Origin of the sequence: Asaia siamensis, from assembly GCF_014635085.1 — a bacterium.
GTDB classification, from domain to species: domain Bacteria; phylum Pseudomonadota; class Alphaproteobacteria; order Acetobacterales; family Acetobacteraceae; genus Asaia; species Asaia siamensis.
Genome location: NZ_BMCH01000002.1, coordinates 343,608 through 401,278, shown reverse-complemented (window position 1 = coordinate 401,278; position 57,671 = coordinate 343,608). Strand labels below are relative to the sequence as shown.

Annotated in this window: 50 protein-coding genes, 1 tRNA gene and 1 pseudogene (2 of these 52 cut by a window edge); 19 read left to right on the top strand and 33 right to left on the bottom strand. The window is 59.8% G+C overall.

The features are described 5' to 3' along the window. The 3 genes from IEV53_RS05330 to IEV53_RS05320 form a co-directional block, all read left to right on the top strand. Positions 1 to 617, top strand: partial view of a CoA-acylating methylmalonate-semialdehyde dehydrogenase gene (locus IEV53_RS05330; protein WP_188425741.1) — the final stretch only. Its footprint begins 880 nt before the window's first position; 617 of the gene's 1,497 nt are visible here — the last part of the coding sequence; its start codon lies off the left edge, out of view; the stop codon is at positions 615 to 617. A gap of 156 nt (positions 618 to 773) precedes the next feature. Further along, on the top strand, positions 774 to 1,028 hold the full coding sequence (locus IEV53_RS05325) for a DUF3297 family protein (protein WP_188425740.1): 255 nt from the start codon (positions 774 to 776) through the stop codon (positions 1,026 to 1,028). 23 nt (positions 1,029 to 1,051) lie between these two features. Next, the gene (locus tag IEV53_RS05320) at positions 1,052 to 1,996 is read left to right on the top strand and encodes a nucleoside hydrolase (RefSeq protein WP_188425739.1); all 945 of its coding nucleotides are present in this window, start codon (positions 1,052 to 1,054) and stop codon (positions 1,994 to 1,996) included. Between the two features lie 144 nt (positions 1,997 to 2,140). Here the strand turns inward: IEV53_RS05320 and IEV53_RS05315 are convergent, their stop codons facing one another. Together IEV53_RS05315 and IEV53_RS05310 are read right to left on the bottom strand one after the other, a co-directional pair. Beyond that, positions 2,141 to 4,354 (bottom strand): TonB-dependent siderophore receptor, encoded by a 2,214-nt coding sequence (locus tag IEV53_RS05315; RefSeq protein ID WP_229719625.1) that lies wholly within the window; start codon positions 4,352 to 4,354, stop codon positions 2,141 to 2,143. A gap of 140 nt (positions 4,355 to 4,494) precedes the next feature. Continuing rightward, positions 4,495 to 5,163, bottom strand: a complete 669-nt coding sequence (locus IEV53_RS05310; protein ID WP_188425738.1) for an SGNH/GDSL hydrolase family protein — start codon at positions 5,161 to 5,163, stop codon at positions 4,495 to 4,497. Positions 5,164 to 5,615: 452 nt separating this feature from the next. On the opposite strand from IEV53_RS05310, the gene IEV53_RS05305 reads away from it, so the two are divergent. Then, positions 5,616 to 6,884: an outer membrane beta-barrel protein gene (locus tag IEV53_RS05305; protein WP_188425737.1), complete on the top strand. Its 1,269-nt coding sequence runs from the start codon at positions 5,616 to 5,618 to the stop codon at positions 6,882 to 6,884. A gap of 72 nt (positions 6,885 to 6,956) precedes the next feature. Here IEV53_RS05305 and IEV53_RS05300 read toward each other — a convergent pair whose 3' ends face one another. Further along, positions 6,957 to 8,003 (bottom strand): threonine aldolase family protein, encoded by a 1,047-nt coding sequence (locus IEV53_RS05300; RefSeq protein ID WP_188425736.1) that lies wholly within the window; start codon positions 8,001 to 8,003, stop codon positions 6,957 to 6,959. Positions 8,004 to 8,080: 77 nt separating this feature from the next. Between IEV53_RS05300 and folD the strand changes: the two genes are divergently transcribed. Both folD and IEV53_RS05290 read left to right on the top strand, forming a co-directional pair. Then, complete coding sequence (gene folD, locus IEV53_RS05295) at positions 8,081 to 8,977, top strand: bifunctional methylenetetrahydrofolate dehydrogenase/methenyltetrahydrofolate cyclohydrolase FolD (RefSeq protein WP_188425735.1); 897 nt, start codon at positions 8,081 to 8,083, stop codon at positions 8,975 to 8,977. Next, positions 8,974 to 9,720, top strand: a complete 747-nt coding sequence (locus tag IEV53_RS05290; RefSeq protein ID WP_188425734.1) for a methylenetetrahydrofolate reductase — start codon at positions 8,974 to 8,976, stop codon at positions 9,718 to 9,720. The genes folD and IEV53_RS05290 overlap by 4 nt, the downstream gene beginning before the upstream one ends. A gap of 7 nt (positions 9,721 to 9,727) precedes the next feature. Here the strand turns inward: IEV53_RS05290 and IEV53_RS05285 are convergent, their stop codons facing one another. Further along, positions 9,728 to 10,822 (bottom strand): zinc-binding metallopeptidase family protein, encoded by a 1,095-nt coding sequence (locus IEV53_RS05285; RefSeq protein ID WP_188425733.1) that lies wholly within the window; start codon positions 10,820 to 10,822, stop codon positions 9,728 to 9,730. Between the two features lie 41 nt (positions 10,823 to 10,863). Then, positions 10,864 to 11,715 carry a transglutaminase family protein gene (locus IEV53_RS05280; protein ID WP_188425732.1) on the bottom strand — a complete coding sequence of 284 codons (852 nt, stop codon included), beginning with the start codon at positions 11,713 to 11,715 and terminating at the stop codon, positions 10,864 to 10,866. A 287-nt stretch (positions 11,716 to 12,002) separates the two neighbouring features. On the opposite strand from IEV53_RS05280, the gene IEV53_RS05275 reads away from it, so the two are divergent. Both IEV53_RS05275 and IEV53_RS05270 read left to right on the top strand, forming a co-directional pair. Further along, a complete protein-coding gene (locus tag IEV53_RS05275) occupies positions 12,003 to 13,469 on the top strand; it encodes a circularly permuted type 2 ATP-grasp protein (RefSeq protein ID WP_188425731.1) in 1,467 nt (488 codons plus the stop codon). A 26-nt stretch (positions 13,470 to 13,495) separates the two neighbouring features. After that, on the top strand, positions 13,496 to 14,497 hold the full coding sequence (locus tag IEV53_RS05270) for an alpha-E domain-containing protein (protein ID WP_188425859.1): 1,002 nt from the start codon (positions 13,496 to 13,498) through the stop codon (positions 14,495 to 14,497). Between the two features lie 118 nt (positions 14,498 to 14,615). Here the strand turns inward: IEV53_RS05270 and recA are convergent. Then, positions 14,616 to 15,612 (bottom strand): annotated as a pseudogene (gene recA, locus IEV53_RS05265) (recombinase RecA). Positions 15,613 to 15,793: 181 nt separating this feature from the next. Further along, positions 15,794 to 17,224 carry a gamma-glutamyltransferase gene (locus IEV53_RS05260; protein ID WP_188425730.1) on the bottom strand — a complete coding sequence of 477 codons (1,431 nt, stop codon included), beginning with the start codon at positions 17,222 to 17,224 and terminating at the stop codon, positions 15,794 to 15,796. Between the two features lie 201 nt (positions 17,225 to 17,425). On the opposite strand from IEV53_RS05260, the gene IEV53_RS05255 reads away from it, so the two are divergent. Further along, complete coding sequence (locus tag IEV53_RS05255) at positions 17,426 to 18,193, top strand: DsbA family protein (RefSeq protein ID WP_188425729.1); 768 nt, start codon at positions 17,426 to 17,428, stop codon at positions 18,191 to 18,193. A gap of 122 nt (positions 18,194 to 18,315) precedes the next feature. Here IEV53_RS05255 and IEV53_RS05250 read toward each other — a convergent pair whose 3' ends face one another. Both IEV53_RS05250 and IEV53_RS05245 read right to left on the bottom strand, forming a co-directional pair. Next, positions 18,316 to 19,212: a PPK2 family polyphosphate kinase gene (locus IEV53_RS05250; RefSeq protein WP_229719620.1), complete on the bottom strand. Its 897-nt coding sequence runs from the start codon at positions 19,210 to 19,212 to the stop codon at positions 18,316 to 18,318. Further along, positions 19,205 to 19,957 carry an SDR family NAD(P)-dependent oxidoreductase gene (locus IEV53_RS05245; RefSeq protein ID WP_188425728.1) on the bottom strand — a complete coding sequence of 251 codons (753 nt, stop codon included), beginning with the start codon at positions 19,955 to 19,957 and terminating at the stop codon, positions 19,205 to 19,207. Before IEV53_RS05245 ends, IEV53_RS05250 begins: the two co-directional genes overlap by 8 nt. 126 nt (positions 19,958 to 20,083) lie before the next feature. Here IEV53_RS05245 and IEV53_RS05240 point away from each other — a divergent pair, with 126 nt between their 5' ends. Continuing rightward, a complete protein-coding gene (locus IEV53_RS05240; RefSeq protein WP_188425727.1) occupies positions 20,084 to 20,668 on the top strand; it encodes a YqgE/AlgH family protein in 585 nt (194 codons plus the stop codon). On the opposite strand, the gene IEV53_RS05235 is transcribed toward IEV53_RS05240, so the two are convergent. The 13 genes from IEV53_RS05235 to IEV53_RS05180 all read right to left on the bottom strand — a co-directional run bounded on the left by IEV53_RS05235 (position 20,639) and on the right by IEV53_RS05180 (position 32,121). Beyond that, positions 20,639 to 21,625 (bottom strand): ABC transporter substrate-binding protein, encoded by a 987-nt coding sequence (locus IEV53_RS05235; RefSeq protein WP_229719618.1) that lies wholly within the window; start codon positions 21,623 to 21,625, stop codon positions 20,639 to 20,641. The genes IEV53_RS05240 and IEV53_RS05235 overlap by 30 nt on opposite strands. Next, positions 21,622 to 22,398 (bottom strand): ABC transporter ATP-binding protein, encoded by a 777-nt coding sequence (locus IEV53_RS05230; protein WP_188425726.1) that lies wholly within the window; start codon positions 22,396 to 22,398, stop codon positions 21,622 to 21,624. Before IEV53_RS05230 ends, IEV53_RS05235 begins: the two co-directional genes overlap by 4 nt. Then, positions 22,398 to 23,384, bottom strand: a complete 987-nt coding sequence (locus tag IEV53_RS05225; RefSeq protein ID WP_188425725.1) for a FecCD family ABC transporter permease — start codon at positions 23,382 to 23,384, stop codon at positions 22,398 to 22,400. Before IEV53_RS05225 ends, IEV53_RS05230 begins: the two co-directional genes overlap by 1 nt. A gap of 242 nt (positions 23,385 to 23,626) precedes the next feature. After that, positions 23,627 to 23,703 (bottom strand) — tRNA-Pro (locus IEV53_RS05220). Between the two features lie 56 nt (positions 23,704 to 23,759). Then, entirely contained in the window at positions 23,760 to 24,341 is a 582-nt protein-coding gene (locus tag IEV53_RS05215; protein WP_188425724.1) for an LOG family protein, read from the bottom strand. A 27-nt stretch (positions 24,342 to 24,368) separates the two neighbouring features. Further along, on the bottom strand, positions 24,369 to 25,568 hold the full coding sequence (locus IEV53_RS05210) for an MFS transporter (RefSeq protein ID WP_188425723.1): 1,200 nt from the start codon (positions 25,566 to 25,568) through the stop codon (positions 24,369 to 24,371). Positions 25,569 to 25,815: 247 nt separating this feature from the next. Continuing rightward, the gene (dinB, locus tag IEV53_RS05205) at positions 25,816 to 26,913 is read right to left on the bottom strand and encodes a DNA polymerase IV (RefSeq protein ID WP_188425722.1); all 1,098 of its coding nucleotides are present in this window, start codon (positions 26,911 to 26,913) and stop codon (positions 25,816 to 25,818) included. Between the two features lie 59 nt (positions 26,914 to 26,972). Next, complete coding sequence (locus tag IEV53_RS05200) at positions 26,973 to 28,487, bottom strand: glycosyltransferase family 2 protein (protein ID WP_188425721.1); 1,515 nt, start codon at positions 28,485 to 28,487, stop codon at positions 26,973 to 26,975. A gap of 269 nt (positions 28,488 to 28,756) precedes the next feature. Next, positions 28,757 to 29,776, bottom strand: a complete 1,020-nt coding sequence (gene hemH / locus IEV53_RS05195) for a ferrochelatase (RefSeq protein ID WP_188425720.1) — start codon at positions 29,774 to 29,776, stop codon at positions 28,757 to 28,759. A 43-nt stretch (positions 29,777 to 29,819) separates the two neighbouring features. Beyond that, positions 29,820 to 29,942 (bottom strand): hypothetical protein, encoded by a 123-nt coding sequence (locus IEV53_RS14895; protein ID WP_264784161.1) that lies wholly within the window; start codon positions 29,940 to 29,942, stop codon positions 29,820 to 29,822. Positions 29,943 to 30,069: 127 nt separating this feature from the next. After that, positions 30,070 to 31,095: an aspartate-semialdehyde dehydrogenase gene (locus tag IEV53_RS05190; protein ID WP_188425719.1), complete on the bottom strand. Its 1,026-nt coding sequence runs from the start codon at positions 31,093 to 31,095 to the stop codon at positions 30,070 to 30,072. A 30-nt stretch (positions 31,096 to 31,125) separates the two neighbouring features. Then, entirely contained in the window at positions 31,126 to 31,764 is a 639-nt protein-coding gene (locus IEV53_RS05185) for a 2OG-Fe(II) oxygenase family protein (protein WP_188425718.1), read from the bottom strand. A 45-nt stretch (positions 31,765 to 31,809) separates the two neighbouring features. Next, on the bottom strand, positions 31,810 to 32,121 hold the full coding sequence (locus tag IEV53_RS05180; RefSeq protein ID WP_188425717.1) for a hypothetical protein: 312 nt from the start codon (positions 32,119 to 32,121) through the stop codon (positions 31,810 to 31,812). A gap of 273 nt (positions 32,122 to 32,394) precedes the next feature. Here IEV53_RS05180 and IEV53_RS05175 point away from each other — a divergent pair, with 273 nt between their 5' ends. Both IEV53_RS05175 and ampC read left to right on the top strand, forming a co-directional pair. Further along, complete coding sequence (locus tag IEV53_RS05175) at positions 32,395 to 35,298, top strand: 2-oxoglutarate dehydrogenase E1 component (protein ID WP_188425716.1); 2,904 nt, start codon at positions 32,395 to 32,397, stop codon at positions 35,296 to 35,298. Positions 35,299 to 35,318: 20 nt separating this feature from the next. Beyond that, positions 35,319 to 36,572: a class C beta-lactamase gene (gene ampC / locus IEV53_RS05170; RefSeq protein WP_229719612.1), complete on the top strand. Its 1,254-nt coding sequence runs from the start codon at positions 35,319 to 35,321 to the stop codon at positions 36,570 to 36,572. A gap of 83 nt (positions 36,573 to 36,655) precedes the next feature. On the opposite strand, the gene lpdA is transcribed toward ampC, so the two are convergent. After that, on the bottom strand, positions 36,656 to 38,053 hold the full coding sequence (gene lpdA, locus IEV53_RS05165; protein WP_188425715.1) for a dihydrolipoyl dehydrogenase: 1,398 nt from the start codon (positions 38,051 to 38,053) through the stop codon (positions 36,656 to 36,658). Positions 38,054 to 38,069: 16 nt separating this feature from the next. After that, positions 38,070 to 39,362 carry a 2-oxoglutarate dehydrogenase complex dihydrolipoyllysine-residue succinyltransferase gene (gene odhB / locus IEV53_RS05160; protein ID WP_188425714.1) on the bottom strand — a complete coding sequence of 431 codons (1,293 nt, stop codon included), beginning with the start codon at positions 39,360 to 39,362 and terminating at the stop codon, positions 38,070 to 38,072. Positions 39,363 to 39,690: 328 nt separating this feature from the next. On the opposite strand from odhB, the gene xylB reads away from it, so the two are divergent. Next, entirely contained in the window at positions 39,691 to 41,145 is a 1,455-nt protein-coding gene (gene xylB, locus IEV53_RS05155) for a xylulokinase (protein WP_188425855.1), read from the top strand. Between the two features lie 73 nt (positions 41,146 to 41,218). Here the strand turns inward: xylB and IEV53_RS05150 are convergent, their stop codons facing one another. Beyond that, positions 41,219 to 42,040, bottom strand: a complete 822-nt coding sequence (locus IEV53_RS05150; RefSeq protein WP_188425713.1) for an alpha/beta hydrolase — start codon at positions 42,038 to 42,040, stop codon at positions 41,219 to 41,221. An 86-nt stretch (positions 42,041 to 42,126) separates the two neighbouring features. On the opposite strand from IEV53_RS05150, the gene IEV53_RS05145 reads away from it, so the two are divergent. The 3 genes from IEV53_RS05145 to aroE all read left to right on the top strand — a co-directional run bounded on the left by IEV53_RS05145 (position 42,127) and on the right by aroE (position 44,789). Further along, positions 42,127 to 42,660, top strand: a complete 534-nt coding sequence (locus tag IEV53_RS05145) for a cupin domain-containing protein (RefSeq protein WP_188425712.1) — start codon at positions 42,127 to 42,129, stop codon at positions 42,658 to 42,660. A gap of 58 nt (positions 42,661 to 42,718) precedes the next feature. Next, complete coding sequence (locus IEV53_RS05140) at positions 42,719 to 43,726, top strand: LacI family DNA-binding transcriptional regulator (RefSeq protein ID WP_188425711.1); 1,008 nt, start codon at positions 42,719 to 42,721, stop codon at positions 43,724 to 43,726. 205 nt (positions 43,727 to 43,931) lie between these two features. Beyond that, positions 43,932 to 44,789 carry a shikimate dehydrogenase gene (aroE, locus tag IEV53_RS05135; RefSeq protein WP_188425710.1) on the top strand — a complete coding sequence of 286 codons (858 nt, stop codon included), beginning with the start codon at positions 43,932 to 43,934 and terminating at the stop codon, positions 44,787 to 44,789. A 275-nt stretch (positions 44,790 to 45,064) separates the two neighbouring features. Here aroE and IEV53_RS05130 read toward each other — a convergent pair whose 3' ends face one another. After that, the gene (locus IEV53_RS05130) at positions 45,065 to 46,303 is read right to left on the bottom strand and encodes a multidrug effflux MFS transporter (protein WP_188425709.1); all 1,239 of its coding nucleotides are present in this window, start codon (positions 46,301 to 46,303) and stop codon (positions 45,065 to 45,067) included. A 420-nt stretch (positions 46,304 to 46,723) separates the two neighbouring features. Between IEV53_RS05130 and IEV53_RS05125 the strand changes: the two genes are divergently transcribed. Beyond that, entirely contained in the window at positions 46,724 to 47,368 is a 645-nt protein-coding gene (locus IEV53_RS05125) for a hypothetical protein (RefSeq protein WP_188425708.1), read from the top strand. 102 nt (positions 47,369 to 47,470) lie between these two features. Further along, positions 47,471 to 48,796 (top strand): UDP-glucose dehydrogenase family protein, encoded by a 1,326-nt coding sequence (locus IEV53_RS05120; RefSeq protein ID WP_188425707.1) that lies wholly within the window; start codon positions 47,471 to 47,473, stop codon positions 48,794 to 48,796. Positions 48,797 to 48,924: 128 nt separating this feature from the next. On the opposite strand, the gene IEV53_RS05115 is transcribed toward IEV53_RS05120, so the two are convergent. Together IEV53_RS05115 and IEV53_RS05110 are read right to left on the bottom strand one after the other, a co-directional pair. After that, positions 48,925 to 50,013 (bottom strand): L-dopachrome tautomerase-related protein, encoded by a 1,089-nt coding sequence (locus IEV53_RS05115; protein WP_188425706.1) that lies wholly within the window; start codon positions 50,011 to 50,013, stop codon positions 48,925 to 48,927. Positions 50,014 to 50,270: 257 nt separating this feature from the next. Continuing rightward, positions 50,271 to 51,305 (bottom strand): zinc-binding alcohol dehydrogenase family protein, encoded by a 1,035-nt coding sequence (locus IEV53_RS05110; RefSeq protein WP_188425705.1) that lies wholly within the window; start codon positions 51,303 to 51,305, stop codon positions 50,271 to 50,273. Positions 51,306 to 51,405: 100 nt separating this feature from the next. Here IEV53_RS05110 and IEV53_RS05105 point away from each other — a divergent pair, with 100 nt between their 5' ends. Next, positions 51,406 to 51,792 carry a winged helix-turn-helix transcriptional regulator gene (locus IEV53_RS05105; protein ID WP_188425704.1) on the top strand — a complete coding sequence of 129 codons (387 nt, stop codon included), beginning with the start codon at positions 51,406 to 51,408 and terminating at the stop codon, positions 51,790 to 51,792. Between the two features lie 167 nt (positions 51,793 to 51,959). Here IEV53_RS05105 and IEV53_RS05100 read toward each other — a convergent pair whose 3' ends face one another. The 5 genes in view from IEV53_RS05100 to IEV53_RS05080 are tightly spaced (at most 59 nt apart) and all read right to left on the bottom strand, a layout consistent with a single transcriptional unit that may run on beyond the window. Continuing rightward, positions 51,960 to 53,216 carry an NAD(P)/FAD-dependent oxidoreductase gene (locus tag IEV53_RS05100; RefSeq protein ID WP_188425703.1) on the bottom strand — a complete coding sequence of 419 codons (1,257 nt, stop codon included), beginning with the start codon at positions 53,214 to 53,216 and terminating at the stop codon, positions 51,960 to 51,962. A 24-nt stretch (positions 53,217 to 53,240) separates the two neighbouring features. Then, the gene (locus IEV53_RS05095) at positions 53,241 to 54,668 is read right to left on the bottom strand and encodes an aldehyde dehydrogenase family protein (RefSeq protein WP_188425702.1); all 1,428 of its coding nucleotides are present in this window, start codon (positions 54,666 to 54,668) and stop codon (positions 53,241 to 53,243) included. Positions 54,669 to 54,715: 47 nt separating this feature from the next. Continuing rightward, on the bottom strand, positions 54,716 to 56,041 hold the full coding sequence (locus tag IEV53_RS05090; protein ID WP_188425701.1) for an amino acid permease: 1,326 nt from the start codon (positions 56,039 to 56,041) through the stop codon (positions 54,716 to 54,718). Positions 56,042 to 56,100: 59 nt separating this feature from the next. Continuing rightward, positions 56,101 to 56,508: a tautomerase family protein gene (locus IEV53_RS05085; RefSeq protein ID WP_188425700.1), complete on the bottom strand. Its 408-nt coding sequence runs from the start codon at positions 56,506 to 56,508 to the stop codon at positions 56,101 to 56,103. Between the two features lie 30 nt (positions 56,509 to 56,538). Beyond that, positions 56,539 to 57,671, bottom strand: partial view of an aminotransferase class III-fold pyridoxal phosphate-dependent enzyme gene (locus IEV53_RS05080; RefSeq protein WP_188425699.1) — the 3' portion only. The gene runs 220 nt beyond the window's last position; 1,133 of the gene's 1,353 nt are visible here — the last part of the coding sequence; the start codon falls outside the window, past its right edge; it ends in the stop codon at positions 56,539 to 56,541.

Below are 57,671 nucleotides of genomic sequence, written 5' to 3'. Positions count from 1 at the left end.
TCGCCGATGCCCTGATCGAGAAGCTGATCCCCAAGGTCGAAGCGCTCAAGATCGGCAATGGCACCGAAGACGCAACCGAAATGGGCCCTCTGGTCACGAAACTGCATCGCGAGAAGGTGGCTTCCTATGTGACGATCGGCGCAGAGGAAGGGGCAACACTTCTGGTCGACGGGCGCGATTTCAAATCACCGCAGAACCCCGATGGCTTCTTCATCGGCGGGTCGCTGTTCGATCATGTGACACCGGAGATGCGTATCTATCGCGAGGAAATCTTCGGCCCGGTTCTGGCCGTGGTGCGCGTGCCCGATTTCGAGACCGCCCTTACGCTGGTCAATGAGCATGAATTCGGCAATGGCACAGCCATCTTCACCCGTGACGGTGACAGCGCCCGCGCCTTCACGCACCGGGTGCAGGCAGGCATGGTCGGTGTGAACGTGCCGATCCCGGTGCCCATGGCGTTCCATTCCTTCGGCGGATGGAAGGCATCGCTGTTTGGCGACCATCACATGCATGGCGCCGAGGGCGTGCGCTTCTTCACGAAATACAAGGCCGTTACCTCACGCTGGCCAACCGGCATCCGCCAGGGTGCTGATTTCGTCATGCCCACGCTAGGCTGACGGGATTTCCGTCGCACGGCGCCGCAAAACGGCCCCAAACGGGCGCGAGGGTCTCCCCCTCGCGCCCGTTTTGCGTTCCGGCGCTTTGCGCAGGCCGGAACTCGGGTTATGTCCCATCACAAGAACTGGAACACACGCCAAACCGGAGGATATCCCATGAGCGACACCATGCCAGACCGTCTGAGCGCCACTCCGGGCAGCCCGTTTTACGACGAGGCCCTGCTGGAAAAAGGAATCGGCATTCGCTTCAATGGCGAAGAGCGCACCAATGTGCAGGAATATTGCATCAGCGAAGGCTGGGTGCGCCTGGCCGTTGGCAAGACGCTCGATCGCAAGGGCAACCCAATGACGATCAAGGTTTCGGGCAAGGTTGAAGCCTGGGTCAAGGGCCCTGAGGGCGACAACGCCTGAGACAACAGGCAAGGAGTACACCCATGACGCCCACACGGATCATCATCGACACGGATCCCGGTCAGGACGACGCCGTCGCCATTCTGCTGGCGCTGGCCTCACCCGAAGACATCACGGTCGAGGCGATCCTGACGGTGGGCGGCAATAGCGGCATTGCCAATACCACGCGCAATGCCGCCGCCATTCTCGAACTGGCCGGGCGCGCCGATATTCCGCTGCACAGCGGCTGTGACCTGCCCCTGTCGCGCCCTCCGGTACGGGCCGATCATGTTCATGGCGAGAGCGGGCTTGATGGCGCCGATCTGCCACGCCCGACAAAACAGGCCGATTCCCCCCATGCGGTGGAATTCCTGATCGAGACCTTACGCCACGAGCCTGAGGGCAGCCTGACCATCGTCACGCTCGGGCCCATGACCAATCTGGCGACGGCGTTGCAGAAAGCGCCTGATATCGCACCACGCATCAACCGCGTGGTTTCCATGATCGGTGCCTGTTTCGAAGGGGGAAATATTACCCCCAATGCCGAATTCAACGCCTATGTCGACCCTGAGGCCGCCGCCATCGTGCTCGGCTCGGGTGTGCCCGTGGTCATGCTGCCGCTCGATGTAACGCATCAGGTTCTGACCACCCCTTCCCGCCTCGGCCGTATCAGGGCCATTGGCAATGAAGCCGGTCGCTGCGTCGGCGGGATGCTCGGTTTTTCCGAGCGCTTCGACCTTGAAAAATACGGCTGGCCCGGCGCGCCCCTGCACGACCCCTGCACCATCATGTGGCTGCTGCGCCCCGATCTGTTTCAGGGCCGTCTGGTCAATGTCGAAATCGAGACCCAGAGCGCGCTCTCTGCCGGCCAGACCGTCGTCGATTACTGGAGCGTCACAGGACGCCCCGCCAATGCGCTCTATCTGCGCGATGTCGATTCAGACGGGTTCTACCAGGTACTGACAGAGCGCCTGTCGCGCCTGCCCTGAAGCGCCTGCTTGGCGAGTCTGGCCTGATACAGAAAGAGCCCGGAACGCGTCTGCGCTCCGAGGTCTTTTCGTTATTGCACCGGTCGGAAATTCTGCCCGGTCCAGACCTCGCCGAAGGGAGAACCTCCCTCCGGCTGCGGGCATTTACCAGGCGAAACCGAGCGTCGCCTGAGCATTGCGGCGTTCGCCGTAATAGCAGAAGGCCTGGCCATAGGCTGCATAGGCAAGGCAGTTGGTCACGTAGTTCTTGTCAAACAGGTTGCGCACATTGGCGCCCACCGTCCAGCCTTTGAGCGATCTGGACACATTGACCAGATCGTAACGCAGCGATGCATCAAACAGCGCATATTGCGGCACATTGGCGCTGCCATAGCTGGCCTCGCCACCATAGGCCGACGCCGAGTAGCGCATGCCTGCGCCAAAGCCGAGCGACCTGAGACGCCCGCCTGGCACGGTGTAGAAGCCGAACAGCGAGGCATTGCCGCGGCCGGACTGGATGAGCGGCTTGCCGGTGGAATCATCATGCACGCGCTGCACGCTGACGGCGGCATCGACGGTCAGATTATGCCAGCTGTCCATATGGGCCTCGAATTCGAAGCCATCGGAATGCACAAGACCCTGCTGGGTGTTGTAGATCGAGTTGGGAATCGACACGAGCACGTTGGTCTGCTCGATGTGAAAACCCGCCGCCGTCAGCAGGATTGGCGTGCCGGGCAGCTGATATTTCAGACCGCCTTCAAGCTGCTTGCCGATAGACGGGTTCGCCTGATGCGTTGAACCGCTCGTTTCAAGCACCACGCCGGTCTGCGGCTGGAACGAGGTGGCGTAGCTGATATAGGGCGCCAGACCGAACTTGAAGTGGTAGAGCCCCGATGCACGCCAGGTGATCTGGCTCGGGCTCTGCTTCGAGTTCGAGTCCGAGAGATACTCGATCTGGCGCGAGCGGAACCAGTCATTGCGAATGCTGCCCGTCAGGATCAGCCCGCCCCAATGGATCTCGTCCTGTCCATAGGCGCCGATCTGGTGGGAATCCACCTTGTAGCGCGCATAGGTCTCGAGAGGGTCGATCCCCATATCGTAATTGGGCGCGAAGACATTCAGATCAGGCGCGTTGCTCTGCCCGGCTGTCTCATTGGCCCATTGTTGCTGATAGTCGAAACCGGCCATGAGCATATGGACGAACGGGCCCGTGCGCAGCTTGCCGTGGAAGCCGCTATCGAAGGCGAGGTTGCGTGTGTGCTCGGTGGTGCCGAAGCCATAGCGCGGCAACATGCCATCTGCATCCCAGTAACCCGCATTATAGACACTGCGATACTGCGTGCTGAGATCGTCATAGCGACCGCGTGTCGAGAAGCTCCAGTCGTTATTGAAACGATGGGTGTAGATATAGGTGAAGGCACCGTGCTTGCGGTTGAACTTCTCGAAGCGCGCATCGCCATCATAGAAATTGCGCGGCAGATAGCCACCAAACGGCGCAGGCTTGAGTGAGCCTTCCAGCGGCACACCGCCATAGGTGCCTGCCTCGGGGTCATACTGGTAATTGCCGATCAGGGTCAGCGTATCGGGGCCGTTACCGCCGAAACTGACGGTCGGGCTGATCGAGAAACGGCGGCTGCCTGTGCGGGTCAGCTGTGTATGCTGACCGTTGACGGTGCCGTAAACGCGATAGCGGATTGACCCGTCTTTGGTCGCATAGCCACCCATATCGGCATCGACACGATAAAGGTCGAACATGCCGCCCGTCGCATTGACCGAGCCATAGGAGGCCTTGTCGAGTGGCGTCTTGCTTTGCAGCGCCACAAGGCCACCCGGGCTGGACTGGCCATAAAGCGCCGAGGCTGGCCCCTTGAGAATTTCCAGCCGCTCGAGACGGGACGTGTCGATCTGGGCGATGGCATAGCCCGTCGGGCTGTCCTGCAGACGAAGACCGTCGAGAAACTCGGGAATGGTAAAGCCGCGCAGCTGGAAGAGGTCGTAACGCGTCCCCACGCCACCGCGCAGGTCAGGCGTGATACCGGCTGCGTAGCGAATGGCCTGATTGAGTGTCAGAACGCCACGGATATCCATCTCGTTACGCGTGACCACCGTGACTGACTGCGCGGTCTCGATCAGCGGCGTGTTTGATTTGGTGGCCGAAGAAGCAATCGTGGCCCCCTTTTGCCCGCGCACCGTCATGTGTTCGACATTGGCCGCCTTTTCCGACGACGTGGCGCGATGCACGGCCGATTTCGACGCGATGGCCTCATCGGGTTGGACTGTCGCATCCTGCTGTTTTTCCTGTGCCCATGCGCTCCCGCTCATCAGAGCCGTGAGGGAAACACACATCGCCAGACCCATACGGGTAAAATCCGCGCGCATAAAATCGTCCTGCCGTGAGAAAACGGCAGACGCTTAGCGTTAGTGCGAGTCATTCGCAATTTAAGTTATCCGAACGTTACTTTTCCCCAATCTTACTGTGGCGCAAATATCACCATAGTGTGAACGGGGTTAATGCCCGGTCAGCTATGTTCACCATCCAGCAGGGCCCTCACCGCCGCTGCGACAGCGCTGCCAAGCGCCTCGTTATTCTCTGGCGTGAAATGAACGCCATCGATCCCGTCAGTGGTGACATGCTGCCCTGCATCGAGGAAACCCACCCCTTTGGCGATGGCCAGCCCCTCATACTGTGCCGCGAGTGCAGCCATTTTGGGCTCGGCTCCGGCAAACTGGGCAGCAAGCCAGGGGCCAGGAATAGGACCAAGGGGTGGAGGCGCCACGACAAGCATTTTTGGCGCCGGATAGGCTGTCCCGACTCCGCCCCCACTCGCCTTCACCTGCCCGATCAGACGGGCCATGCCGAGGGCGATCTCATGAGGGGTGCGTCCATACGCGATCTTGGCGTCGTTTGTGCCGAGCATGACCACTACAAGATCGAGTGGCAGGTGACTGGCCAGCGCGGTCGGCAGATAGGCAGAACCATCCAGACGCGCGTCATTGGGATCGGCAATGGAGGTGGTGCGTGCGCTCAACCCCTCCTCGATCACACGGTACGACGGCCCGAGGCATCGTCCCATCACACCGGGCCAGCGTTTTTCTGCGGCATAGCGCGTGGTGGGCGTGCCTTCCGGGACAGGGACCCAGCCCCAGGTCAGAGAATCGCCGAAGCAGAGAATTTGTCTGAGAGCCATGTCACCGGTTCCGGGCAAGGGGGGAACGAACTGGGCGTCATGGCAGCACGTATCCGCGCCTGGCAGAACCTCTTTTTTCCGAACCGCATGGATAACGCGGCGAGTTCGTTACTCTGAAATATCGATCGGCCGCGCCTTGCCTTCTCCGAATAACGACAGGGATTTCCGAAGAGCAAAACAGGAGTTTCTGGTTTCTGGAGAGTTACCATTCCTGTCCCCTTCCGCGCCAGGCAAAGAAAGCAGTTTTCCACGGGGGAAAAATATCGATTCATTATACGCACAAAGAATAGATTTTTTTCTTTATTTGTATGATGCGTTTTTCGACGATCTGTCATCCCAAAGCCACAATGAATGACAAAACATGTTGCCTTCTTGATACAATTATCATTTCAAAATAGACAGAATTTGTTGGAACGAAATCGCCCTTCGGGGTCATCTTTTAAGGATGGGTCATGAACCTGCTTCGTCGCTTTCCGCGCCATTGTCGCAAGATTTTCGCTGCTGGCGCCCTGACCCTCCTCGCCACGACTGCGATGCAGGAATCGGCCCATGCCGAGATCGCCCTGTTCAAGACGGCGTCCAACCCCTGGCTGCAGGGCATCAATCTCTCCGGCCTCATCGAAGGCGGCATCATGGCCAATCCGGCCCGCCCCGATAACGGCATCAATTTCGGCAATTTTCTTGGCGATCACGCCAACCAGGCGCAGCTGAACCAGATCAGCCTCACCCTCTCCAAGGCCATCGATCCGACCAAATCCGAATTTCAGGTCGGGTTCATGCTCGAGGCGCTTTACGGCTCTGACGCCCGTTATTACCACCTGCTCGGCCTGTCGAACAAAATGACGAGCGACCGGTACCAGCTTCTCCCGGCTCAGGCCCATGTCGATGTTCACGCACCGATCCTCTCAAAGGGCGGTATCGACATGCAGGCTGGCATCCTGCCCGCCCCCATGGGCGTCGAGGTGCTCGACCCGACGCTGCGTCCCTTCTACTCACTGGCCTATACGTCGCAGTATTCCGTGCCCTTCGAGCATCTCGGCGCCATGTTCCACTGGCATGTCACCCCGATGTTCGATTTCAATTTCGGCGTCGATACCGGCAACCAGACCACATGGGGCCGCAATGACAACAACAATGCCGCAGCCGGCTATTTCGGGTTCAATCTGAACGGCCTCGCCCATGGCAAGCTGAACATCGCCGAACTCTCTCGCGTCGGACCTGAAAACGCGGTTGCCGCCATTGGCCCGCGTGCCAATACGGCACAGCGCTGGTGGAATGACATTGCCGCCTTCTACACGGTCAATGACAAGCTGAGCCTGACGGGCGAATTCAACTTCCTGCATGACGATGGCCTGCGCGCCGAGACCTGGAGCGTCGTCACTTTTGCCGCGTACAAGATCACCCCGAGCCTGACCTTCAATTATCGCGGCGAGCTCTATCGCGATAACAGCGGCATGTTCGTCGTCAACTTCCTGACGAACCAGGCGTACATGAACGCCTTCCTGGGCGGCTATGCTCCGGTACAGACGGCGCCAGCCACCACCTATGGCGCGCTGACGCTGGGCGTTACCTACCGGCCCGATCTGGGGCATGGCGTGCGCGTTTTCGCCCTGCGCCCCGAAATCCGCTTCGACCGCTCGCTCAACGGCACCTCGCCATTCAACGATGGCCGCAATACAGGCATGTTCACCTTCGGTGGCGATGCCATGATCGGCTTCTGACAACAGGGGTCAGAGACAAAAAAGGCGCAGTCCCGAAAGGGGCTGCGCCTTTTTTCATGACATCAGCCCGCCTCAGAGTGCTGCAAGCAGCGCATCGACATCGCGGGATTCGGTCGCCCAGCAGGTGACGAGACGAATCAGGACGCCATCGAGACCCGGCGGATTGGTCCAGCGGTAGAATTCATAGCCCTGCGTTTCGAGCTCTGCGACAGCGCGCTCGGGCAATACGACGAACACCTCATTGCCCTGCACCTCGAAAGGCAGGGCCGCCACCGGGAGGCGGCGCAGGCCATGGGCCAGACGCTGAGCCATGGTATTGGCGTGAGCCGCATGGCGCAGCCACAGATCGTTTTCGAGCAGGGCATGGATCTGGGCACTGAGATAACGCTGCTTGGACCAGAGATGACCGCTGCGTTTGATGCGCCGCAGGAAGTTCTTCGCCAGATCCTCGCGAAAGATCACGACTGCCTCAGCGGCCATGGCGCCGTTCTTGGTGCCGCCGAAGCTGATCATGTCGAACCCGGCTCTCCAGCTCACATCGGCAGGGCGGCAGCCAAGCGCTGCAATGGCATTGCCCAGACGGGCCCCATCGAGATGCGTGGCCAGCCCCGCGTCTCGCGCCCGCGCCGTCAGGGCGCCGAGCTGCTCGAGCGTATAGACCGTGCCCCACTCTGTGCTCTGGGTGAGAGACAGGGTCTGGATCGGGCTGGTATGCACACCATGACCGCCATTTTCGGTCAGTGCCCGGTCAAGATCGGCAAGGGCCATGCGCCCATCGGCAGAGGGAAGCGGCACCAGCTTGGCACCGTGCATGAAGAATTCCGGGGCGCCACCTTCATCATTGGCGATATGGGCGCTCTGGTCGCACACCACTGCACCGAAGGGATCGGTTGCCGCAGACAAGGCAAGGCTGTTGGCCGCCGTACCGGTTGCGACCGGAAAGACCCAGACATCGTGCTCGAACACCTCACGCGCCAGAGCCGAAAGAGCCGCAGTCGTCCTGTCTTCTCCATAAGCGGCAGCAGAACCATGATTGACACGGTCGAGCGCCCTCATCACTTCAGGGCAGACAGGGGCGATGTTGTCACTCGCGAAGTTCTTGCGTATTGCCTCGGTCACGTCCGTTCCTCACTTCGTTTGCAGGCCGCGCCTTGGTTTTTCGACCAGCCAGGCCCTTTGTTACAGGAATCCCCCGCATGAAACACGATCCGGCGCTGTCAGGAAAGCTCATCGACGGCAAGGCTATCGCCCGCCGCCTGACGGATCATGTCAAGGCGGAAGCCGAGGCCCTGCGCGAACGCACGGGCAAGATACCGGGACTCGCTGTCGTGCTGGTCGGCAACGATCCTGCCAGTGAAGTCTATGTGAAGAACAAGGCCATCCAGACCCACCGTGCCGGGATGCGCTCCTTCATGCACATGCTGCCCGAAACCACCGGACAGGACGAATTGCTGGAACTGATCGACCGGCTGAATGCCGATCCGCAAATTCATGGCATTCTCGTACAGTTGCCCCTGCCGGCCCAACTCGACCCGATCGTGGTGACGAATGCCATCGCCCCTGAAAAGGATGTCGATGGTCTGGGCGAGGTCAATGCCGGACGCCTGAGCCTTGGCATTGACGGACTCGTGCCCTGCACCCCGCTGGGCTGCCTGATGCTGCTGAAGGAAACACTGCCCGATCTGCGCGGCCTGCATGCCGTGGTGATCGGCGCCTCGAATCTTGTCGGCAAGCCCATGGCCCAGCTTCTGCTCAAGGAAGGCTGCACGGTTTCAGTGGGTCATATCGACACCAGAGACCCTCAGGGCCTTGCCCGCGAAGGCGATATTCTGGTGGTAGCAACAGGAAAGAATGGTCTCGTCCGTGGCGACTGGATCAAGCCGGGTGCAACGGTGATCGATGTGGGCATCACCCGCATCTCGCTGCCGGATGGCAAGACACGCCTTGTCGGCGACGTCGCCTTCGACGAGGCCGCCCCGATTGCGGGCCATATCACCCCTGTGCCGGGTGGTGTCGGCCCCATGACCATTGCCTGCCTGCTGCACAACACCCTTCAGGCTGCGCGCACCGTACTGGAACGCCCTCAGGCATGAGCCGCGTTGCCATAGAGCTGATCCCGCGGGACAGACAAAGCCTGAATGCCGATCTGGCCCTGCTGCGCCAGATCGCCCCGACGGTCGAGACGATCAATCTTCCCGACCTGCTTCGCCTCCCGCTGCGCTCGTGGGAAGGCGCCGCTCTGGCGCAGAATCACGGCTACACAGCCATCCCTCATATTCGCGCCGTCGATATCGCGCCTGACGCGCCCCTCCCCTGCGCCGAGCAGGAAGGCATCAGTGAAGTGCTCGTGATTGCCGGCGATCCACCGCCAGATGCAACGCACCAGGTCTGGCCCAATAGTTCGGCGCAGATCATCGCGCGCTATCGACGCGAGGCGCCTCATCTGACGGTCTATGCCGCCTTTGATCCCTATCGCCGCGCACCGTGGCAGGAGCTCGAAGACCTGAAGCGCAAGCGCGATGCGGGTGCTGCCGGTTTTTTCACACAGCCGCTTTTCGACCAGCGCATGTTCGAGCTCAGCGCCTCATGGCTTGAGAGGGATCGCGTCTTCTGGGGCCTTTCTCCGGTAATCGGGCCAAAATCCCGCGCTTACTGGGAGCGGGTCAATCATGTGGTCTTCCCTCATGATTTCGACCCGAGCCTTGAGGCCAATATCGCTTTCGCGCGTAGCCTGCTGGCCGAGATACGGCGCAGGAACGAGAACGCCTATCTCATGCCACTGCGCGTCTCGCTCGATTCCTATCTCGGCCCGCTGAGCGACCTTCTGAAAGGCTGAGCCACGTTCAACGCGGCGTCTGCCCTGCCTGGGTGTCGCGTATGACGTCATGGATGAAAGCCAGCTTCCGTCTGATGCTGGCCGTCAGCACGAAGGGATAGAAATCCTGCAATCCCATCGACCGGTTGAGGCTGTTGACGGCCATGCTGAGCGGCAGCCAGGCGCCCATGATCGCGTCGAAGCTCAGTGTGAGATAAGGGTCGCCGCCGATTGCAGGCGCCGAGAATTTCGGGGCTGAAGGCGTCAGCGGCGCTATAGCGATGCCATAGAGCCAGGCGGTTTCGAGCGTCGAGACGATGTGCAGATAATGCGCCCAGGTCTCGGCAAAATCCTCCCAGGGATGAGATGCCGCATAGACGCTGACATGCTCTTCCTTCCAGTCATCGGAGGGTGGTTTGGCGTAATGCGCCTTGAGCGCTTCCTGATAATCCTGCCGGTCATCCCCGAAGATTGCCCGGCATTCTTCCAGCCTGCCGCCATCACGTATGAGCAGGTTCCAGTAGTAATGCCCGATTTCATGGCGAAAATGCCCGAGCAGGGTACGATAATACTCACCCATCTCGACGCGCATGCGTTCGCGCTGGTCATCATCGGCCTCGCGTATGGCAAGCGTGATCAGCCCGTTGCTGTGCCCTGTCATGACCGGCGCAGAGCCGTCAGGCGCGTCCTGCAGGAAGTCGAAAGCAAGGCCGTTCTCCGGATCTTCCCGACGGGACACAATCGGCAGTCTGAGGCGGATCAGGGCGTGAAACAGACGGTGCTTTGCTGTCTCGATCTTGCGCCAGCGTTCGAGATTACGGGTGTCGTTCAGATCGGGAATCGTGCGGTTGAACTGGCAGGCGAAGCAGAGCGTCCCACTGGCGCTTTCTTCAGGGCTCAGCAGCCAGTTGCAGGCATCATGGGCATGATTGGCGCAATAACGATGAGGGATGCGCTCATAGCCATATTCCAGAGGCAACCATGTTTCCTCTTCGGGCCCCGGTTCGAGCGCCGTCAGATCCGTCACCTTGTGAAGATAGCCCACCGCATGGTGGCAGGATTCGCAGCGTGTATTTTCGAAAAACAGAGGCTGGTTGCAGCATTCGCAGGAAAAGAGTTTCACGGATCGATCATCCCGGTGGCGATATCATCGGGAACCCCGTGTCATGGTTTTGGTTCCCTGTGAAGATAATGCGCCTGCATCAACACGTCGAATTCGGCAACGCACTGGTCCAGCAGCCCGGAAACCGGAGCGGCGGTCTCTGGCGTATCAGAGGCTGCGAGGGGAATATGGTTCTGCGCTGCCACGAGGCCTGACGTCGTGTCGAACCCTACCCATCCCTGACCCGGCACCCAGATTTCCGCCCAGGCATGCAGATCGCAGACCAGACGGTCCGGATCGGCCTGCAAGGCCGAGGGCTCGATCAGATAGCCCGAGACAAAACGGGCTGCGTATCCCAGATGACGCGCCAGAGCGATCAGCAGCCAGGCACTGTCGCGACATGACCCCGCCTCGCGCGCGAGCGTCTCGCCGGGCGCCCATACCCCAGGCTCCATACGCCGCATGTAATGAAGCCTGGTTGCAATCCGGCGCGCAAGCGCGGTCAGCTGAGTCAGAGACCCCTCTTCTGGCTTTAGATCTGCCTCAGCGAGAAAAGGCGCCAATACAGCGGCGTCGGTGATGGGGCGACGATAGCCGGGGTCCTGCTGACCGAAACCAGTCCGTGCCTCCCCCGACACATGAAAAGGATCGTACGGTGCCAGATCGACGATCATGCTGACATCGACAACGAAGCGGTCCATGCGCCCGGCAAACACAGCCTGCGAAACAAGATTATCATGCCCGTCGAACGCCCAGCTGAGACTGGACTCACCGGGGCCGATGGTCAGCGCATAGCTCGTCATGGCGTTGCGCATACGCAGAGGCGGCCGCAGGCGTATGGTCTGGGGCCCAAGGGAAACCATACGGTCATAGCTGTAGGTCGTGCGATGATTGAGCAGAATCGGTTTGCTCATCTCCCTCGCCTCCCTTCACCAGACTGCATGACGACCTGTTCCCACCCTTTTTATAATGCCCGGCTCGCAATTACGTCATCGTAGCGACGCGACCCCGAAAGGCAACTCAGGGTGTCAGCCCGGGTTATTGTGATGAACTGCACCCAAGACAGTTCACATTACTCTTCTTCTCTGGCTGTGCCTGTTTTTTGTATCTTGGCAAAGCGGAAAAACTGATAGTTTAATAAACATTCGTAACGTTCCACCGCAATACGCGCCACGTCATTGCAGGCTAAAGGTGAGAAGAAATGGCGTCTGACAATTCGTCTCCCCACGAGGCGGGTATTTTCTCCACCTACGACAAACCCTCTTATTACTGCGAACTGATGAATCGCGGCGCGGCTCTGCCTGAAGCCTTGCAACAGGTGCAGGACAGGCTCTCGCATCTGACCCTGAGCGATCTGCGCGAGCGTACGGATAATGCCGAAAATCTGCTCTGGCGCCTTGGCATTACCTTCACCGTCTATACAGAGCGGGAAGCGATCGATCGCATCCTGCCTTTCGATCTGATCCCGCGCCTCCTGACCGCAGAGGAATGGTCCTTCATCGAGCGCGGCGTGCAGCAACGCGTCAAGGCCATCAATCTCTTTCTGTGGGACATCTATCACGACAGACGCATTCTGGATGACGGCATCATCCCTGCCGATCTGGTGCTGAACAACGCCAATTACTGCAAGGCCATGATAGGCGTGGACGTGCCCGGCGGCGTCTATGTGCATATCAATGGCACCGATCTGATACGCGACCGCTCGGGTCGTTTTCTCGTGCTGGAAGACAATGCCCGCACACCGTCTGGCGTGTCCTATGTCATCGAAAACCGCCATATGATGCTGCGTCTCATGCCCGATCTGGCGTCAGGCATGGCACTGCGCTCGGTAGAGGATTACGGCGTGCGCCTGCACAAGGCGCTGTGTGATGTCGCCCCAGCCAGCGTGGCTGACCCGCAGGTCGTTCTTCTCTCGCCGGGCATCTATAATTCGGCCTATTTCGAGCATGTCTTTCTTGCACGTGAGATGGGTGTGCCACTCGTGGAGGGGCGTGATCTGGTGGTGAAGGACCACCACGTGTTCATGCGCACCGTAGCGGGGCTGCGACCGGTCCATTCGATCTACCGTCGCATCGACGACGCCTTTCTAGACCCCCTGGCTTTCAACCCCAAGAGCCTTCTTGGCGTGCCGGGACTTGTAGACGCCTATTGTCGTGGCAATGTGACCCTTGCCAATGCACTTGGCACAGGCGTAGCCGATGACAAGGCCGTTTATGCCTATATGCCGCGCATCATTCGCTATTATCTCGGCGAAGACCCCATTCTCGACAGTGTCGAGACCCATATCTGTGCCGAGCCGGAAGGTCTTGCCTATACTCTGGCCAATCTGGCCAATCTGGTCGTCAAGCCTGTCGGGGATTCCGGTGGATACGGGCTCATTATCGGGCCTCATGCCTCGGCCGAGGAACTCGAGACCTTCCGCGAAAAGCTGCTCGAGAACCCGTCCAATTATATCAGCCAGCCCGTGATCGACCTCTCGGTGGTGCCGACCCTCTGCCCCGCCGGGGTCGAGGCCCGCCATGTCGATCTGCGTCCCTTCGCCGTAACGGGAAAATCCACCTGGGTATTGCCCGGCGGCCTGTCACGTGTGGCCCTGCGCAAGGGCTCTCTGGTCGTAAACTCCTCTCAGGGCGGGGGGTCGAAAGACACCTGGGTGATGTCGAAATGAGCCGATTCAATCCGCATATGGCCGGGATGCTGCCCGACCTGAACACATTGCTTTCTCGCTATGCCGAGAACATGATGTGGCTCGCCCGCTATATGGAGCGCATCGAGAACCTGGCCCGTGTGCTGGAAGTGACCGAAGCCTTCGTCCGCGGTGCCGATGGCCGCCCCGTCTGGGAATCGATCGTGCAGATCAATTCGGACGAAGAGCGGTTTCGCGCCCTTTATCCAGCGGCCAGTGAAGAGGATTATCTGCGGTTCTATGTGACCGATTGCGCCAATCCGAGTTCGATCAAGGCGATGGCGCAATGCGTGCGCGAAAATGCCCGCTCGGCGCGCCCGCTGATCTCCACCGAAATGTGGATGCAGCTCAATGTCTTTACCCGCTGGGTGCTCGATCTCGACATGAGCGATATTCGCCGCACGGGACTTTCGGCGCTCTGCAACCGTATCAAGCAGGATTGTCAGTCTCACGCTGGCATTACCGAGGGAACGCTTTACCGCGATCAGGCCTGGCTCTTTTACCTGCTGGGGCGGCATCTTGAGCGCAGCGACCAGATCACCCGTCTGATCGATACGCGCTATCACACGCTTCTGCCTGATGCATCTGAAGTCGGTTCAGAGATCGACATGACGCAATGGGCGTCCGTTCTGCGCTCAGCTGCGGCCTATCACGCTTTCAGACGGCTCAAGCCTGTCACGACCACCCCGGCCAATGTCGTAGGCTTCCTGCTCAAGAATGAGGGGTTTCCGCGCTCTCTGGCCCTCAATCTGCGCCACGCCGATTCTGTTCTCGGGGCGCTTTCGACCCATTACAACCTGAGACGTCAGTGCTCGGATGTGCAGGAGAGGTTGTCCGAACTGCGCGCCATGCTGGAAGACCAGACCGCCGAGGAAATCATCATCCGCGGGCTGCATGAATGCATGCACTGGATACAGGAGCAGATCGAAGCCTGCCAGAACAGCCTTGCAGCAGCCTATTGGCCGCCCGCAGAGCCCGTTGCTCTCAGCAGGCAATCACAATCGCAATAGACAAGACGCCTCTTTACCCTCAGGAAAGAGGCGCCTTCTCTTCATTCCCCGGATCAGGGTCCCAAAGGGCGACAGCTCTTTGGAAAGTGCAGGGTAGAAGCCCTGCACTTGTGGCCACTCAGCCTTCTGAATCGTCTTCCTGCTCGTCGGGCGACGTCATCATGGCGTCTGCCACCACACCGGATTGCTCGCGAATGCGGCGCTCGATATCAGCGGCCATCTCGGGGTGATCGCGCAGGAACTGTTTGGCGTTTTCACGCCCCTGACCGACGCGGGTGCTATCGTACGAGAACCAGGCGCCTGACTTCTCGACGATATTCGCCTTGACGCCAAGATCGATCAGCTCACCGACCTTGCTGATGCCTTCACCGTACATAATGTCGAACTCGACCTGACGGAAAGGCGGGGCCATCTTGTTCTTGACCACCTTTACGCGTGTCTGGTTGCCAACCACCTCGTCACGATCCTTGATCGAGCCGATGCGGGCCCGTCGTGGTTTCGGGATTGCCGAACATCACGCCGATCTTCATGCGGATCTGGTTCAGGAAGATGATCATGGTGTTCGAGCGCGAGACGGTGCCGGTCAGCTTGCGCAGGGCCTGGCTCATCAGACGGGCATGAAGACCGACATGACTGTCGCCCATATCGCCCTCAAGCTCGGCGCGCGGCACGAGAGCGGCCACAGAGTCGACCACCAGCACATCGACTGCACCGGAGCGCACGAGCGTGTCGGCAATCTCAAGCGCCTGCTCGCCGGCATCGGGCTGGCTGAGAAGCAGGTTGTCGACGTCCACACCCAGCTTGCGGGCATAACCGGGGTCCAGAGCATGCTCGGCATCGATGAAGGCGCAAGTACCGCCCTTCTTCTGGGCCTCGGCGATTGCATGAAGCGCCAGGGTCGTCTTGCCCGAGCTTTCAGGACCGTAGATCTCGATGATACGACCGCGCGGCAGACCACCGATACCGAGACCGATATCGAGTCCGAGCGAACCGGTCGAAATCACGTCCGCCTGTTCCTTGGGGCGCTGCCCCATACGCATGATCGAGCCCTTGCCGAAAGCACGTTCGATCTGGCTCAGCGCACCCTCGAGTGCTTTCGTCCTGTCTACGCTCATGTCCTGTCCTCCGCTCGCATCAGTCTCGCCGAACTCCGTCTGAACGGCAATCGGGCGCCGAGCGATTCGTATTGATCGTTCACTTTTGTTCTGGGGAACATATCATGATCATCTCCCCTTTGCACAAGGGGGACAAAGAAAAATGCCCCCTCTTTCGAGGGGGCATGAAACCGTGTCCTGATCAGTTATTGACGCTGCCAACCGACAAGCCGCCGCCGCGGGGGTCAGTGTCGCCATGACACGTGTCACCCTTGCAGAGCGAGGCATTCACACGCCCCTGGCCTTCATGCGGCACTTCCGTGCCCGATATGGCGGCGCGGGCTGCTGAAGCAAGGGCATCAGCGGCATCGTTCTGACCGGAGCTGGCCAAAGCTGCCACGAGGTTGCCCCGCCTCTGGACGATGGCGGCGGAGAGCAGCGGCGCAGGGTAGCGCCCCGGTGAAGCCGCGAGCAGCACACCCGTGCCGTCGGCCATGCGCCCGGTACCGAACAGGTTGTTGTTGGTCAGGGCACAGGCCACGGCGCCACCCTTGTTGTCGGTGGCCACAAACGAGGTCGAGGCCGGAAGCGCAGGAAGAGCGCCGGAGCGGCTGGAACCGGCATTGACCAGCGTCTGCGCTGCGCTCAGCAGGGCATCGCCACTCAGAGCGTGACGGTCTTCGCTACGCCATGTCGCGACTACACCCTGTGCCGAGGCGCCTGAGTGGAACGCAGCAGCAGCGCCGATTCCGCCATCGGCCGGAGGCGGCAGGAACGAGGCCGTATAGCCGTCCTGCTCCACCTGAAGGGCAGCAAGCTGCGCAGGCATGGCGGTACGCAACGACGCTGTGGATAGCCCTGCCCCAGCCTTGTTGGCGCCTTCGACGAAAATCGCACCGAGCGCACCGTTATAGAGATCGCCCACGCCAAGATTGGTCATGCGCTCAAGGAAGCTGGCGAGCTGCGGCTGTACCATCGCATCGCCGTTCTGAAGCGGCGTGCCGTCAGCGCGGCTGAATACGGTGTGAGCTGCGTCATCCGCAAAGAGCGGCGTCTGAACGGCTGCGATATCCTGCGCCAGAACGCGGCTGACCGTCGTGCCGCTGCGAGCCAGACGGACAGACGGGCCGAGCAGATCGGCAAATTCGACCGTGCCATAACGCAGCTGCATGGTGAACAGGCCACGCGGCGTCATCGGAATGGCGGCCTGACGCGTGGCCGGTACCGCCGGCGCTGCAGCCGGCAGGAAGACGAAGGCCTGAGGCGCCTCGCGCCCACGGCTCACAAGACAGGCGCCACCGCCGCCCAAAGAGGCACGCGAGGGCAGCGTGACGGCAAGCGCCATGCCGACCGCCGCAGCGGCATCGGCAGCATTGCCGCCATGCACCAGCACGTCGCGCCCGATCAGCGCCGCACGCGGCTCATCAGCCACAACGGTGCCGATATAACCGGTGACGATCGGCGTGGTCTTGCCGAACAGGTTATGACCGATATGCGCGACATCGCTGCACCCGGCCAGAAGCATTGCCGCAGTCAGGGCGCAGGCCGAGCGCAAACCCGCCTTGCGCGTGCTGCGCTCTGCGGGGCGACAGGGGGCGTTCGTCCGACGATGCGCCACGTGCGGTGTCTCCATGACCCGGCAAGCCTCTTCTCTTCTGTTCCGCGTGGCCTGTCTTCGCAGCCGAAGACGCAACCCTTCGGAAATTGGGTTCGTTAACGCATCTAACCGTGATCAGGACGATGGGCAACCTGCCAGACGTGTCCCTGTTTTGCGAAATCGTCTTCTCTGTCTTATGCAGAAGCTTCTCTTCTCCCGCCCAGCAGGATCGCTCTCATGACCCGCCCGACCCGCGCCCGGCTTGCCGGTGCCTTTCTCGCCCTCGGCCTGACCGCATCGGCCAGCGTTCCCGCCTTCGCCGACCCTGCGAGCAGCTTTACCCCGCAGCAGCGGGCAGAAATCGTCTCCATCCTGCATCAGGCGCTCAAGGACGATCCGACCATCCTGAGCGACGCCATCGTCGCCCTGCGTCAGGGTGCACAGCAAAAGGCAAGCGATGACGCCCTTTCCCATGTGAAATCCGACCGTGAGCGCCTGCAGAAAGGCCCGGATTACACGGTGCGTGGCAATCCGAATGGCGATCTGACGATTGTGGAATTTCTAGACCCGCGCTGTGGCTATTGCCGCAGCATGGTGCCGGTCGTGGATGCCCTGCTCAAGGCCGATCCGAAACTGCGCCTCGTCGAGAAGATCGTCCCGGTGTTGAGCGAGAAGAGCGTGCTCGACACCCAGGCCATTTTTGCTGCGGCCCTTCAGGGGGGCTATGAGAAGATGAAGCGCGCCCTGATGCAGGACACGGCACCGCCGACGCTCGACCGCATTCGTCAGCTCGCCACAGCCAACGGCATGAGTGCCGACAAGCTGGTCAGCGATATGCACGCCTCCAGCGTTGCCGCCCAGATCAACGAGAACCTAGCTGAAGCCCGGCTGATCGGCCTGGACGGCACGCCTACCTTTGTGTTCGGCACGAGTGCTATCATTCCCGGCGCCGTCTCGGCAGAGGAAATGCGCGCCCAGATCAAGAACGCGCGCGCTGCTCACTGACCCAGCTGGTCTCTGCCAGTACCCGGCAGAGACCAGGGCCCTGCACCCCGGTCACGATAGCGGGTTCCCAAAGGGCGACTGCCCTCTGGTGGGGCGCGGGGCAGCGCCCCGCTTCCTCCTCTTTACGGATGGCTCGCCTTGATGGCCGCTTCCAGCCGTTCGAGATTTTTGAGAATTTCCGGTGAAGGCGGCGGCGGCTCAGGGCTCAGGCTCTCGAGTTTCTCGATCAATGCCTCCATGACCACCATGCGCGAGAACCACTTCTTGTTGGACGGCACGACGAGCCAGGGCGCGTGTTCGCAGGCGGTAGCGCGGATCGCCTCCTGATAGGCTGCCTGATAATCGGGCCAGAACTTGCGCTCGGCCAGATCGCTCTCGTCGAACTTCCAGCGTTTATCCGGACGGTTCAGGCGGCGCAGCAGCCGCTCCTGCTGACAATCAGGCGACATGTGCAGCATGACCTTGAGGATATGAATGCCCTGACGAGAGAGATAGGCCTCGAAATTGGTGATATCCTCCAGGCGATGATCCCAGAACTCCTGTTTCTTGGGGTCACCCTTCATCCCGTTTGTGTTGAGCGTATCGGCATGCACACGCGCCACCAGCACATCTTCATAATGGCTGCGGTTGAATACACCCACCTGCCCACGACCTGGCACGGCCATATGCACGCGCCACAGATAGTCGTGGGAAAGCTCGATATCGCTCGGCTTCTTGAACGAGACGACCTTCGTACCCTGGGGGTTCATGCCGGTCATGACGTTGAGAATCAGGCTGTCCTTGCCCGCACCATCCATGCCCTGAAGCACCAGCAGAACCGAATGGCGGTGCTCGGCCGCAAGACGCTCCTGCAGCACACCGAGGCGCTGCCTGCGCTTATCGAGCCAGGTTTCGACCTCGTCCTTGTCGAAACCGCCATGGTCGTCCGGCTTGACGGAATCGAGCTGAAAGCTTTTTCCGTCAGTTACCATGTAACGCCCGGGGAGTTTACGGGCTACGCTCGCTGTGAGTTCAGTCACTTTTTCTATCCACTGCAAGACCACCGGCTGCCTGGCAGACAGGCATCATTTCGATGGCATTGATGTTCACATGCGGAGGCTGGCTCAGCAGCCATGAGACGGTCGAGGCGATATCCTCAGGCGTAAGCGGATCGGTGCCTTTATAGACATCCGCAGCCTTCTGGTTATCGCGCAGACGCACATTGCTGAACTCGCTGCCACCACACAGACCAGGTTCGATCGTGCTTGCCCGGATACGTGTTCCCAGCAGATCCGTACGCAGATTGCGCATGAACTGGCCGACGAAGGCCTTGGTGGCGCCGTAGACGTTACCCCCGACATAGGGATAGGTGCCAGCAACACTGCCAAGCGTAATGATGTATCCGTGGTTGCGTTCGATCATCTGGGGAAGAAACGCACGAGTAATCTCGACGACACCCGTCACATTCGTGTCAATCATGGTTCTCCAGTCCCTGAGATCGGCATCCTGGGCTTTTCCAACGCCCAGAGCGAGACCGGCATTGTTGATCAGCACATCGACCTGACGCCAGGCAGAGGGCAGACTTTCAGGGAGAGAGGCAATCTTCTGCTCGTCGGTAACATCCAGTTCCACAGGCAGGAACGCATCGCCAAGTTCGTGATGCAGCGCGTCGAGACGCTCCTTGCGGCGCCCCGTGCCGATCACCTTATGCCCCTCTTTTACGAGGCGCATTGCTATGGCCCGACCAAAACCGGCCGTCGCGCCAGTCACCAGAATTACCGCCATTGTCTCTTCCCTTCTCAGACTGCAGGTCATGCGCAGGACGCACCCGTTCAGACGGGTGACGCCGCCTATGGTTGCCGCAAGGACCAACTCTTGCAAAACCACAGGCGATGGCCGACATTTTCAGCCATGGCTTCTGATTTCACAAATTCCGCTGACAATCTGACAGGGCGCCTGCTTATTTCGAGCCCGACGCTTGGCGATTCGGAATTTGCCCGCAGCGTTGTTTATGTCTGCGCCCATTCCGCCACAGATGGCGCCATGGGCCTCATCATCAACAAGCGCGCGCCTCACCCGACGCTGGAAACCCTGCTCGAACAGCTTGAGATCACGCCCTCACCCCCACGTCGTCGCATCAATCTGTGCATGGGCGGGCCTGTGGAGCCAACACGCGGCTTTGTTCTGCATTCCGCCGACTGGCAGCGCGATGACAGCCTGCTGATCAATAACGAGAACTGCCTGACGGCAAGCCTCGATATCCTGCATGAAATCGCCAATGGCAAAGGCCCGCGTCAGGCGCTGCTGGCGCTCGGCCATGCGTCCTGGGAGCCTGGTCAGCTTGAGGACGAAATCATCCGCCAGAATGCCTGGCTCAACGCCCCCGCCTCGGATGAGCTGATCTTCGGGGCCAATCACATGGCAAAATGGCGCAAGGCCCTGGCAGCCATCAATATCGACCCGCTTCTATTGTCCAACCTTGTCGGACATGCCTGAGCATTTTTCGGGCAAGGGCGGCTGGGCATCGAGAATGCGGGCAGCATCGGCCTCATCGAGCGTATGACGGTAGAAATCACGATAGAAATCCCTGATCTGCCCTATCATGGCCGGTCGGTCGACCGCGCCGTTGCGTACGATCTGACGCGCCCAGACGATCTGCAGCAGTAATTCGGGGCTGTAGCGATCCCAGTTGAACACTCCAGCCGGATTGCGAAACACCTTGTGCTGCATCACAGCCGGGATCTGCAACCAGAGGGCATTACCCGCCAGCCGCTCCGGACTGCCTGAATCCGCCCCCATGATGATGATGTCAGGCGCCCAGCTCAGGATCTGCTCGAGCGAGACGGGGCGCTTGTTGCCGTGCAGACCCGTCGCCGCGTTCACGCCGCCCGCGTCGCGTATCCATTCATCGATGATGCTCTGATCGCCATCCACCGTCAGGGGCTCGAATGACGCGATATGCAGGATACGGGGTGTTCCGCTTTTCGGTGCGCGCTCGGCCAGAAGATGCGAGAGGGCCTGCCTGTAATGTCTGGCCTGGGCCTTTGCGACAGGCGTATCGAGAAGCGTGGCGCTCTGGTCGAGCGTGCTCAGCAAGCCTGCAAAATCGGTAAACCCGACTGCAACGGCATTCAGGCCGAGCTTTTGCAGCCCCTCGACGCTATGCGATTGTGTGGTGACAAAAGTCAGGTCGGGATGCAGCGCCAGAACCGCTTCGGCATTCAGAGTCATGCTGCTGAAAAACTGTGCCTGGCGTAGTTGGGGCGCGAGACAAACCATCCAGGGAAAGCGGCTGGGTGAAATTACCGTGCCGATAATCCGGTCAGAAGCCCCGAGCATGATCAGCGTTGCATTATGGGCGTACCACCCATCGACGATGCGCTCAGGCGCCGCCAGCGCTGCGGGTGCGCCAAGACCGAGACACAGCGATAAACCTGCCAGAATCCGTTTCACGATTTTTCGTCTCCCCCCATGAAAAAGCGCTGACCGTCATGATCGTGATGACGCAGCGAGACACCATAGAATGCAGCAAGCCTCGCAGAATCCATCACGGTTTCCGGCTGCCCCTCGGCCAGCACACGACCATGCTCCAGCAACACCACGTGAGACGCATGACGATAGACAAGATCGGGCTGATGCGCCGTCATGATGACCAGTCTTCCTTCCCGCGCCAGCTGCTCCAGAAGCGCCATGAGCCTGATCTGATGACCGTAATCGAGCCCGGATAGCGGCTCGTCGAGCACGAGAACCGGTGCGTCCTGCACCATCACACGCGCCAGCAGGACGCGCTGATATTCGCCCCCCGACAATGCTGTACAGGGCCTGTCACGCAGATCGGCCAGACCGAGCAACGCGAGGGCGGCCTCGACCCGAGACATATCCTGGTCCGAAAGCCCTCGCGTGAGGCTACCATAAGGCAGACGCCCCAGTCCGACGATCTGCGCCACGCTGTAGGGCGGCAGCACATCACGGTTTTGCGGCACATAGGCCATGAGCCGCGCGATCTGCTGGCGCGAGAGGCCAGACAGATCCTTTCCGTCGACCAGCACCCTGCCGGTTTCGGGGCGTGAAAGGCCCAGCATCAGACGCAGCAGAGTGGTCTTGCCAGCGCCGTTGGCGCCGAGAATGCTCACCAGCTCACCCTTGCGAAACGCAAGCGACAGATCGCGCAGGATAACCCTGCCTGAACGCGCGAAACCGACAGAGTCGAGCGACAAGAATGCCATCAGAGCCGCCCTTCCCGTCGGAGCTGACGCAGGACGAGAATGAATCCGAGGGCACCCAGCAGCTCTGTCATCATGCCCAGCGGGATTTCCGAAGGGGACAAACTGCGTGCCGCCGTATCAGCCAGGAGCAGGCAGCAAGCCCCGAGAAGGGCAGCGAAGGGCAGCAAGCGCCTGTGCTCTGGCCCGATCAGCAGACGGGCCATATGGGGCATGATCAAACCGACCCAGCCAATGATACCGGCCAGTGAGACGGTAAGCGCGCTCAACGCTGTTGCGACAGCCAGCATAGCGAGGCGCAACAGGCCGATAGGCAAGCCAAGGCTGCGGGCCTCGTCATCACTAAGACCAAAAACATCAAGCACCCGTCCGCTCGCCCAAAGCACGCCCATACCGAGCGAAAGCAGGGGCACCAGGACGACCAGCTGGGGCCAGTCGGTCTGGGCGAGGCTGCCGAGCAGCCAGTAGATGATGGTCGGCAACTGATCGAAAGGATCAGCCAGATATTTGAGCAGCGACAGCAAAGCCGTAAAAAGCGCGCTGCTGATCAGGCCGCCCAGCAGAAGAGGCAGGACTCCCTCCCTGCCCACAAGCCGCGCGACGATAAAGCCGAAGCCTACTGCACAGCATCCACCCAGAAAGGTCGAGATTTCGATTGTCAGGGCGCTGCCATGGGCGATGATCGCGCCAGCAGCACCAAACGCAGCGCCACTCAGCGCACCGAGCAGATCGGGTGACACGAGCGGATTACGGAATACCGACTGAAAGGCACTTCCCGACATGGAAAGCGCTGCCCCCACAAAAAGCGCTGCAATCATGCGTGGCAATCTTGCCTGAAGCAGCACCGCCCGGATTTCGGGAGCGCCCCGCCCTTCAAGGCTATGAAGCAGATCGACAGGGCTCAGGGCGTAGCGCCCGATGATCAGGCTCAGACCGAAACCCAGCGCGAGCACAAGAAGAGCAGCGGCAAAGCAGAGGCGACTGCGCATGAAAGCTTTTTCCCCCGACGCAGCATCTTTGCCTCGCGCCTGCTCGACCTGAACGACAATCCAGTTCAGCGATACGGATCATCTGCGCAATTGGCGAGAGTGAAACCACACCGAATGACATCGATCTGTCAGCAAACAGGGAAAAGGGGGTAATTAACTCGACCGGAATTCTGATCGCCTCACCCTAAAGCGAGAAAAAGATCAGATTTTCCGGGAGAAGCCCCCCAAAGGGGGAAATTATCTGGTCGGAGTGAGAGGATTCGAACCTCCGGCCCCTGCGTCCCGAACACAGTGCTCTACCAGGCTGAGCTACACTCCGAACCGATGGATGGGGCTATACTGCCAGTTGCGCGGCTCCGCAAGGGGGGGTGACTCTCAAAGTCGATGGGTTTCGGATTTTTCCTCGCGCTTTTTCTCGCGGCCCAGAACATCGAATGCCTCGGTAACACTTGAGACGACGGTGTACAGGCGGCGTGCAGACGGATCGGCCAGCCCCTGTTCGATAGACGCTTCGAGGGCCGCAATGACATGCACCGCCCAATTGGCGACATTGACGATCAGGATCGGCTTGTCATGCAGGGAAAGCTGACGCCAGGTCAGGATCTCCATGAGTTCATCGAATGTCCCGAGGCCACCGGGCAGGATCAGGAACGCATCTGCCTTGGCAAACATCAACCGTTTGCGCTCATGCATCGACTCGGTGACGATCAGATCGGTCACCCGATCATTCATTACCTCACGATCATGCAGAAAGGTCGGGATGATACCCGTCACCTCACCACCCGCCGAAAGCGCGGCTTCAGCAACCACCCCCATCAGACCAACCGCGCCGCCACCATAGACGAGGTGAATATGCCGCTCCGCAAGGCCTTTGCCCGTTGCGCGGGCAGCTTCGGCAAATTCTGGCCAGGCTCCATGGCGCGAGCCGCAGAAAACAGCGGCGGCAGCGATCGTCATCTCGAACTTATCCTTTGAACAATGGTGTCAGGCTTTGGCCACGCGACGCAGCCGGATCACCTGCACGATACCGAGAAATGTAATACATGCCGTGAAGATGAACAGAGCCATATAGCCCGATGCGTGAATCACGAGGCCAAGCAGCGGGCCGGAAATACCGACGGCAAGATCGAGGAATACCGAGAACGCCCCAAGCGCCGCACCACGGTTTTCTGCCCCTGCCCTGTCAACAGCCAGAACACCCAGCGCCGGAAAGACGAGAGAGAACCCTGCCCCCGTCACCGCAGCCCCCAAGGTCGCCGCCTCAGCCGAAGGGACAAAAGCCAATATCAGGAGCCCCAGCGTTTCGACCGCCAAAGAAATGAGGGCCACATTCGTGCCGCCGATACGACCGATCTGCCGGGCAAACACGAAGCGTACAATCACGAACACCATGCCGAACACAGCCAGTGCCTGAGCGGCGTCAGGCCAATGCTCGGCAGCGAAATAGAGCGCGAGACAGGACGAAATCGCACCAAACCCCACCGAACCCGCAGCCAGCGCGCAGCCATGCGGCAGCACGAGCTTGAAAACCTTCGCAAACGGCATGGCAGGCGCGTCATGTCTGATGGGCGCCACGGCAGGATAGGAAATTGCCAGAGCCGTCCCTACGGCGGGGAGAATGATGGACACAATGCCCAGCGTGACGAGACCGCCCCAACCGCCGCCCAGATGGGACATCTGCTCGCCGATGGTGGCACCAAGCGCGATGCCGCCATAGGAGGTAATCCCGTTCCACGAAATGACCTGGGCTGTGTTGGCCGCACCTGCGCGACGGATATTCCAGACGATCGCGGCGGTGGTCGCCCAGCTTTCTGCCCAACCAAGCACAAGACGGCTGACGAAAAGACAGACCAGGGAAAGGGGTATGAGAGAGGCAGTCAGCCCCGAGACAAGAAGGAGCAGACCCGAGCCTATTCCGAGCGCCAGCCCGGCCACTGCAACGGGTTTGGGCCCCTGTGTATCGATGCGTCGACCAGCAGAAGCACGCGAGGCAAATGTCGAAAAATACTGCAGCGAGACGGCAAACCCGGCGATCACAGTATTGCAATGCAGAACAGTGTGAACGAAGAGCGGAATGACGGCCATCGGAAGGCCGATCACGATATAAATGATCAGATTGAGCGAAACGACCGGCAGGATGCGTCCGATCGGAGAACGCGGCACCACATCCTGCCCCGCAGCCATCTCGATTTCCTTGATACGTTACTCGTTGTGAGACCTTGGGTTCTGCCAGCCCGGCTGCAGGCTGTCACCCCATTCGGACGCTTTTGCTCCCGTTTTTCCAGATCACGCTGCGCCCAATGCACAGATCAGAACCGAAAAGGCTGCACCAAGCCAGAGGGATGAGGAAGAAAACACCGTGAGCATGATGGCTGTTCCTGATGCAGGTTGAAGGTGTTTTTCCAACGCGACAGGACAAGAAAAAGCTCCGTCAGGACTCACCAAAAAGTGTCAGCTGCGCCTTTTTTTCGTCATTTTCTGTCGAAAGGCCTGACAACGTGACACCGATCAGCCTGATGGCACGCTCCAGTGGGAAAAATCCCTCAAGCAGACTTTCGGCCTGAGCGACTATTGCCGCCTCGTTCACGAACATGGTGGGGTTCGAGCGGGTACGCGTCGTGATTTGAAAATCGGCATATTTCAGTTTCAGCACCAGCGTACGACCGCTCAGCGACTGGGCCTGACATTGCCGCCAGAGCTTGGCACAAAGCGCCTGAACGACACGGCGTGCCTCTGGCAATGTCGAGAGATCCGACTCGAACGTGGTTTCCGTGCCGATCGATTTGCGTATCCGGTCAGACACGACGGGGCGATCATCGACCCCTCTGGCAATCGACGCGTAAAAAGCTGCCGCCTTGCCGAAATGACGGGCGAGGACGTCAAGCGGGATCGCACGCAGATCGGCACCTGTAAAAATACCCAGCCGGTTCATCTTCGCCCGTGTCGCAGGGCCGATGCCATGAAACTGCTCCACACGAAGCGAAGCAGCGAATTCCGGCCCCATTGCGGGAGTGATGACAAACTGCCCGTTCGGCTTGCGGTGGTCCGAGGCAAGCTTGGCCAGAAAACGATTATAGGAGATGCCTGCTGAGGCTGTCAGCCCCGTCTCTTCATGGATCTCGGCTCTTATCAACCGGGCAATATCCGTCGCCGAACCATGTTCCCGATAGCTGCCTGTTACGTCGAGATAGGCCTCATCGAGAGAGAGCGGCTGTATCAGATCGGTGTAGCGGGCAAAGATTTCATGAATTTGCCGCGAGACTGCCCGATAGACATCAAAACGCGGCGGCACAAACACCAGATCGGGACACTGGCGCAGGGCGGTGCGTGAGGGCATGGCCGAGCGCACTCCGAATTTACGCGCCTCATAGCTGGCCGCTGCGACGACGCCACGCCCCTCGCCGCGCCCTACCGCAACCGGGCGGCCAAGCAGTTCAGGCGCGTCGCGCTGCTCTACCGATGCATAAAAAGCATCCATGTCGATATGGATGATGCGACGCGTTATTCCTGTCTCGGTGGTCTCGACCATGAGACCTTTATGCCATCAGGGGCAGGAACAAAACAAGATCATTGACCGCCTGAACGAGATCAGGCGAGCGCGTTCCAAAGCAACCCCGGAACGAGACGCGAAATCTCGGCACGCACGGAAGGCGTGACGGAATAAAGCACGCGCAGGAACTCATTGTTGCTCGGCAGAACAGAGGCGTGCCTGATCCAGTTGATGATATCGCTGACTGTGGTCTCGCGACCCGGCACGAAGGGCGGCGGCGAAGCGTATGTCTCCGGACCGGAAACATTGACGGCTTCAAGCGTAAGATACTCCCACTCATTCGCTTGATGTCGATTGGCTTCCGCAATGCCGACGCCGGATTCCGGGGGAAGCAATGCAAGATAGAGATTCTGCATCGGACTCAGCAGCGCAATCCTGTCATCACTCTGGGATCTGACTTCGAAAATGATCGTTTTCATCAGTCGGGGATCAGCAGAGAATTTGATGAATGTGTCGATATTTCCTGGTGCAAAGAGCGTGATCAGTTTAGGCGTCACCGGATTGATACAGCCCAGAACCTCTTCGAAACCCTGCTCTATCGCATAACTCTCATCAGCATGAACGACCTGTCCGGTACCGGGCGCGTAGTAAAGATAGGTGTTGAAATAGCTGCGAATACGGAAACTGGAGGGCACGATATTTTCATCGGCACTCATCGCGGCTGAGGCGCCTGTCTGCCCCCGATCATCCATAACAATCGCAGATTTGAGACGCAGAATGGCGCTTGTAATCATCTGCTCATAGATCGGGGCCAGATAACGATCCATACGGAACAGTAATTTTAGCGGCTCAAGGTCGGTTTCATCATTCCGGTTGAAATGATCCCAATAACCCACCGAGTCTGAGAGATCTACATTCAGGCGGCGCTTGATGCGCTGGATGTAATGCTCCATGCTGCGGCAGATATAATGCATGATAAAGGCGTGAGACCATTCGATCTCTTGCACTGCATTGGCATTCTGGACATATCGCCCGCTCGGTCGGACATAACGCTCCGTGGCCACATCGAACCAATGGGGGTTGATATATTCAATGCCCATCTTTTCGGGGCGAACAAAGCTTTTGACCAGAACATTGTCGTTCAGGGACTTATTCGAATGCTGGGTAAAAGCTTCCACCGTCGTCATCTTAGGCCTGACGACGCGGTTGGAGCTTCCCTGAATACGCCATGAGAACGCAATGGCATCAGCGTGTTTGAAGCCACGGAGAAATTCGGGAAGATTATCGAAATGACGGAGATAGACATATTCGTCTCCATCAAGGAAGCCGATCCAATCGAACTGGTGCCTGCTTTCCGCTGCAGCCGCCATGAACGAGTCGCGTTGACGCTGGTAGAAATCAGGCTGGCCAATCGGATCAGTTCTCTTGAGACGGATATCGTAGATCTTGGCCGCAGCCTGCAATATTTCCCACGTTCCGTCCGATGAATGATCATCATAGATCAGGAATGTCTTGACTCCGAGAGCGGCGTGCCAGGCAAGCCATCCTGCAATGTCGGAAAACTCATTCTTCACGAATAGCGCGACGGCAACGCTGGGAAGATTTTCGGCCATAAGAAAACTCGCTCATTCGAAGGAAGACGCGAGGACTATCGCATATATTGTTTCGGCAATCCAGAGAGCGCACGTTATTCAAACTTTATCTGCAAGCAGTTCGTAACAGAACAGAATAGTGTTCGCCGTATATTTCAATCAAAAGAAATAATCACTGTGACAGAAAGGGTATAAGCAACGCTTCGTAACCTAGGGCCATCCCGTTTCCATGCTTCCTAATACGAGGCAGCATAACAATGCGCTGCCCCGTCTCAATCAGCGCCGGCCGATCACTTCTTCGGAAGCGCCTCACGCACCAAGGTTTCGAGCAAGGCAACAGCGTCGCCGCTGTCGTTCAGGCAGGGTACAAGAGTCAGTTCCTCGCCGCCTGCCTCAATGAACTCCTCTCGCAGTTCATTACCGATTTCATCGAGCGTCTCGATACAGTCACTGATGAAGCCCGGCATGATAACTGCAATACGGGTGATGCCCTGCTCGGGCAGCGCCGACACGAACGGCGCCGTATAGGGCTGAACCCATTCCATCGGTCCGAAACGCGATTGATAGGTGATGGGCATCTGCTCTTCGCTGAGACCGAGTGCGGTGCGCAATGCGCTCAGTGTCCTCTCGCAGTCATCAGGGTAATAATCCCCCTTTTCCACGCAGAGCTTCGGTAGCCCATGGAACGAGGCGACGAGCCGCTGCGGCTTCCAGGAAAGTGACGCCAGATGATCGCGCACGCTTTTCTCGAGGGCCGCGATGTACGCGGGGTGATCGGGGAACGCCGGCAGGGTCTGTACCGCGGGCTGGCGACGAAGCGTCATCAGATAGCGGAAAAGCTGATCATTCGCCGTGGCCGTCGTGGTAGCGCTGTATTGCGGATAAAGCGGGAGAAAGACCAGCCGGTCACATCCCTGATCCATCAGCTCTTCGACTGCATCGGCAATGGAAGGTTTGCCATAACGCATGCCCCAGGCAACCGGGAACTCGCCTTCGAAACGGGCAGCAAGCTTTTCCGCCTGAGAACGCGTATAGACCCTAAGCGGGCTTGCGTCTTCCTCGCGGTTCCAGATGCGCCCATAGGCCTCGCCGCTTTTCGACGGGCGGGTTGTCAGGATCACGCCTTGCAGGATCGGCTGCCAGATCGCAGGCGGTGCCTCGATAACCCGGCGATCGGAAAGGAATTCGCCCAGATAGCGACGAACCGAGAAATAATCCGTGCCATCAGGGGTGCCAAGATTGGCGATCAGGACGCCTGTCTTGCCACCAGCCGGAACCGGATGCGTGGGGATGTTGCTCTTGAACGCCATGTCTCTCAATCAAATCATCAAAGTGCAGAGAGACAAAAACAGCTCAGCGCGAGTTCGGTTTCCGTTTGATGCGCACCGGAACCAGTTTCGGCGTGGGAGCAAGGCGCAGGGCGCCAAGAGCGACGAGGGCAAACAGGCCGGCGGCGATCGTGTCGATAACGGGCATTGTCATCTCCGTTCAGGCCATTGCGGCACAACCCCGCATCCACCCTTGAGGAGAGTTTGGCATCACGCGTTGTGCGCGCAATGCCAAACTTACATGAATGACAAAAATGTAATGGTTTGGGGCTGAATCAGCCCTTCTGCTTGATCAGATCGAGCGCGATCAGCGCTTCGGCGATCTGAACGGCGTTGAGGGCCGCCCCCTTGCGCAGATTGTCAGAGACGCACCACAGCGCGAGTCCGTTCTCCACCGTGTCATCAATCCGCAGGCGGGATACATAGGTCGCATCCTCGCCGACGCATTCGATCGGCGTGACGTAACCGCCATCATCGCGCTCATCGCGCAGGATAACGCCATCCGCCTCACGCAGCGCCTCGCGCGCACGTGCCAGATCGACAGGCTCTTCGCATTCGATATTGATGGCTTCGGAATGCCCGATGAAGACCGGCACGCGCACGCAGGTCGCTGCCACCTTGATATCGGGGTCGAGAATCTTGCGTGTCTCGACCGCCATCTTCCACTCTTCCTTGGTGGAGCCATCCTGCATGAAGCTGTCGATATGCGGAATGACGTTGAAGGCGATCTGCTTGGTGAACTGGGCGATGGTCGGCGGATCGCCCACAAAGCTGCCCTTGCACTGGGCAAACAGCTCATCCATCCCGTCCTTGCCCGCGCCGGAAACGGCCTGATAGGTCGAGACAACGATACGCTTGATCGTGAACAGATCATGCAGCGGCTTGAGAGCCACCACCATCTGCGCGGTCGAGCAGTTCGGGTTGGCAATGATGTTGCGCTTCATCTTTTTCAGCGCATTGGCATTCACTTCCGGCACCACCAGCGGCACATCCGGATCCATGCGGAAATGCGAGGTGTTGTCGATCACGATGCATCCCGCCGCAGCGGCACGCGGGGCGTGAACGGCAGAGATCGAGGCGCCGGGAGAGAAAAGCGCGATATCCCAGCCTGTGAAGTCGAAGCTCTCAAGGTTCTGGATTTTCAGGACCTTCTTGTCGCCAAAGGACACATCCTGACCCGTGGAACGGGCCGAGGCGAGTGCCGCGACCTCGGATACAGGAAAATCTCTTTCGGCAAGAATGCGCAGGAGTTCACGACCTACAGCACCGGTCGCACCAACGACCGCAACGCGGTATCCCATTATCACATTACCTCAGTCAGAATTCGACGGTCACCGCGCGAAAGACAGACGCTTGAACAGCGCTGACAGGCGATGACGGCGCAGTTCATAGCGTGCCTTGTTATTCGTGGCCATGTAATTCAGCTGAATAGTGTAACGCGGGCCAACATATTGCCTGTGTCCATGCCAGGTTTTGGGACCATTGGGGAAGATCAGCAGCGTGCCATGGGCAGGCTTCACCTCGACATCGTAATCCTCAAGGTTGTCCGGCCCGTTGAGCAGACGCAGGCACCCTTCCTGAGCCGACCAGGCAGCGCTTTCCGGGTTCAGATACAGCAGGATCGTGACCAGCTTGGCCTCTGAGTCACGGTGGATACGCCCATCCTTCTCACGCGTGCGACCACGCAGGGTCAGCATGCTCGGGGCGCTTTCGATATCGAGACCGAATTTCTCGGCCACGATCTTCTTGAGGCGCGGGCCCTGAAGCTCCTTTGTCAGCGCCTTGACCGTCGGATGCAGCTTGAGCCCCTCTGGCGGGAAGGACCCGCCAGAGCGCATCTCCGGCATCAGATTGATGAGTGTCTGGAGGTCCTCTTCGCGTACGAAGTTGGGGACGACCACATGTCTGAACGGTGCCTCGCTGATCGGGGTCCGTTCAAGGGCTTCGTATTGAAGAGCGATCTGTGACATGGAAGGCGAGCCTATTCCTGCCGCCGCCCGCAGACAAGACGCTTCTTAGCCCTTCATGCGATGATGCGGATGACGCACGGCACTGTTACGCACGAACTGGGTGTAGCCAGCCCCGATGCGGTCGGTATCGGTAAAGCAGGCACGCAGGGAAACCGGTTTTTCCTGATGGTCCTGCCCCGGCACATAGGCTGTGCGCACGAGATGCGGCGACGTCGAGCATCTCAGTGCTGCCCGGCTGTCAAAATCCAGACGGCGCCCCGATTGCTCGACAGGATGCTCTGCGCCTGCCAAGGCTACGCCGGATGCCGTGACCAGTAGCGAAAACGTGACTGCCGCCAGTATGGGCATGCGACGCATGACAGACCCCTCCAAACTGCAATATCGGAACACGCGATGATCAGTTAGACCCTCAGCGCACTCTGGTGCGGAGTCTATAGACGGGATCTGTCATTGAAAGTTTCGACTCTTTCTGGTCCCATCTTCAGAACGTGCGATTGTGAACTGATTTCGTTCGGAAAAGTTTTATGCTTGTTGCTGTTGGGCAAGAGTTCCATGGTTTTTTGCGCCATGAGAGTGCCATTTTGAGACGCTATGCAGATCTGCGAAAAACAGCCGGGGAGGGCTGCGAGCATGGGTGAGATCGGTTCATTACCAAGCGCGTTGAACGGGGCCAACACAGTCTATCTGGCCGACCTTCATGCAAAGTGGAGCGCAGATCCGAGAAGCGTCGATCCGTCCTTCGCCGACCTGTTCAAGGCACTCGACGCCGAGAGCCTCGCTGCCCTGACGGGGGCCACGGAAAAGCCAGCCGTCCATCCGGGCGCCGATCGTCCTGCCTGGGGTGAGCATGCATCCCTGCTCGACTCCCGTTCGCAGGGTCAGATGGCCCCCAAACCGAACACCGAGTTCTCGGCGACCGATCTGCTTTCGAGCGTCGATGACAGCGTTCGTGCCATTCAGCTGGTGCGCGCCTATCGCGTGCGCGGTCATCTTGAATCACGCCTCGACCCGCTCGGGCTTCAGGTACCCAAATCCTATACCGAACTAGACCCGGCGACTTATGGCTTTGGTCCCAATGACCGTGACCGCCCGATCTATCTCGGCCAGATGGTCAGCTCGCTTCTGCCCGAACGGGCCAGCGCGACGATCAACGAGCTGCTGGCTGCCCTGCGTCAGACCTATTGCGGCCCGATCGGCGTGGAATACATGCATATTCAGGACGCGGCGCAGCGTCTGTGGCTCCAGCATCGCCTTGAAGGCGATGACTGGCGCCGCACCTTCTCTTCTGCAGAGAAGAAGATCATCCTGAACCAGCTGACCGAAGCCGAAGGCTTCGAGAGCTTCTGCCAGAAACGCTTCACCGGTACCAAGCGCTTCGGCCTCGAGGGCAGTGAAGTCACCATTCCGGCGCTTCACGCCATCATTGAGCAGTCGGTGCGCCACGGCACGCGCAGCGTTTCGGTCGGCATGGCCCATCGCGGCCGTCTGAACGTCATGGCCAATGTGGTGCAAAAGCCGTTTGCGGCCATTTTCTCCGAATTCGCAGGCGCGTCTTTCAAGCCGACCGATGTGCAGGGTTCGGGCGACGTCAAATATCATCTCGGCACGGCTGCCACGCTTCATGTCTCGAATGAGAAGGTGCGCGTCACCCTTCTGCCGAACCCCTCGCATCTCGAAGCGGTCGACCCGGTCGTGGTCGGGCGGGTGCGCGCCATCCAGGATTCAGAAGGCTGTGTCGGGCTCGAAAACCGCTACCGTCATCTCGGCCTGCTGATCCATGGCGATGCTGCCTTTGCGGGTCAGGGCATCGTCTACGAAACCATGGCGATGTCGCAGCTCATCGGCTATCGCACAGGGGGCACCATTCACGTGGTGACCAACAACCAGATCGGCTTCACCACCATCTCGGCCCATGCGCATTCGGGCTTCTATTGCACAGATATTGCCAAGGCCGTTCATGCCCCCATTCTGCATGTAAATGGCGACGAACCCGAAGCCGCCGCCTATTGCGCGCGCCTGGCTGCGGATTATCGTCGCGAATTTGCTGCCGATGTCGTGCTCGATCTGGTCTGCTATCGCCGTCACGGCCATAACGAAGCTGACGAACCTGCCTTCACGCAGCCTACGATGTACAAGGCCATTGCGGCCCGCCCGACCACGCGCGCACTTTATGCCAAGCGTCTGGCCCGCGAAAAGATCATCGATGCCGAGACGGCAGACGACCAGTTCCAGTCTTTTCAGGACCATCTGCAGAACCAGTTCGAAGCGGCCAAATCCTATGAACCAAGCCGCGAAGACTGGCTGGAATGCAATCAGGACCCGTCGCGACTTTCCGATGAGCCTCTGCGCGAGCAGCCTGTTACCGGGATCAGCATTTCAGGTCTGCAGCGCGTTGGCGCAGCCCTGACTCGTATTCCTGAAGACTTTGCCCTTCATCCGCGCCTGCGTCGGGTCATTCAGGCACGCGGTCAGGCAATCGAGACTGGCTCAGGGATTGACTGGGCTCTTGGTGAAGCCCTCGCTTTCGGTTCACTGCTGCTCCAGCATCATCCGGTGCGTCTGTCGGGCGAGGATTGCCAGCGTGGCACATTCAGCCAGCGTCACGCTGTTCTGGTCGATCAACTCAACCAGAGCGACTATGTGCCGCTCAATAATATCGCTGACGGTCAGGCAAAGATCGAGGTCTATAACTCCCTGCTCTCCGAATTCGGCGTGCTGGGTTTCGAATATGGCTACACCCTTGCCGCCCCGAACTCCCTCGTTCTGTGGGAAGCGCAATTCGGCGATTTCGCCAATGGCGCACAGGTCATTATCGACCAGTTCATCGCGTCGGGTGAAACCAAGTGGCTGCGCACCTCCGGCCTCGTGATGCTTCTGCCCCATGGCTATGAGGGTCAGGGTCCCGAGCATTCCTCGGCGCGGCTTGAGCGCTATCTGCAGCTCTGCGCCGAGAATAACCTGCGCGTATGCAATATCACCACGCCTGCAAACTACTTCCATGCCCTGCGCCGCCAGATCGCGCGTGAGTGCCGCAAGCCGCTGATCATCATGACGCCGAAATCGCTTCTGCGTCACAAGGAGGCCGTATCGGATCTGGTCGATTTCGGGCCGGAAACGCGTTTCCGCACCATTCTCCCTGAGACCGATGCCCTGCTGCCGGATGCGGAAATCAAGCGTGTCGTTCTCTGCTCGGGTAAGGTCTATTACGATCTGCGCGCGGCAAGACGCGAGATGGATCGCAAGGACGTGGCGATCCTGCGCCTCGAACAGCTCTACCCCTTCCCGCGCGACGTGCTGTCACAGCAACTCGCCCGCTATCCGAATGCGAAGATCGTCTGGTGTCAGGAAGAGTCGCAGAATGGCGGCGCCTGGGCCTTTGTCGATCGTCGCATCGAGAACTCGGCCGAACGTTGCTCTCATGCCCAGCCACGGCCGATCTATGTCGGACGCAAGGCTTCGGCCTCGCCCGCAACAGGCCTTGCCAGCGAGCACATCGCAGAACAGGCCGCGCTCGTTCAGGAAGCTCTGGGCTGAGACTACTCCGGCGGGGCGTCATGAGGCCCCGCCCCATACGTGCGCAGACCAGACGTTTTTCCGCCATCATAAGCCTGCATCATGAGACCATCCGAAAATGGGAGAAACTCATGGTTCAGCGCAGGCACTCTTTCCTGTGGTCGCTATTGGTCGGTTGTGGTTTGGCCCTTACGGCGCCTGCACAGGCTGATGATGTTGAGAACAAGATCAAGGCTGCCTTTGCGCCGCTGGTCAGCCGCTATGACGTACCAGGTCTTGTGGTTGGCGTAACCCAGAATGGCGTTCATCATTTTTACGCTGTGGGGCTCGCCTCGCGGGCAGATCATCGCCCTGTCACGCCAAATACGCTCTTTGAGCTGGGCTCGATGAGCAAGATCTTCAACGTCACCCTCGCCGCTCTTGCTGTCGAACGCGGCAAGATGCGCCTGAGTGATACAGTTGCGCATCACCTGTGCGACGATCATTGCCGTATCGGTCATGATCTCACGCTTCTTGATCTGGCGACCCACCATTCCGGGGGCCTTCCCCTGCAGGTGCCGGACACAATCACCGATGTCAGAGGACTGACAGAGTGGCTCACCGTCTGGCATCCACCGCAACCGGGTGCGCGGAGTTATTCGAATATCAGTATCGGCCTGCTGGGCTATATCTCCGCCCGGTCACTGGGAATGACCTACACAACAGCCGTTCAGACAATCCTCTTCCCTGCTTTTGGGCTCAGACATAGCTGGATCGAGGTACCGGCCAGCGAGATGAAAAACTACGCCTACGGCTATGACAAAAAGACCGATGCCCCCGAACGGGTCCATCCCGGCGTGCTGGCAGCTGAGGCTTATGGCGTCAAATCGACACCCAGCGACATGCTGAGAATGCTGGATATCGAACTCGGTCTCGGCCATCCCCCGGACGACTTGCGGCGCGCAGTAAAGATGACGCAGCAGGGACGCTACAAGACAGAATTCTTCACCCAGGACATGATCTGGGAGCATTATCCCTGGCCGACGCCTCTGCAACCGATGCTGCTCGGCAATGGCTATGATTTCATCATGAAACCGCATCCGGTCACGGCCGTCGAACCGCATCAGCCTGACGATCAGGATGTCATTTTCAACAAGACCGGCTCAACCGACGGTTTTGGCGGCTATGTCGCAATGATCCCGAGTCAGAAAATCGGTGTTGTCATGCTGGCCAACAGGAACACCCCGAATGAAGCCCGTGTCGAAGCGACCTACAGGCTTCTGAACGCCCTCATGGCCCCGACGAAGGCAGAGTAAAACCCGGTCGGCCGAGACATCAGGCATCGCCGGGGGATCGCCTTCAACCTACCCCGTCACAGACGGGGCAGGTCTTGCCGCTCTCAGAGATGAAGCGGCTTGTCGTAGGCACCTAGGGCAGCTTCCTTGAGGGCTTCAGACAACGTGGGATGGGCATGGCAGGCCAGAGCCACGTCTTCTGCACTGGCCTTGAAGGTCATGGCTAATGTGGCCTCGGCAATCAGTTCGCCCGCACAGGCGCCCAGAATATGCACACCCAGAATACGGTCGGTCTTGGCGTCGGTCAGCACTTTCACGCCACCATCAGTAGCCGCAATAGCGCGTGCGCGCGCACTGGCCATGAAAGGGAAGCTGCCGGTCTTGTAGGCAACGCCATCCTGCTTGAGCTGCTCTTCCGTGCGGCCAACCATGGCGAATTCGGGCTGGGTATAGATGACCGAGGGAATGGCATCATAAGGCACATGACCCACGCGCCCTGCGAGATGTTCGGCCAGGGCGATTCCTTCTTCCTCTGCCTTATGCGCCAGCATCGGTCCGGCAATCACGTCACCAATGGCATAGATGCTGGGGCATGAGGTGCGGAAATGGGCATCGACAGGAATTCGTCCGACCTCATCAGTGTCGATACCGACCGTCCCCAGATCGAGCCCCTGCGTATAGGGCTTACGACCGATGGAGACGAGCACGACATCGGCTTCAAGCGCCTCGGTCGCTTCCTGCCCCACTTTCTGCAGGGTCAGATCGAGCGCACTGCCCTCGATGGCAATTTTGGTCACCCGAGTGGAAAGACGGAATTTGAGGCCGAGTTTTTCAAGAGCACGCTGGAACTGACGACCGAGACCACGATCAAAACCGGGGGCAATGTGGTCGCCATATTCGATGATCGTCACCTCACTGCCCAGACGCTTCCAGACGCTGCCCAGTTCGAGACCGATGACACCGGCGCCAATCACGGCAAGACGCTTGGGCACCGACTCAAGCGACAGGGCCCCGGTGGACGAGACAACGCGCTTTTCATCAAAGGCAACGCCTGGCAGGGCCGCGGGGGCACTGCCCGTAGCGATGACAATCGATTTGGCGGTCACGGTCTCGCCGCTGATCGACAGGCTGTGCGGACCGGTCAGCGTCGCTTCGCCGACCTTGAAGGTCACATTGTTCTTGCGAAAGAGAAATCCGATCCCCTTGACCGTATCGCCGACAACGCGCTCCTTGCGCGCCATCATCTGGCCCAGATTGAGTGTGGGCGTCACACCGTCGATGCCTAGGGCGGCGAATTCGGTCTCGGCCTCGTGCAGGCGCTCCGAACTGTGCAGCAATGCCTTCGAGGGGATGCAGCCCACATTGAGGCAGGTGCCGCCGGGGGTTTCGCGCCGGTCGACACACAGCACCTTCAGACCGCGCTGCGCTGCCTTGAGCGCACAGACATAACCGCCAGGGCCAGCGCCGATGACGGCCAGATCGAATTCAAAACTCTCCGACATGGCGGTCTCTTTCCGTTCAGACATCAAGAAGCAGGCGACGGGGATCTTCCACATATTGCTTGACGCGCACGAGGAAGCTCACCGCCTCGCGCCCATCGACCATGCGATGATCATAGGACAGCGCGACATACATCATCGGGCGGATCACGACCTGACCATCGACCGCAACCGGGCGGTCCTGAATGGCATGCATGCCCAGAATGGCCGATTGCGGCGGGTTTAGGATCGGCGTCGACAGCAGCGATCCAAACACGCCACCATTGGTGATCGAGAACGTACCACGCGACAGCTCGTCAAGCTTGAGCGTACCTGCGCGGGCGCGCGAGCCGTAATCATTGATATGACGTTCCAGCTCGGCGAAGCTCATCTGGTCGGCATCGTGCAGCACCGGCACCACCAGACCGCGTTCGCTCCCGACCGCGATGCCGAGATTGACGAAGCGACGATAGATGATGTCATCCCCGTCGATCGTCGAGTTGATAGCCGGAAATTCTTGCAGCGCCTTGATGCAGGCGCGTGCAAAAATCGACATGAAGCCCAGCTTCACGCCGTGCTTCTTCTCGAACACCTCACGATACTCGGCGCGCAGGGCCTTGGCCGCGCTCATATCGACTTCGTTGAACGTGGTCAGGATGGCAGCCGTGTTCTGCGCATCCTTCAGGCGTCTGGCGATCGTCTGGCGCAGGCGCGTCATGGGCACGCGCTGCTCGCGACTATCCTGCTCGTTCTTGCCAAGCAGCGCGGCCAGCGCATTCGCAACCGCCGGAGACGGCGCTGCGGGAGCCGGTGCCGCAGAGGCGGCGGCGGGAGCAGAAGCCTGGGGCTGCACCGGCTCTGCCGGGCGGGGCTGCTCCATACGGGCAATCACGTCGCCCTTGGTGACGCGTCCATCCAGCCCGGTTCCTTCGGCAATGCTTCCCGGCGCGATCTGCTCTTCGGCCATCAGTCGTGCGGCTGCAGGCATCGGATCACGCGCAGGCTGAGGCGCCTGCGGGGCGGCAGCAGGGGCTGCCTTGGCTGGCGTCTGTGCAGCCGGAGCCTGCGAACCCGCTGAGGGGGCACTGGCCTTTCCATTGGGATCGAGCGTACCAAGAACGCTGCCAACGGCCACTTCCGCACCGGAGGCCATCAGATCATTGCCCAGAACACCAGCCTGTGGCGCAGGCACTTCAACGCTGATCTTGTCGGTTTCCAGCTCGACGACAGGTTCGTCGGCGGCTACCGCCTGCCCGGGTTGCTTGAGCCATCGGGTTATCGTTGCCGAGGTGACACTTTCACCGAGAACCGGCACCCTAATCTCGACCGACATCATCTCTCCCTTTGCCCGTTAGGACTTCTGTCGCGCAGCATCTCGAACGACCATAGACAGGAACAGTCCGCGTGCCTACTCCACGCACCACGCGCGCCAAACCCAGAGAATGGGGATCATGGGGATGATTTGTCAGGGTTTGCCCGGGATCTCCTGCCGGGCGGCCCGATATTTCACCCGATTGTGACGCGACATCGTCTGATGACGGGGTCTTTCATCTGACCGGAGAGCGCCTCATATGCTGGGCCTGCCTCTGCCCCCTTGCGAAAGCGCCTCTTTTGTTCTGCCGGGCGATCCCGCACGCCACCATCATGAAAGACCTGTCCCCATGTATCTCGGTATCGATCTCGGCACTTCGGGTATCAAGGCGGTTCTGGTCGATCAGAACCAGCAGGTCATCGCCGCTCATACCGAAAAGCTGAGCGTCAGCCGCCCGCATCCGGGCTGGAGCGAGCAGAACCCGAATGACTGGTATGAAGCGACCCTGCGGGCTCTGGATGCCCTGCGCGACAGCCACCCCGAAGCGCTCGCTGCTGTGCGGGGCATTGGTCTGTCGGGCCAGCAGCATGGCGCTGTTCTGCTAGGTGAAGACGGCGCCGTACTACGCCCCTGTCTGCTCTGGAACGACACGCGGGCAGAAACGGAATGCTCGCTTTTCGAACATCGCTTTCCGCTCTGCCGCCAGATCACCGGCAATATCGCCATGCCCGGTTTTACTGCGCCCAAGGTGCTGTGGGTTGCCAGACACGAGCCTGAAGTCTTTGCCAAGGTCACGCATGTCGTGCTTCCAAAGGCATGGCTGCGCTTTCGCCTGACAGGCGCGCTGATTGACGACATGTCGGATGCATCTGGCTCGCTCTGGCTCGATACCGGTCGCAGGCTCTGGTCTGACGCGGCGCTCGAAGCTTCCAATCTGCGCCTTGCCGCCATGCCGGCGCTCTGCGAGGGCACTGACGCAGCTGGCACGCTGAATGCCGAACTCACCACGCGCTGGGGCATGAAGGAAGCCCCCGTCTTTGCCGGGGGCGCTGGCGATAATGCGGCTGGTGCTGTGGGACTCGGTGCCATTCACACGGGCGATGCGTTTCTGTCCCTTGGCACTTCGGGTGTTGTCTGGGTCACCACCGACTCCTTTCACCCCGGCGGCAATCACGCCATTCATTCCTTCTGTCATGCCGTGCCCAATCAATGGCACCAGATGGGTGTCACCTTGTCTGCTGCGGCTTCTCTTGCCTGGTGGTCGCGCGTGACGGGCATGGATGAGAAAGCCCTGCTTGCCGAATTGCCAGAAGCCCCTGAGGCCCCCTCACCCGTTCTGTTTGCGCCCTATCTCTCGGGGGAGCGCACACCCCATAATGACGGCTCGGTGCGGGGCGGATTCGTCGGCCTCACTCAGGACACGACACGCGCCGAGATGACCCAGGCCGTATTGGAAGGCGTTGCATTCTCCTTTCGCGATGCGCTCGAAGGCCTCGCCGAGTCCGGCACGGTCATTACCGAGGCCGATGTAATCGGCGGCGGCTCACGCAGCCCGCTCTGGACGGCTATCCTTGCCAGCGTGCTGGGTGTCACCCTTCATCGCCTCGCCAATGGCGAGCAGGGAGGCGCCTTCGGTGCAGCCCGTCTGGCGCGCATCGCCGTTACTGGCGAAGATGTCAGCGCTGTGTGCCTGCCGCCAGAGCGTGTGGCCTCCATTGCTCCGGATGACCGCCTGAGCGGCCCCTATCGTCAGGCCTATGCACGCTATCGGGCGCTTTACCCGGCGCTGAAAACTATTCCGTAAGCCAGAGAGAGAAACCGCTACGATTTCCCTCAGGGAAGGATGCAGAGGGGGTGGCTCCCCTCAACGACCATGCTCAGTGCAGTTCGGTCGGGCTGACTTTCTGCACGAAGCGTTGCACGACAGCCAGACCGCCATTTTCGATCAGGGTTGAATGCGCCCCCTGTTGCGTCGTCCATATCTGTTTCGGCTCTGGCGCCGCATTGAAAACGGCGAGGCTCTGCGCTGGCGGCACTGTGCCATCGCGCAGGGTGCGCATGACAAGAAGCGGCATTTTCAGACCCGCGACCCGACTGAGCGTGTCGAACTGGTTTCTCAGCAGCAGATGGACCGGCATATAGGGGTAACGCGACGAGGCCACATCGGCGATGCTGGTATAGGGCGCATCGAGCACAAGTCCCGCTGCCGGGTAGTCGAGCGCGGTTCGCAACGCGACATTCGTGCCAAGTGACTCGCCGTAGAGAATAATCTGGTTTGGTGCGATGCCCTGATTGCGCAGAAAATTCATGCCAGCCGCCGCATCAAGCACGAGACCCGCTTCACTCGGTGACCCCGGATTGCCCCCATAGCCACGATATTCGACCGCCAGCAATCCTGTCTCTCCCTGCGCCAGAAGTGCAAAACGGCGCGCGCGTGACGTGATCGATCCGGCATTGCCATGCAGATAAAGCAGGATCGGGGCGCCGACAGCAGGCGGCCGATAATAGGCCTTGAGATTGAGTCCGTCAGAACTGTGTAACGTCACCATACGCGCACCGGGAATGAGCGCTGCGGGATCGTCGAGAGGGGCTGAGTCAGCCGGAAAGACCAGACTATCCTGCCGGATATACAGAAACCCCGCCACGAGCAGATAGACGGCGACAAGGCAGGCAAGGAAGATCGCGGAATATCTGATCAAGACTGAAGCTCTCGGAACGATTTTCGGGCAGAGGCGTAGTCAAAAGGATGTGACCTTCCGAAACCCGATTGTCGAGAGTCAGATCAATGAAATATTTATGGCCTCTCCCGCTTCTGCTCGCCTTTCTTGCGGCAGCCGCTCTGACGCAAGCTGCTGAAAAGCCACCGGAAAAACCGCTGCGCAGCTATCAGCATCTATGGACCGACGAGAACGGTGTGAGCCATATAGCGCGCTGTCCGGTCTCGAATTTCTTTCTCAAGAGCATGTCGCCGCCAGCCGGGCCGCAATGGCAGAATCCTATGGCGCCCCAGACAGCGACGCTCATGATGACAGTCCAGCCCAGGCACTGGAACGGCGCTTGGCACCCTGACCCGAAGCCGCAATGGATCATTCCGCTCAAGGGGCGCTGGTGGGTGCGCGCCATGGATGGCACACGCGTCGAAATGGGCCCGGGCGATATCCTCTTTGGTGAGGATCAGGATGTGCACCCCATGGCCGATGGCCCATACAAGGGCAAGAAGGGCCACGATGCCGGGAATGTCGGCGATGACGAGGTGACACTGCTTGTCATCCAGTCGGCCAACCCGCCGGAAATCAACAAGCCCTGCCGCTATCACTGAACGCCCGACCGCAAGGCTGTGATCGCCTGACCATGATCATTCGTGGCATCATGACGCCATGACCAAGCGTATAGTCACTTCCATCGATGTTGCCCGCCTTGCAGGCGTTTCGCAATCGGCCGTTTCGAGGGCTTTTTCCTCAACGGCCAGCATTGCGCCCGCCACCAAGGAACGGGTGTTCCGGGCAGCGGAAACGCTGAATTACCGCCCCAACCGCATCCCTTCGATTATGCTGACGGGGCGCTCGGGTATGATCGGCATTATCGTGGGCGGGTTGCGCAATCCGCTTTACGGCTCGGCTCTTGAACAGCTTTCGTCGGGTATTCGCGACGCCGGGTTTCAGGTTCTGCTGGTGCAGGTCATCGACACCGTCACCCTCGACGCCGCTATTGACCAGCTTGCCGGATATCGCGTGGATGCCCTTGTCACGGCACTCGCCATAGGGTCGGAAAAAACGGCTGCCGCTCTCTCGGCGCTTGCCATACCTGTCATTGCGTTCAACTCCCCCCTGACAGGACCGGGCGTCTCGTCAGTGCGCTCGAATAACAGGGAATCCGGGCGCCGCGTGGCGCACATGATGGCCGAAAAACAGGTCAGACAACCCTTCTGGCTGGGCGGCCCCGACCGCAATGCGGCCTCTCAGGCAAGAAAAGCGGGTTTTCTTGAAGGCTGCGCTGAATCTGGCATGGAAGTGACGATGCTGGGCGGCGATGACAGCTATCAGAGCGGGTTCGATGCGATCACGACAGCGCTCGCCGACGGCCATCGACCTGACGGATTGTTCTGCAGCAATGATCTGATGGGATGTGGCGCACTCGACGCCTTGCGCGATCGCACAGGTTTTTCCTGTCCCGAGGACATCATGGTGATCGGCTATGACAATATCCCGCAATCGGCCTGGCACGGCTATCAGCTGAGCAGTTTCGACCAGCGTCCCGATGCCTTGGTGGCTGCGGCTCTCGATATCCTGACCCGATCTCTGGCAAGCCCGGAGGAGCGCCTTTCCGAAACCAGCGTCATCGACGCGACTCTGGTGCTTCGGCGCAGCACGGAAAAACCCGTCTGACTGGCGGGACATGCGAGCCGACCTCACCGCAGCAACATGCCGTGATGCGTGAATACAGCGCCTTGCAGGCCCGATATGCGGGCGCCTGAAGGGGCTTTTCAGTCTGCCCTCCTGATTGCCTGACGCAACCATTGCTCCTCTGCCCGCTTTATTGCATAGCTATGCAATATTCTGACCTTGCCCCGCTCTGCCCAGGAGGCCCCGCATGACAGACCGTTCCTTCCGCTCCATCCTGACCGGCTCTTTCTCAACGCCCTGTGCCAAAAACCCGACAGTCGCCATGATGGAGGCAGGCTATGCCAAGGCTGGCATCGATGCCCGCTATATCAATTGCGATGTGAAGCCCGATAATCTCGCCGCAGCGATTGCCGGGGCAAAGGCCATGGAATGGGCCGGGTTCAACTGCTCCATCCCTCACAAGATTGCCGTCATCGACCATCTCGACGAGCTTGCGGAATCGGCCAAAATCATTGGCGCGGTCAATTGCGTGCAGATCCGTGATGGCAAGCTGACCGGCAACAACACAGACGGGAAAGGCTTTCTTGCTTCGCTGCGCAAGCTGGCCGACCCGAAAGGAAAAACCATTTTCCTCCTCGGGGCCGGTGGGGCCGCGCGCGCCATCGCCGTCGAACTGGCTCTTGCCGGTGCGCGCCATATCACCATTGCCAATCGCAGCATCGAGAAGGCGCAGGCCATTGCCGAACTTCTGGCGAAACATACCGAATGCCAGGCCGAGGCTCAGGGCTGGCCTGAGGGGCTAAGCATCCCCGAAGGTATCGATGTGCTTATCAACGCGACCTCGATCGGCCTGGGCGATGCTGATGCGCTGCCCCCCGTCGATACCGGCTCGCTGGGTCATGCGGCCATCGTGGCCGATGTCATTCCCAACCCGCCCATGACCAGATTTCTGCGCGAGGCCAGAAAGCAGGGCTGCAGGACGCTCGATGGTCTCGGCATGCTGGTCAATCAGGGAATAATCGGTGCTGAACTGGTCGTAGGCGCCAAGCTCGATCCTGAGGTCATGGAAAAAACGCTGGCCGATATCTTCGGCGTGCAGGACTGAGCCTTTTTCGGAAGCAGACCAGTGCCGTGAGGGGCGGTATTTTTTGCCCCTCTCATCGGTGACCACATTTTTTCAGAAACAGTAGGTGGGCGATACGGCTTTTCCGGGCGCCCTCATTCCACGTTCGAAGCGCTGCCCCATGGCATGAGCTTTAAACGCAAGGCATCGGAGCCCTGTCCTCAGGTGGCGCTTCTCTCCACGCATCCGGGATGGCTCAACACCCGAAACAAGGCCACTGCCCGACGCAGCCAATCAGCTCCGCGAGTGACAGACGTTCACAGATCGCGCTGGGGCATCTGGCGTTTTTCCGCCGCACGACGCCAGAAATTGCACAGAACCGTACCCAGAATGCCAGCCAGCATACCGAAGGCGGTCGAACTCAGTTTCCCGGGCGGGAGGGCCGCCATCAAAATACCGCTCGACCCGCCAATGGCGAATGCCATCGTGCCAAGCAGGGCCGAGGCTGCCCCCGCCTGATGGCCATGATGCGTCAATGCCAGAACATTGGCATTGGGGCCGATGAAACCGAGCGTGAAGGTGGTGGTGATGATCAGGGCGCAAAGCGGCCAAGGGTCATTCTGCCCCACGACATGGCTCGCACTGACTGCCAGCAGGACCAGCCCCGAAACAAGGCAGGCCACGAGGCCGCCCTGCATGACCGAAGTAAATTTGAAGCGATGCGACAGACGCCCATTGATCTGTGTCGCCAGAATGAATCCGCCCGCATTGATGCCAAAAAAGATGGCAAAGGCCCGTGGCGTGAAGCCCAGCAGATGCTCGAACAGAAGCGGCGCGTTGGAGAGATAGGCGAACATCACGAAAGTGCTGAAGCTCGACAGCGTGGCCGACGACATGAAGACCGGCTCACGCACCAGACTGAGGTAGCGACGCAGAATTTCGATAGGCGGCAGGGCATAGCGTCGTTCTTCCGGCAGGGTCTCTGGCATGACCACCAGCCACAACACCGCAAGCAACGCGGCCGCGACAGCTCCAGCCCAGAAAATCAGGCGCCAGCTTCCAAAAGCCAGAAAGATACTGCCCAGTGTTGGCGCCAGAATGGGCCCCACGCCAAAAACAAGGGTCAGTTGCGACATGAGCTTCACCGCTTCATGCCCCGTGGCGACGTCGCGCACGATGGCACGGGGAATCACGCTGGTAATGGCGCCACCAAGAGCCGCAACCAGACGCAACAGGCAGAATGACCAGTAGGAGCCGGTCGTCGCCAGAGCGATGGTTGCCAGAACATAGATGGCAAGCCCGGCCACCATGGGCTTGTGTCGCCCGAAGCGGTCGGAAAGCGGCCCCAGGCAGAACTGCCCGATGGCAAGCCCGATGAACCACGCAGCAAGTGTGAGCTGTGCCGAGCCGGGCCCCTGACCCAGATCGCGCTCGAGCTGGGGGAAGGCTGGCAGATACATATCGGTCGAGATCGGACCGATCGTACTGACGAGCCCGAGCAGAATGATCTGCCCGGTTGAAAAGCGTATGGCGGGATGAGGCGATGAGGTCAGCACGGGAAAACCGGGTCCAATCAGTCTTGGCCGTCGAGACACGAAAACATGCCGAACGCGCATGGTACGCGCTGGTCATCACCCGAAAGAGGGCAAGGCCCGGTTTCTCAGGGGGAGTCGTGTCTGTCAGACATAGAAATCCCTTCTCCTCCTCCCCTGCCCGAAAGGCAACCGGCGTTTTCGCACTGACCTTGCCTGCGCCCAGGCTGTAACGGGTTTGTGTGGCAGCCTCACCTCACGGCCAGGCATGTCGTGCCTCGTCACCGTTTGTCTTGCGTATCAGGGAACGTCGCCGCACAGGATCACAGGTAGGTAGAGACACTACGGATGGCCAGCTCGAAATTGATCGCACCACAACGCAGAAAAATATAAAAATACAATATAATTTATCATGGTTTTGTAAAATAATCATAAGAGAAGAATATGAATTATAAAATAAAATTAGCGTTTATTTTTTCAATAATAATCGCAATTTTTATAATGCCAGCCCGGATACAGGCCAGTCCTTTGCCAGACTGCGTCAATCCTCAGGAGGTTATGTCAGGCACCCGACTGACCAGTGAAAAAACCAACGAGTATCCGGGCCAGAAAAGCACGCTCAAGGCGGCGGCACTACACCCTGTATTTCATCTCGATTTCAACACCTGCGTTCCCGATATCATCTGGTTCAATGCGGGTCTTTTCATGACGCGTTACCGCGAGCTCTTTAAACTCACTCCGCAGGGATTAGCCCTCAAAGGGACCGGCAGACCGTTTAACCCCGCACACGACGATCATGGTGAGAACAGGCGTTGCCGCGACATCTCGACAACAGCCGATATCTGCCTCGATCGAGAGACCGACCACGAAATTGTCTCCATCAGGCCCCACGATCCGACCATGCGGCGCATTCCGCTCATCATCTCCGGAGCCAGAAGGATCAAGAGCTTCGAGTTCCTACCCTCACCCGACGCACCATCAGGCCTTGTCAGTCTGATGATCGACCGGCACACCGGCTATGATTTCCTCATGTTCGATGTCTCGCATTTCCCTAAACAGCCAGGGTCAGGCCCTGAATCTGCGCCGTAAGCCTGACAGACCGCTATCCGCTTTCGCTCCCGCACGCTTTATCCCGTGCCCGGTTTGGGCTACGCCCTGCACAAAGAGAGTTCGCACAGGATAAGAGATCACATGCGCATAGCGATGATTGGCGGCGGTTATGTCGGACTGGTTTCCGGCGCCTGCTTTGCGGAATTCGGCACCGAGGTCGTGATTGTCGAAGCGGATCAGGACAAGCTGGCCGCACTCAGGGCTGGTGCCATTCCCATCTATGAACCCGGTCTCGACAAGATCGTCTCGGCCAATGTTGCGGCTGGTCGCCTGAGCTTTACCGATGCGCTCGACAGCGCCATCGACACGGTCGATGCCGTGTTCATCGCGGTCGGCACGCCGACGCGCCGTGGCGATGGCCATGCCGATCTGACCTATGTGTACGAAGCGACACGGCAGATTGCCCGCCATGCCCGCAAGGGTCTGCTGGTTGTCACCAAATCGACCGTGCCTGTCGGCACCGGACGCGAAGTGGCCCGCATCCTGCGTGAAGAGCGTCCTGACCTGTCCTTCAGCGTGGCCTCCAACCCGGAATTCCTGCGCGAGGGAAATGCCATCGGCGATTTCATGCGGCCCGATCGCGTGATCATCGGCATCGACGATACGGCCACCGATGGCGGTGCCAATGCCCGCGCCCTGATGCACCAGCTTTATCGCCCGCTCTATCTTATCGAGACGCCCATCGTCATGACGGGGCTCGAGACCGCAGAACTCACCAAATATGCCGCCAATGCCTTTCTCGCCATGAAGGTCACCTTCATCAATGAAATGGCCGATCTGTGCGAGAAAGTGGGCGGCAATATTCATGATGTCGCGCGAGGCATGGGGCTCGATCAGCGCATCGGGCGCAAGTTTCTCCATGCCGGGCCTGGTTATGGCGGCTCATGCTTCCCCAAGGACACACGCGCCCTGACAGCCATCGCCCGCGATGCAGGCAGCCCCTCGCTTCTGGTCGAGGCAACGGTTGCGATCAACGAAGCCCGCAAGGCTGCCATGGCCGAGCGCGTGATCGCCCTGTGCGAAGGCACGGTCAAGGGCAAGACCATTGCCATTCTGGGGCTGACGTTCAAACCCGACACCGATGACATGCGCGAGGCATCGTCACTCCCTCTGATCCAGCGCCTGATCGAGGAAGGGGCCACCATCCAGGCTTTCGATCCTGAAGGCATGAAGCCCGCCCGCCCGCTCCTGCCCGAGAGCGTGATCTATGCCAACTCGGCGCAGGAAGCCGCTACCGGCGCCGACGCGCTGGTCGTGCTGACGGAATGGAACGAGTTCCGCGCCATTGCCCCGTCCAAGCTGAAAGCCGCGATGCGTGGTGCCGTGATTGCTGATTTCCGCAATATTTGGGACCCGACGACCCTGAGGGCTGCGGGCTTTACCTATCGCTCGATCGGTCGCCCCTGAGCTGAAACGCGACAGCTCGCACGTCGGTAACGACCGCCCTGAACACCGTACATGCGGTGTTCAGGCCAGTGCTCGGCGCAGCAGATAAAGGCCCTGAGGCGAAACCGGGGCAGACGCGACTTGCTCTATCATGGAGCTGGCTGCATCGAGACCAGTTGGAACGGAAGCAGGGTCTTCGATTTCCCTTTGTTGAACTGCGGCAATCTGTCGAGCTGAGCCACAGGCAGCCAGAGCCGCCCGTCCCCGGTGAGTATGGGCGCATCGGCCCAATGCAGCCGAGGGTCGTGGAGAAGGGCCACGATCCGACCATCAGCCTCACGCCGATAGACGGTGTCATCCTTCAGGGCGGTGAAATAAAGTCTGCCTGCGCGATCCATCGTGCTGCCTCCTATCGGGGGCAGATCGGCCCATGGGGTTACCTGCGCGGCCAGTTTGTCTGGCGGTAATGCTGCATCATCGAGAGCTGCTGTCGGCACCTGCGACCATGGCCCTTCCAGCGGGCCAAAATAAAGCGTCTTGCCGTCCGGACTGACTTCGAGAGGATCGACATTGATCCGCAGCGGCTGGCCTTTGTCGTCGCGCAGGATCCTACCCCCCATGACGACAGGACGGTCTGCCCGCGCCATGACCGCAGGATGGCCAGCCAGCACGCGACGACACGCCCCGCTGGCGATATCGAGCACCAGCAACGCGCCAGTACCGGCATCGGTCAGATAGGCATGTGCGCCATTGAAGCGGATATCGTCGATGTAGCTCCCCACCGGAGCGACATTTTCGCCCAGCGGATAGACCCGGATAATTTTGCCCGTTCTGGTGTCAAGGCGCACCAGCTTTGCGCCGCCCGCAACGGCAGGGCCGCCAAAGCGCGGCGTGCCTGTATCGACAACCCATAACTGCCCCTCACCGTCGACATGCAAGGCATTGACGTTGACGAAATACCGTCTCGCATCAAGACCGGGTTTCCAGCCATTCCATGCCTGATCGGGGAAGGGGCGGAGTCTGTTTCCAGGCTCCAGGACAGCGACGGAAGGCCCGGAAAATCCGGTCCAGCGCGGGCCGCTCACGAAGATCCGTCCACCCGCATGGGCGACCGCGTTCCAGTCGAGCGTCGTGCCGGACGTTTCGACACGGAGCGAGGTGGCCTCTGCCCTACCTGAAATCGAGAATGCAGGACCAAAGCCTAACAGAAGGCTCAGAGCAATCGCTGCGACGGACATGCGTCGACCTGACGAGTGATGAAAATAAGCCCCAACTCTCTTCATGTGATCTGATCCTTCCCGGAAAATGCGCCTGTCTTGTTCCTGCCGTCGTCAGGTGAAGCGTTAACAGGAGAGACCAGCGTTGGGGTTGACGTAAAACGGGCTGAAATAGGGATGGACCGCGCGGACTCCGATCCAGCGCGACCATCCCGACACCCCGGCGCCGCCATCGCCAGACATATCTCGGCGGCGACAGGACGGGTGAACGTCAGGCTTCATTCAGCCTCGGACGCTGGGTCAAATCCCTCGAGAACCACCTTGCCACGCGCCTTGCCGCTTTCGATCAGGGCATGGGCGCGACGCAGATTGGCCGCCGTGATGGGTCCGAAATGCGCCCCAAGCGTCGTACGCAGGCGCCCGCCATCGATAAGAGCCGCTACCTCGTTCAGAATATGTCCCTGTCGTGCCATGTCTGCCGTCGCAAACATCGAACGAGTGAACATGAACTCCCAGTGCAGTGAGAGGCTCTTGCGCTTCAGAGGCGCAGCATCGAGCGTGGCGGGGTCGTCTATGAGGCCGAAACGCCCCTGTGGCGCCAGAAGTGCGACGATGTCGGCCATATGCTCGGCGGTCTGGGTGGTGGAGAACACAAAACCCGGTGCGCCCGTTGGCAGGGCTGCCACTTGCGATGCCAGATCCTGACGATGATCGATCACATGATGCGCGCCGAGTTCCTTCACCCATTCCCGGGTTTCAGGACGTGACGCAGTCGCGATGACGGTCACATCCGTCAGCGCACGCACAAGCTGGATAGCAATCGACCCGACACCACCCGCGCCGCCAATAATCAGCACGGCAGGCTGCGTTCCCGGCACAGGGCGGGTAATCTCCAGCCGATCGAACAGCATTTCCCAGGCGGTCAGGGCGGTCAGCGGAAGGGCCGCAGCCTGAGCCCAGTCCAGCGCTTCGGGTTTGCGACCGACAAGCCGCTCATCCACCAGATGGAACTCGGCATTGGTGCCGGGCCGCTGCAAGGCGCCAGCATAGAAAACGGAATCACCGACAGCGAAATCCTGCACGTCCGGTCCTGTCGCTTTCACGATGCCGGCTGCGTCCCACCCCAGCACGCGCCACTGACCCGGCTCCGGGGTCGCGCTGGCACGGATTTTCGCATCCACCGGATTGACCGAAACGGCCCGGATTTCCACGAGAAGGTCGCGCCCGGTTGGAACGGGAATGGGCAGATCGATATCGCTCAGGGCGCTGGTATCGTCGATTGCTCCGGGAGTTTTATAGCCGATGGCCCGCATGTCTTCTGCTCCATGGTTGAATGACGCAGAGATGGGACCTTATGATTGTTTCGCGCAAGAACGCACATATTCTGTCCATAGTATCGGAAATGATACCGTCATGCCCCGTATCCGTCACAAGAGCCTCGATTGCAGCCCCGGCTGCGCCGTCGAGGCCACGCTCGAACTGATTGATGGAAAATGGAAAGGCGTGATCCTGTACCATCTGTTTCATGGCACGATGCGCTTCAACGCTTTGCGCAAGATCCTGCCCAACGTGACACAACGCATGCTGACGATGCAGCTTCGCGAACTCGAGGAAGACGGGTTCATCCATCGGGAAATCTACCCTCAAATCCCCCCGAAGGTAGAATACAGCCTTACCGATTTCGGCAGAACCCTTGAGCCGGTCGTAATGGCGCTCAAGCGCTGGGGGGATGAGCACACGACATTCGGCGCTGAAAAGAAGAAATCACCTGCTCTGGGGACACAAGGTCAACACGGCTGACCGCAAGCAGAACGCCTCTCGGGCGCACCTGCGATCGAGGGGTTTTCGGACATACTCGGGCTTGCCCCGAAGGGCATCCGTCAGCCTCTCTGCACGCTCCACTTCCCGCGCAGAGCCAGCCTTCGCAGATCAGACACTCGGCCAGCTTTACCGGGTCTGAACTGCCATCAGAAACCGAGACGATCCTTGATGCGGCCTTTCATGATCCCCGCAACGACGCCCGCTTTCCAAGCGAAATGCAGCGGAATAGGCTTGATCGGCCGCTCGGGAAAAAGCACAGCCCCGCCCTGTACCATCTCGGCAAGGTTCTGACCCATGAGCGTGGCCATGGCCACGCCACGGCCATTATAGCCCAGACAGGCCAGCAGCCCCGGCTCGGGTCGGTGCAAATGAGGGTAATGATCGAGGGTCAGAGCCAGCTGCCCGTTCCATCCGGTCTCCCATTCCAGTTTCTGAAGCTCGGGCCAGAGTCGTCGCGCGCGGGCCATGAGATAGGGAAAGGCCTTTGCTCCTTCGAGATCGCGCGACGCAGAGCGCCCGCCCATCAGCAGGCGACCTTCGGCATCGACACGATAATAGGTGGTGATTTCGCCAAGCTCATAAAGTGATTCACGTTGCGGCAAAATTCTTTCGCGCAGCGATAATGGCAGCGGCGCGCTGGCGACGATGGCGCTGTAGACCGGCACGATCGAGCGGCGCAACGTATCGAGCAAAGGGCCGGAATACGCATTTGTGGCGAGGATGACCTGTTGCGCGCGCACTGAGCCGTTGGACGTGATGACACGCCATCCCTCCCCTGAGCGCCTGAGCGACGTGACGGCCGACCGGTCATGCAGCCGCGCCCCGGCTTTCATGGCAGCGCGCGCCAGACCGCGCGTATAGGCAAGCGGGTCGAGCTGGCCACCACGACGATCCAGCATACCCCCATGATAGAGGCTGGTGCCGCTACGCGCCGTGATGGCCCCTTTCGTCAGAATTTCGGCCGGGTTGCCAATCGCCACACATTGCCGGGCAAGCGTCTCGAGCGGCGCCATCTGGCCTTCGGCCGTCGCCGCCCGGATCGTCCCGCTGCGCAGGGCGTCACAGGCGATATCGTGCCGGGCGACAAGGTCGAAAACGAGATCCGGCGCGGCCCAGGCCCGCTGTGCCAGAACCGCCCCACGCTCTGGGCCGAAATCACGCAAAACCTGTTCTGGCGTCGTCTTGAGGCCAGGGTTGATCTGGCCCCCGTTGCGGCCTGATGCCCCCCAGCCTGGCTCTTGCGCATCGAGAACGACCACATCGTGCCCGGCCTCTGACAGATGGAGTGCCGCAGAAAGCCCTGTCAGACCGGCACCGATAACAACGATCTGCGCCCTCGCCTCCCCGGTCAGAGAAACAAGCCCTAGAGAGGCCTCCTTGCGTGCGTAGAGACTGGGATTCATGCGATCTCCCCTGCGCGCTGCGCTTCAGCCGCCGTAACCGATCAGGGCCCGTATTTCGAGGAAATCATGCAATCCCCATTTCGAGCATTCACGGCCATTGCCTGACTGACCGAAACCGCCAAAAGGCGCGGCTACCGTCCAGTCAGCACCGTTGATGTTCACGTTGCCTGCGCGCAGACGCCGCGCCACCTTGCGCGCATGAGCGAGATCGCCTGACTGCACATAGGCAGCGAGACCATAAGGCGTATCATTGGCTATGCGGATGGCGTCCTCTTCATCGTCATACGCAATGATCGACAGCACGGGCCCGAAAATCTCTTCGCGGGCGATGGTCATGTCGGTCGTGACATGGCCGAAGACCGTCGGCTGAACATAATAGCCGGTCTCAAGCTCCTTGGGTTTGCCTGCGCCGCCCACAACAAGCGTCGCCCCCTCTTCAATCCCCTTGGTGATGAGCGCCTGGATACGACCATATTGCACCTCGCTCACGACCGGTCCGAGCTGGGTCTCTTCATCCGCAGGGTTACCCAGACGCAGGGTGGCGACGGTCTGTGCGGCGAGAGCCATCGCATCTTCCATGCGGGCGCGGGGCACAAGCATGCGGGTAGGCGCATCACAGGACTGACCGGAATTGCTCAGGCAGCCGCGCACGCCACGCTGGACGGCTTCGGTAAAATCGGCATCAGGCAGAATGATATTGGCCGATTTGCCTCCCAGTTCCTGATGCACGCGCTTGACCGTATCGGCAGCCAGCTTGGCGACCGCAGCCCCCGCCCTTGTCGACCCGGTGATCGAGATCATCGCGATATCGGGATGGGCCGCCAGTGTCGCGCCGACGCCGGGACCATCGCCATTGACCATATTGAAGACACCTGCCGGAACACCCGCCTCATGCAGGATATCGGCGAAAACCAGTGCGCTCAGAGGCGCAACCTCGCTGGGCTTGAGAACCATGGTGCAGCCTGCCGCCAATGCCGGGGCGACCTTGCACATGATCTGGTTCATCGGCCAGTTCCAGGGCGTGATCAGCCCGCAGACGCCTACGGCCTCGCGGGTGATATAGACATCCCCCTCAGGTCCCTCGAATGAGAAATTGCGCAGAACCGCGATCATTTCTTCCAGATGCGCCAGCCCTGCCCAGCTCTGGCTGTCGCGCGCCCGGGCAATGGGCGACCCCATTTCGAGCGAAATGGCCTGAGCCATATCTTCGCTGCGTCGCTTGTAGATGGCGAGCATGCGCTCAAGCACCGCCAGACGCTCTTCGCGGCTCGAAACTGACCAGGTAGGAAAAGCCGCTTTTGCGGCCGCGACAGCGCGCTCGACATCGACCTCATCTCCCAACGCAATCTGCGCGCAGGGCTGCTCACTGGCCGGGTTGATAACGTCGATCTTTGCCGTGCCATGCGGCTTGATCCACTGACCATTGATATAGAATTCGAGAGCATGGGACATGAGAGAGCGTGATCCTGAGAGCGGAAAAGCGGGAAGCGGAAAAAGGATTATTCCCCCGGACGGGAAAGCGAACAGACGCGCCGTGGCGCCTTGCCCATGAGCTGGCGCAACAGGGCAACACCGCCCATCAGCATCATGGTGACGGTGCTCAGAGCGAGTTCGTGTCGGGTATGGGCAACGAGTGCCATCGCCACCAGAGCGCCCATCAGCAACACGAGCGTCAGAAGCGGCGTGAGACCCATGCCGCACAGACGAATGCGCGTCAGCACGATCAGCGCATTGTGGAAAATGATCAGTGCACCGGTGGCACTGAGCAGAAAGGCAAAAACGGCATTGGGTGAGGCAATCGCCACAGCGGCAATGGCGAGAGCGGCGGCAGCGCTGAACAGCACGGCAATGCGCGGCGCCTGTGTGCGCGGGTCGAGACGCATGAAGTGACGGGGGGCATCATCGACATCGGCCAGTTCGAACAGAACGCGCGACGTTGCATAAAGCCCTGAATTGAGGGTGGAGAGCATGGCCGAGACAATCACGATTTCCATCGCGGCACTGGCAAAAGGCACATGCAATCGGTTGAGCACCAGCAGAAAAGGCGATTCACCCGGCACGACCTGCGACCAGGGCACCAGACAGAGAATGAGGGCGACAGAACAGAGATAGAAACCAACAACCCGCAGGGCAACGGCGCGCGTAGCCCTGGCGATATTGCGATCGGGGGCATCGGATTCGAGCGCTGCAATGGTTACCACCTCGCTACCGGACATCGAGAAGATGATGGCCGGAATGACCGCAAGCAAGGCCATCCAGCCATGCGGCACGAAGCCACCAGCCAGAATGGCTGCATGGGGTGGGCTGTTGCCATGCATAAGGGCCCCGAGGCCGATCAGGATGAACACGGCAATCGCCGCGATCTTGAGCATGGCAAACCAGTATTCAAGCTCGCCATAGGCCTGCACTGCCAGCAGATTGGCCGCTGTCATGGTGCCTAGAATGATCACCTCAACCAGACCGAAAGGCAGATGGGCGAGCGGCGCCAGCAGCGCGGCAGCAGCCATGATCTCGATCGCGAGCGTCGTGACCCAGACAAGCCAGTAGGTCCAGCCGGTCATGAAGCCTGCATGCCCCCCGAGGGCATGACGGATCTGATTGACGAAAGACCCGTGACCCGGTGCCCGCAAGGCGATATCGCGCAGCATCAGATTGACCAGAAAGGTCATGAGCCCTGCAAGAGCGTAAGAAAGCAACGCGCCCGGCCCCGCCACGGATATCGGCGTCGAGGCACCTATGAAAAATCCTGCGCCAACCACGCCCCCGATGGAGATCATGGCAATATGGCGCGGTCGAAGACTGCGGGCGAGCGCGTTTTCTGTCATGCACGATCCTATGAAGCGGCCTGCGATAGAGCCCTGTAACTGGAACGTTCCGTATTCGATCAGGATTCGGCTGGCAGGGGAAGCTCACCGGTCAGAAACTGGGCACGACCGTGACCGAACGACCAGTGGGCATCTCCATTTTCAACAACCGAAATCATGACATCGGAAGGGAGAATGCCACAATCCCTTTCGAGATAATTCGTGAGAAGCCGGTAAAATTCCGCAACGGACTCAGCCCCTCTCGGACGACTGAACATCTGCAGCAGCACCATGGATTTTGTGCGCGGAATATCGAGACCGGTATCCTCGACAATCATGTGGCTGGGCTTGTGTTCCGTTACAATTTGATAACGATCTCTGCGGGGCACCTGAAAGGCCTCGAGCATGGCCTCGTGTGCCGAATCCAGAATATCCCTGATCTGCTCCGGGGTACGGCCTTCAAAGAGATGAAAATGCAGCAATGGCATGACTATGTCCTGAATAAAGAATGAGGATCGTCAGTGGGTCACGGTTGCGATAAGGCCCGCCAGTGTTTCCCCCATGGCGCGCAACTCCTGCGGTGTCGCGACAAAAGGTGGCGCGAGGGAGACCGTGTCACCTGTGCAGCGCAGAAGCAGCCCGTGGCTGAGGCCAAGCTCGAACAGCTTCAGCCCCCGCGCACCGGGGGCAATTGAGTCGGGTTGCAGATCAATGGCTGCAGCCAGACCGATATTGCGGACATCGGTAACTCCCGGCGCGTGATCGAGCTTGTGGACCGTCTCCTGCAGCACGGTCTCCAGAGAAAGAACACGCTCGAACAGGTTTTCTTCCTCCATGATATCAAGCACAGCATTGCCGACAGCGGCTGCCAGAGGGTGACCCGAATAGGTGTAACCATGCGCGAATTCGATGGCATTTTCGGGTCCGGTCATGAACGTCCCATAGAGATCGCTGCGTACGAGAACGCCCCCCATGGGCACGACACCATTCGTGACCGCCTTGGCAAAGGTGATCATATCGGGAACGACATCGAATCTCTGCGCGGCAAAGGGCGCCCCAAGGCGACCAAACCCGGTAATGACCTCGTCGAAAATCAGGAGAATTCCGTGCCTAGTGCATAGTTCACGCAGGCGGCGCAGATAGCCGACAGGCGGCACGATCACCCCGGTAGAACCCTGCACCGGCTCGACGATGACAGCAGCAACTGTGCTGGCATCATGCAGCGCGACCAGACGGTCGAGATCATCTGCCAGATCGGCCCCTGCCGCAGGCTGACCATGCGAAAATGCTGCTGTGTCGGGCGTATGGGTGTGGCGCAGATGATCGACGCCATTCAGCATGCCCGCCGCAAACATCCTGCGATTGGGCACGATGCCGCCTACGGAGAGCCCACCGAAACCAACCCCGTGATAACCCCGCTCGCGCCCGATCATGCGAAATCTGCCGCCTTCGCCGCGCAGACGATGATAACCAAGGGCTATTTTCAGCGCCGTATCGACGGCCTCTGAGCCTGAATTTGTGAAAAACACATGGTCCAGACCGTCTGGCGCCATCGCAACGATCCTGTCAGCCAGCCTGACCGTGACCGGGTTGGTTACCTGAAACCCCGTGCAGTAATCGAGCGTCTCGGCCTGTGTTTTCAGCGCCTCGA

Coding starts and splice junctions, on each gene's coding strand:
- IEV53_RS05325 (WP_188425740.1), top strand. CDS start 774: ATGAGCGACACCATGCCAGACCGTCTGAGCGCCACTCCGGGCAGCCCG.
- IEV53_RS05320 (WP_188425739.1), top strand. CDS start 1,052: ATGACGCCCACACGGATCATCATCGACACGGATCCCGGTCAGGACGAC.
- IEV53_RS05315 (WP_229719625.1), bottom strand. CDS start 4,354: ATGCGCGCGGATTTTACCCGTATGGGTCTGGCGATGTGTGTTTCCCTC.
- IEV53_RS05310 (WP_188425738.1), bottom strand. CDS start 5,163: ATGGCTCTCAGACAAATTCTCTGCTTCGGCGATTCTCTGACCTGGGGC.
- IEV53_RS05305 (WP_188425737.1), top strand. CDS start 5,616: ATGAACCTGCTTCGTCGCTTTCCGCGCCATTGTCGCAAGATTTTCGCT.
- folD (WP_188425735.1), top strand. CDS start 8,081: ATGAAACACGATCCGGCGCTGTCAGGAAAGCTCATCGACGGCAAGGCT.
- IEV53_RS05290 (WP_188425734.1), top strand. CDS start 8,974: ATGAGCCGCGTTGCCATAGAGCTGATCCCGCGGGACAGACAAAGCCTG.
- IEV53_RS05280 (WP_188425732.1), bottom strand. CDS start 11,715: ATGAGCAAACCGATTCTGCTCAATCATCGCACGACCTACAGCTATGAC.
- IEV53_RS05275 (WP_188425731.1), top strand. CDS start 12,003: ATGGCGTCTGACAATTCGTCTCCCCACGAGGCGGGTATTTTCTCCACC.
- IEV53_RS05270 (WP_188425859.1), top strand. CDS start 13,496: ATGCTGCCCGACCTGAACACATTGCTTTCTCGCTATGCCGAGAACATG.
- IEV53_RS05260 (WP_188425730.1), bottom strand. CDS start 17,224: ATGGAGACACCGCACGTGGCGCATCGTCGGACGAACGCCCCCTGTCGC.
- IEV53_RS05255 (WP_188425729.1), top strand. CDS start 17,426: ATGACCCGCCCGACCCGCGCCCGGCTTGCCGGTGCCTTTCTCGCCCTC.
- IEV53_RS05245 (WP_188425728.1), bottom strand. CDS start 19,957: ATGGCGGTAATTCTGGTGACTGGCGCGACGGCCGGTTTTGGTCGGGCC.
- IEV53_RS05240 (WP_188425727.1), top strand. CDS start 20,084: ATGGCTTCTGATTTCACAAATTCCGCTGACAATCTGACAGGGCGCCTG.
- IEV53_RS05230 (WP_188425726.1), bottom strand. CDS start 22,398: ATGGCATTCTTGTCGCTCGACTCTGTCGGTTTCGCGCGTTCAGGCAGG.
- IEV53_RS05225 (WP_188425725.1), bottom strand. CDS start 23,384: ATGCGCAGTCGCCTCTGCTTTGCCGCTGCTCTTCTTGTGCTCGCGCTG.
- IEV53_RS05215 (WP_188425724.1), bottom strand. CDS start 24,341: ATGACGATCGCTGCCGCCGCTGTTTTCTGCGGCTCGCGCCATGGAGCC.
- IEV53_RS05210 (WP_188425723.1), bottom strand. CDS start 25,568: ATGGCTGCGGGGCAGGATGTGGTGCCGCGTTCTCCGATCGGACGCATC.
- dinB (WP_188425722.1), bottom strand. CDS start 26,913: ATGGTCGAGACCACCGAGACAGGAATAACGCGTCGCATCATCCATATC.
- IEV53_RS05200 (WP_188425721.1), bottom strand. CDS start 28,487: ATGGCCGAAAATCTTCCCAGCGTTGCCGTCGCGCTATTCGTGAAGAAT.
- hemH (WP_188425720.1), bottom strand. CDS start 29,776: ATGGCGTTCAAGAGCAACATCCCCACGCATCCGGTTCCGGCTGGTGGC.
- IEV53_RS14895 (WP_264784161.1), bottom strand. CDS start 29,942: ATGCCCGTTATCGACACGATCGCCGCCGGCCTGTTTGCCCTCGTCGCT.
- IEV53_RS05190 (WP_188425719.1), bottom strand. CDS start 31,095: ATGGGATACCGCGTTGCGGTCGTTGGTGCGACCGGTGCTGTAGGTCGT.
- IEV53_RS05185 (WP_188425718.1), bottom strand. CDS start 31,764: ATGTCACAGATCGCTCTTCAATACGAAGCCCTTGAACGGACCCCGATC.
- IEV53_RS05180 (WP_188425717.1), bottom strand. CDS start 32,121: ATGCGTCGCATGCCCATACTGGCGGCAGTCACGTTTTCGCTACTGGTC.
- IEV53_RS05175 (WP_188425716.1), top strand. CDS start 32,395: ATGGGTGAGATCGGTTCATTACCAAGCGCGTTGAACGGGGCCAACACA.
- ampC (WP_229719612.1), top strand. CDS start 35,319: ATGAGGCCCCGCCCCATACGTGCGCAGACCAGACGTTTTTCCGCCATC.
- lpdA (WP_188425715.1), bottom strand. CDS start 38,053: ATGTCGGAGAGTTTTGAATTCGATCTGGCCGTCATCGGCGCTGGCCCT.
- odhB (WP_188425714.1), bottom strand. CDS start 39,362: ATGTCGGTCGAGATTAGGGTGCCGGTTCTCGGTGAAAGTGTCACCTCG.
- xylB (WP_188425855.1), top strand. CDS start 39,691: ATGTATCTCGGTATCGATCTCGGCACTTCGGGTATCAAGGCGGTTCTG.
- IEV53_RS05145 (WP_188425712.1), top strand. CDS start 42,127: ATGAAATATTTATGGCCTCTCCCGCTTCTGCTCGCCTTTCTTGCGGCA.
- IEV53_RS05140 (WP_188425711.1), top strand. CDS start 42,719: ATGACCAAGCGTATAGTCACTTCCATCGATGTTGCCCGCCTTGCAGGC.
- aroE (WP_188425710.1), top strand. CDS start 43,932: ATGACAGACCGTTCCTTCCGCTCCATCCTGACCGGCTCTTTCTCAACG.
- IEV53_RS05125 (WP_188425708.1), top strand. CDS start 46,724: ATGAATTATAAAATAAAATTAGCGTTTATTTTTTCAATAATAATCGCA.
- IEV53_RS05120 (WP_188425707.1), top strand. CDS start 47,471: ATGCGCATAGCGATGATTGGCGGCGGTTATGTCGGACTGGTTTCCGGC.
- IEV53_RS05115 (WP_188425706.1), bottom strand. CDS start 50,013: ATGTCCGTCGCAGCGATTGCTCTGAGCCTTCTGTTAGGCTTTGGTCCT.
- IEV53_RS05110 (WP_188425705.1), bottom strand. CDS start 51,305: ATGCGGGCCATCGGCTATAAAACTCCCGGAGCAATCGACGATACCAGC.
- IEV53_RS05105 (WP_188425704.1), top strand. CDS start 51,406: ATGCCCCGTATCCGTCACAAGAGCCTCGATTGCAGCCCCGGCTGCGCC.
- IEV53_RS05100 (WP_188425703.1), bottom strand. CDS start 53,216: ATGAATCCCAGTCTCTACGCACGCAAGGAGGCCTCTCTAGGGCTTGTT.
- IEV53_RS05095 (WP_188425702.1), bottom strand. CDS start 54,668: ATGTCCCATGCTCTCGAATTCTATATCAATGGTCAGTGGATCAAGCCG.
- IEV53_RS05090 (WP_188425701.1), bottom strand. CDS start 56,041: ATGACAGAAAACGCGCTCGCCCGCAGTCTTCGACCGCGCCATATTGCC.
- IEV53_RS05085 (WP_188425700.1), bottom strand. CDS start 56,508: ATGCCATTGCTGCATTTTCATCTCTTTGAAGGCCGTACCCCGGAGCAG.